This is a genomic window from Nonomuraea sp. LPB2021202275-12-8, assembly GCF_037044575.1.
GTDB lineage: Bacteria > Actinomycetota > Actinomycetes > Streptosporangiales > Streptosporangiaceae > Nonomuraea.
On sequence record NZ_JBAHWD010000004.1, the window covers coordinates 335,764 to 391,653 of the forward strand.

At 70.6% G+C, this 55,890-nt stretch carries 54 protein-coding genes and 1 tRNA gene (2 of these 55 cut by a window edge); 20 read left to right on the top strand and 35 right to left on the bottom strand.

Translation table 11 applies throughout. The features are described 5' to 3' along the window. Together V5E28_RS10175 and lat are read left to right on the top strand one after the other, a co-directional pair. Positions 1-397 carry the 3' portion of an HdeD family acid-resistance protein gene (locus V5E28_RS10175; protein ID WP_336206185.1) on the top strand. 140 nt of this gene lie to the left of the window's left edge, so 397 of the gene's 537 nt are visible here — the last part of the coding sequence; its start codon lies beyond the left edge, outside the window; the stop codon is at positions 395-397. A 72-nt stretch (positions 398-469) separates the two neighbouring features. Then, the gene (gene lat, locus V5E28_RS10180) at positions 470-1,750 is read left to right on the top strand and encodes an L-lysine 6-transaminase (RefSeq protein ID WP_336206186.1); all 1,281 of its coding nucleotides are present in this window, start codon (positions 470-472) and stop codon (positions 1,748-1,750) included. A gap of 126 nt (positions 1,751-1,876) precedes the next feature. Here the strand turns inward: lat and V5E28_RS10185 are convergent, their stop codons facing one another. The 8 genes from V5E28_RS10185 to V5E28_RS10220 all read right to left on the bottom strand — a co-directional run bounded on the left by V5E28_RS10185 (position 1,877) and on the right by V5E28_RS10220 (position 10,643). Further along, positions 1,877-2,104, bottom strand: a complete 228-nt coding sequence (locus tag V5E28_RS10185; protein ID WP_189136749.1) for a helix-turn-helix domain-containing protein — start codon at positions 2,102-2,104, stop codon at positions 1,877-1,879. Between the two features lie 156 nt (positions 2,105-2,260). Then, positions 2,261-2,336, bottom strand: a tRNA-His gene (locus V5E28_RS10190). 66 nt (positions 2,337-2,402) lie between these two features. Continuing rightward, a complete protein-coding gene (orn, locus tag V5E28_RS10195) occupies positions 2,403-2,996 on the bottom strand; it encodes an oligoribonuclease (RefSeq protein ID WP_336206187.1) in 594 nt (197 codons plus the stop codon). A gap of 70 nt (positions 2,997-3,066) precedes the next feature. Further along, entirely contained in the window at positions 3,067-4,152 is a 1,086-nt protein-coding gene (locus tag V5E28_RS10200) for a DUF2510 domain-containing protein (protein ID WP_336206189.1), read from the bottom strand. 47 nt (positions 4,153-4,199) lie between these two features. Beyond that, on the bottom strand, positions 4,200-5,651 hold the full coding sequence (locus V5E28_RS10205) for a hypothetical protein (RefSeq protein ID WP_336206191.1): 1,452 nt from the start codon (positions 5,649-5,651) through the stop codon (positions 4,200-4,202). 21 nt (positions 5,652-5,672) lie between these two features. Further along, positions 5,673-7,370, bottom strand: a complete 1,698-nt coding sequence (locus tag V5E28_RS10210) for a serine/threonine-protein kinase (RefSeq protein WP_336206193.1) — start codon at positions 7,368-7,370, stop codon at positions 5,673-5,675. Between the two features lie 113 nt (positions 7,371-7,483). Continuing rightward, on the bottom strand, positions 7,484-9,919 hold the full coding sequence (locus tag V5E28_RS10215; RefSeq protein ID WP_336206194.1) for a serine/threonine-protein kinase: 2,436 nt from the start codon (positions 9,917-9,919) through the stop codon (positions 7,484-7,486). Positions 9,920-10,004: 85 nt separating this feature from the next. Further along, the gene (locus tag V5E28_RS10220) at positions 10,005-10,643 is read right to left on the bottom strand and encodes a pyridoxamine 5'-phosphate oxidase family protein (RefSeq protein ID WP_336206195.1); all 639 of its coding nucleotides are present in this window, start codon (positions 10,641-10,643) and stop codon (positions 10,005-10,007) included. A 71-nt stretch (positions 10,644-10,714) separates the two neighbouring features. Between V5E28_RS10220 and pdxR the strand changes: the two genes are divergently transcribed. After that, positions 10,715-12,115, top strand: coding sequence for a MocR-like pyridoxine biosynthesis transcription factor PdxR (gene pdxR, locus V5E28_RS10225; RefSeq protein ID WP_336206197.1), 1,401 nt, complete (start codon positions 10,715-10,717; stop codon positions 12,113-12,115). On the opposite strand, the gene V5E28_RS10230 is transcribed toward pdxR, so the two are convergent. Both V5E28_RS10230 and V5E28_RS10235 read right to left on the bottom strand, forming a co-directional pair. Then, positions 12,100-13,260, bottom strand: coding sequence for a DegT/DnrJ/EryC1/StrS family aminotransferase (locus V5E28_RS10230; protein ID WP_336206199.1), 1,161 nt, complete (start codon positions 13,258-13,260; stop codon positions 12,100-12,102). The genes pdxR and V5E28_RS10230 overlap by 16 nt on opposite strands. Further along, on the bottom strand, positions 13,257-14,339 hold the full coding sequence (locus V5E28_RS10235; protein WP_336206202.1) for a GNAT family N-acetyltransferase: 1,083 nt from the start codon (positions 14,337-14,339) through the stop codon (positions 13,257-13,259). Before V5E28_RS10235 ends, V5E28_RS10230 begins: the two co-directional genes overlap by 4 nt. A gap of 158 nt (positions 14,340-14,497) precedes the next feature. Here V5E28_RS10235 and V5E28_RS10240 point away from each other — a divergent pair, with 158 nt between their 5' ends. From V5E28_RS10240 to V5E28_RS10250, 3 genes are all read left to right on the top strand, one after another. Beyond that, the gene (locus tag V5E28_RS10240) at positions 14,498-15,529 is read left to right on the top strand and encodes a phosphotransferase family protein (RefSeq protein WP_336206204.1); all 1,032 of its coding nucleotides are present in this window, start codon (positions 14,498-14,500) and stop codon (positions 15,527-15,529) included. 49 nt (positions 15,530-15,578) lie between these two features. Continuing rightward, entirely contained in the window at positions 15,579-16,328 is a 750-nt protein-coding gene (locus tag V5E28_RS10245) for an SDR family oxidoreductase (protein ID WP_336206205.1), read from the top strand. Positions 16,329-16,535: 207 nt separating this feature from the next. Then, positions 16,536-17,813, top strand: coding sequence for a GH39 family glycosyl hydrolase (locus tag V5E28_RS10250; RefSeq protein WP_336206206.1), 1,278 nt, complete (start codon positions 16,536-16,538; stop codon positions 17,811-17,813). Here the strand turns inward: V5E28_RS10250 and V5E28_RS10255 are convergent. The 11 genes from V5E28_RS10255 to V5E28_RS10305 form a co-directional block, all read right to left on the bottom strand. After that, positions 17,785-17,964 (bottom strand): DUF418 domain-containing protein, encoded by a 180-nt coding sequence (locus tag V5E28_RS10255; RefSeq protein WP_336206208.1) that lies wholly within the window; start codon positions 17,962-17,964, stop codon positions 17,785-17,787. The genes V5E28_RS10250 and V5E28_RS10255 overlap by 29 nt on opposite strands. 42 nt (positions 17,965-18,006) lie before the next feature. Next, the gene (locus tag V5E28_RS10260) at positions 18,007-21,222 is read right to left on the bottom strand and encodes a hypothetical protein (RefSeq protein WP_336206210.1); all 3,216 of its coding nucleotides are present in this window, start codon (positions 21,220-21,222) and stop codon (positions 18,007-18,009) included. A 92-nt stretch (positions 21,223-21,314) separates the two neighbouring features. Continuing rightward, positions 21,315-22,634 (bottom strand): lipopolysaccharide biosynthesis protein, encoded by a 1,320-nt coding sequence (locus V5E28_RS10265; protein WP_336206212.1) that lies wholly within the window; start codon positions 22,632-22,634, stop codon positions 21,315-21,317. Beyond that, entirely contained in the window at positions 22,627-23,430 is an 804-nt protein-coding gene (locus V5E28_RS10270; protein ID WP_336206214.1) for a polysaccharide deacetylase family protein, read from the bottom strand. Before V5E28_RS10270 ends, V5E28_RS10265 begins: the two co-directional genes overlap by 8 nt. Beyond that, the gene (locus tag V5E28_RS10275) at positions 23,427-24,368 is read right to left on the bottom strand and encodes a glycosyltransferase (RefSeq protein WP_336206215.1); all 942 of its coding nucleotides are present in this window, start codon (positions 24,366-24,368) and stop codon (positions 23,427-23,429) included. Before V5E28_RS10275 ends, V5E28_RS10270 begins: the two co-directional genes overlap by 4 nt. A gap of 28 nt (positions 24,369-24,396) precedes the next feature. Then, on the bottom strand, positions 24,397-25,230 hold the full coding sequence (locus V5E28_RS10280) for a glycosyltransferase family 2 protein (RefSeq protein WP_336206217.1): 834 nt from the start codon (positions 25,228-25,230) through the stop codon (positions 24,397-24,399). A 163-nt stretch (positions 25,231-25,393) separates the two neighbouring features. After that, the gene (locus tag V5E28_RS10285) at positions 25,394-26,515 is read right to left on the bottom strand and encodes a GNAT family N-acetyltransferase (protein ID WP_336206219.1); all 1,122 of its coding nucleotides are present in this window, start codon (positions 26,513-26,515) and stop codon (positions 25,394-25,396) included. Continuing rightward, positions 26,512-26,880: a hypothetical protein gene (locus V5E28_RS10290; RefSeq protein ID WP_336206222.1), complete on the bottom strand. Its 369-nt coding sequence runs from the start codon at positions 26,878-26,880 to the stop codon at positions 26,512-26,514. The genes V5E28_RS10285 and V5E28_RS10290 overlap by 4 nt, the downstream gene beginning before the upstream one ends. Positions 26,881-27,181: 301 nt before the next feature. Continuing rightward, positions 27,182-28,750, bottom strand: a complete 1,569-nt coding sequence (locus V5E28_RS10295; protein WP_336206223.1) for a sigma factor — start codon at positions 28,748-28,750, stop codon at positions 27,182-27,184. A 137-nt stretch (positions 28,751-28,887) separates the two neighbouring features. Next, positions 28,888-30,459: a substrate-binding domain-containing protein gene (locus V5E28_RS10300; RefSeq protein ID WP_336206225.1), complete on the bottom strand. Its 1,572-nt coding sequence runs from the start codon at positions 30,457-30,459 to the stop codon at positions 28,888-28,890. A 349-nt stretch (positions 30,460-30,808) separates the two neighbouring features. Then, positions 30,809-31,444 carry a hypothetical protein gene (locus V5E28_RS10305; RefSeq protein ID WP_336206227.1) on the bottom strand — a complete coding sequence of 212 codons (636 nt, stop codon included), beginning with the start codon at positions 31,442-31,444 and terminating at the stop codon, positions 30,809-30,811. A 114-nt stretch (positions 31,445-31,558) separates the two neighbouring features. On the opposite strand from V5E28_RS10305, the gene V5E28_RS10310 reads away from it, so the two are divergent. From V5E28_RS10310 to V5E28_RS10335, 6 genes are all read left to right on the top strand, one after another. After that, on the top strand, positions 31,559-32,374 hold the full coding sequence (locus V5E28_RS10310; protein WP_336206228.1) for a DUF4184 family protein: 816 nt from the start codon (positions 31,559-31,561) through the stop codon (positions 32,372-32,374). After that, entirely contained in the window at positions 32,367-33,182 is an 816-nt protein-coding gene (locus V5E28_RS10315) for a TrmH family RNA methyltransferase (protein WP_336206231.1), read from the top strand. Before V5E28_RS10310 ends, V5E28_RS10315 begins: the two co-directional genes overlap by 8 nt. 170 nt (positions 33,183-33,352) lie before the next feature. Next, positions 33,353-33,871: a DUF6232 family protein gene (locus V5E28_RS10320; RefSeq protein ID WP_336206233.1), complete on the top strand. Its 519-nt coding sequence runs from the start codon at positions 33,353-33,355 to the stop codon at positions 33,869-33,871. Next, positions 33,868-34,218, top strand: a complete 351-nt coding sequence (locus V5E28_RS10325; RefSeq protein ID WP_336206235.1) for a hypothetical protein — start codon at positions 33,868-33,870, stop codon at positions 34,216-34,218. Before V5E28_RS10320 ends, V5E28_RS10325 begins: the two co-directional genes overlap by 4 nt. A gap of 125 nt (positions 34,219-34,343) precedes the next feature. Further along, a complete protein-coding gene (locus V5E28_RS10330) occupies positions 34,344-34,607 on the top strand; it encodes a DUF4235 domain-containing protein (protein ID WP_336206236.1) in 264 nt (87 codons plus the stop codon). A gap of 97 nt (positions 34,608-34,704) precedes the next feature. Further along, a complete protein-coding gene (locus tag V5E28_RS10335; protein WP_336206238.1) occupies positions 34,705-35,628 on the top strand; it encodes a serine hydrolase in 924 nt (307 codons plus the stop codon). Between the two features lie 3 nt (positions 35,629-35,631). Here the strand turns inward: V5E28_RS10335 and V5E28_RS10340 are convergent, their stop codons facing one another. The 5 genes from V5E28_RS10340 to V5E28_RS10360 form a co-directional block, all read right to left on the bottom strand. After that, positions 35,632-36,669: a Gfo/Idh/MocA family protein gene (locus tag V5E28_RS10340; protein WP_336206240.1), complete on the bottom strand. Its 1,038-nt coding sequence runs from the start codon at positions 36,667-36,669 to the stop codon at positions 35,632-35,634. 8 nt (positions 36,670-36,677) lie between these two features. Beyond that, entirely contained in the window at positions 36,678-37,403 is a 726-nt protein-coding gene (locus V5E28_RS10345) for a ThuA domain-containing protein (protein WP_336206242.1), read from the bottom strand. 57 nt (positions 37,404-37,460) lie between these two features. Beyond that, on the bottom strand, positions 37,461-38,537 hold the full coding sequence (locus V5E28_RS10350) for a Gfo/Idh/MocA family protein (protein ID WP_336206243.1): 1,077 nt from the start codon (positions 38,535-38,537) through the stop codon (positions 37,461-37,463). Between the two features lie 23 nt (positions 38,538-38,560). Beyond that, positions 38,561-39,349: a sugar phosphate isomerase/epimerase family protein gene (locus tag V5E28_RS10355; RefSeq protein ID WP_336206244.1), complete on the bottom strand. Its 789-nt coding sequence runs from the start codon at positions 39,347-39,349 to the stop codon at positions 38,561-38,563. A 183-nt stretch (positions 39,350-39,532) separates the two neighbouring features. Then, complete coding sequence (locus V5E28_RS10360; protein ID WP_336206246.1) at positions 39,533-40,114, bottom strand: TetR/AcrR family transcriptional regulator; 582 nt, start codon at positions 40,112-40,114, stop codon at positions 39,533-39,535. A gap of 70 nt (positions 40,115-40,184) precedes the next feature. Here V5E28_RS10360 and V5E28_RS10365 point away from each other — a divergent pair, with 70 nt between their 5' ends. Together V5E28_RS10365 and V5E28_RS10370 are read left to right on the top strand one after the other, a co-directional pair. Next, positions 40,185-41,075 (top strand): alpha/beta fold hydrolase, encoded by an 891-nt coding sequence (locus V5E28_RS10365; protein ID WP_336206247.1) that lies wholly within the window; start codon positions 40,185-40,187, stop codon positions 41,073-41,075. After that, complete coding sequence (locus V5E28_RS10370; protein WP_336206248.1) at positions 41,072-41,647, top strand: patatin-like phospholipase family protein; 576 nt, start codon at positions 41,072-41,074, stop codon at positions 41,645-41,647. Before V5E28_RS10365 ends, V5E28_RS10370 begins: the two co-directional genes overlap by 4 nt. On the opposite strand, the gene V5E28_RS10375 is transcribed toward V5E28_RS10370, so the two are convergent. Together V5E28_RS10375 and V5E28_RS10380 are read right to left on the bottom strand one after the other, a co-directional pair. Beyond that, positions 41,617-42,465 (bottom strand): D-alanyl-D-alanine carboxypeptidase family protein, encoded by an 849-nt coding sequence (locus V5E28_RS10375; protein WP_336206249.1) that lies wholly within the window; start codon positions 42,463-42,465, stop codon positions 41,617-41,619. The genes V5E28_RS10370 and V5E28_RS10375 overlap by 31 nt on opposite strands. Before the next feature lie 132 nt (positions 42,466-42,597). Further along, on the bottom strand, positions 42,598-43,104 hold the full coding sequence (locus tag V5E28_RS10380) for a DedA family protein (protein WP_336206251.1): 507 nt from the start codon (positions 43,102-43,104) through the stop codon (positions 42,598-42,600). A 173-nt stretch (positions 43,105-43,277) separates the two neighbouring features. On the opposite strand from V5E28_RS10380, the gene V5E28_RS10385 reads away from it, so the two are divergent. Then, entirely contained in the window at positions 43,278-43,796 is a 519-nt protein-coding gene (locus tag V5E28_RS10385) for a hypothetical protein (RefSeq protein WP_336206253.1), read from the top strand. Here the strand turns inward: V5E28_RS10385 and V5E28_RS10390 are convergent. The 3 genes from V5E28_RS10390 to V5E28_RS10400 form a co-directional block, all read right to left on the bottom strand. Next, on the bottom strand, positions 43,765-47,130 hold the full coding sequence (locus V5E28_RS10390) for a BTAD domain-containing putative transcriptional regulator (RefSeq protein ID WP_336206255.1): 3,366 nt from the start codon (positions 47,128-47,130) through the stop codon (positions 43,765-43,767). The two genes, V5E28_RS10385 and V5E28_RS10390, sit on opposite strands and share 32 nt — an antisense overlap. Positions 47,131-47,208: 78 nt before the next feature. Next, entirely contained in the window at positions 47,209-48,267 is a 1,059-nt protein-coding gene (locus V5E28_RS10395; protein ID WP_336206257.1) for a lysylphosphatidylglycerol synthase domain-containing protein, read from the bottom strand. Between the two features lie 49 nt (positions 48,268-48,316). Next, a complete protein-coding gene (locus V5E28_RS10400) occupies positions 48,317-49,135 on the bottom strand; it encodes a PIG-L deacetylase family protein (protein ID WP_336206259.1) in 819 nt (272 codons plus the stop codon). Between the two features lie 38 nt (positions 49,136-49,173). Between V5E28_RS10400 and V5E28_RS10405 the strand changes: the two genes are divergently transcribed. Beyond that, entirely contained in the window at positions 49,174-50,310 is a 1,137-nt protein-coding gene (locus V5E28_RS10405; RefSeq protein WP_336206261.1) for a glycosyltransferase family 4 protein, read from the top strand. Here the strand turns inward: V5E28_RS10405 and V5E28_RS10410 are convergent. Then, positions 50,268-51,065 (bottom strand): NAD-dependent epimerase/dehydratase family protein, encoded by a 798-nt coding sequence (locus V5E28_RS10410; RefSeq protein WP_336206263.1) that lies wholly within the window; start codon positions 51,063-51,065, stop codon positions 50,268-50,270. The genes V5E28_RS10405 and V5E28_RS10410 overlap by 43 nt on opposite strands. A gap of 15 nt (positions 51,066-51,080) precedes the next feature. On the opposite strand from V5E28_RS10410, the gene V5E28_RS10415 reads away from it, so the two are divergent. Both V5E28_RS10415 and V5E28_RS10420 read left to right on the top strand, forming a co-directional pair. Further along, on the top strand, positions 51,081-51,323 hold the full coding sequence (locus V5E28_RS10415; protein ID WP_336206264.1) for a hypothetical protein: 243 nt from the start codon (positions 51,081-51,083) through the stop codon (positions 51,321-51,323). Then, positions 51,320-51,787, top strand: a complete 468-nt coding sequence (locus tag V5E28_RS10420) for a hypothetical protein (RefSeq protein ID WP_336206265.1) — start codon at positions 51,320-51,322, stop codon at positions 51,785-51,787. Before V5E28_RS10415 ends, V5E28_RS10420 begins: the two co-directional genes overlap by 4 nt. Before the next feature lie 6 nt (positions 51,788-51,793). Here V5E28_RS10420 and V5E28_RS10425 read toward each other — a convergent pair whose 3' ends face one another. Together V5E28_RS10425 and V5E28_RS10430 are read right to left on the bottom strand one after the other, a co-directional pair. Further along, positions 51,794-53,272, bottom strand: coding sequence for a DUF2079 domain-containing protein (locus tag V5E28_RS10425; RefSeq protein WP_336206267.1), 1,479 nt, complete (start codon positions 53,270-53,272; stop codon positions 51,794-51,796). 176 nt (positions 53,273-53,448) lie between these two features. Further along, on the bottom strand, positions 53,449-54,300 hold the full coding sequence (locus V5E28_RS10430) for a phosphotransferase enzyme family protein (protein ID WP_336206269.1): 852 nt from the start codon (positions 54,298-54,300) through the stop codon (positions 53,449-53,451). Positions 54,301-54,512: 212 nt separating this feature from the next. Between V5E28_RS10430 and V5E28_RS10435 the strand changes: the two genes are divergently transcribed. Continuing rightward, positions 54,513-54,731, top strand: coding sequence for a hypothetical protein (locus tag V5E28_RS10435; RefSeq protein ID WP_336206270.1), 219 nt, complete (start codon positions 54,513-54,515; stop codon positions 54,729-54,731). Between the two features lie 205 nt (positions 54,732-54,936). Here the strand turns inward: V5E28_RS10435 and V5E28_RS10440 are convergent, their stop codons facing one another. Further along, positions 54,937-55,317, bottom strand: a complete 381-nt coding sequence (locus V5E28_RS10440) for a hypothetical protein (protein WP_336206271.1) — start codon at positions 55,315-55,317, stop codon at positions 54,937-54,939. 213 nt (positions 55,318-55,530) lie between these two features. Here V5E28_RS10440 and V5E28_RS10445 point away from each other — a divergent pair, with 213 nt between their 5' ends. Then, positions 55,531-55,890: the beginning of an aromatic ring-hydroxylating oxygenase subunit alpha gene (locus V5E28_RS10445; protein WP_336206273.1), read on the top strand. The gene runs 753 nt beyond the window's last position; the window shows 360 of its 1,113 coding nt (coding positions 1-360); its start codon is at positions 55,531-55,533; its stop codon lies beyond the right edge, outside the window.

The window sequence follows — 55,890 nt, forward strand, 5'->3', positions numbered from 1 at the left end:
CGGGATCTTCTCGATCATGTCGGCGTTCCGGCATGGGGCGCGGTCGCGGGCCTGGTCCATCATTTCGGGAATTATCGGGATATTGGCGGGCATCGTGGCGTTCATCTGGCCGGGGATCACTTCGCTGGCGCTGCTCTACGTCATCGCCTTCTGGGCCATCCTGACCGGGGTCGCCCAGATCGTGGACGGCATCCAGCTCCGCAAGGAGATCGACAACGAGTGGATGCTCATCCTGGGCGGCGCCCTGTCGGTGATCTTCGGCATCCTGCTGCTGCTCTGGCCGGCGGCGGGAATGCTCAGCCTGGTCTGGCTGATCGGGATCTTCGCGATCCTGTTCGGCATCGCGCTGGTCGCTCTGTCGTTCCGGGTGAAGAAGCTGGCGCCAAAGACCCAATAGCCGTAAATTTTGCGGATATATCATGGTTGTGGTGGGGAATGTATCGCCTGTCTGGCTCAACGTGGAGGAGACATGGACGTACACGCCCGCCTTGCCCGCCACCTACTCGTCGACGGCTACCGGCTCGTGCTGGATCTGGAACTCAGTCAGGGATCCTGGCTCGTCGACGCCCGCGACGGCCGCCGATATCTGGACTTCTACACGTTCTTCGCCTCCGCGCCCCTCGGCGTGAACCCGCCCTTCGACCCGGACTTCAGCCGGCTCCTCGGCCAGGTGGCGCGTAACAAGCCCGCCAACTCCGACATTTACACCGAGCACCTGGCGGATTTCGCGGACACCTTCAGCCGCGTGCTCGGCGACCCCGCCCTGCCGCACCTGTTCTTCGTGGAGGGTGGCGCGCTGGCCGTCGAGAACGCCCTGAAGACCGCCTTCGACTACAAGAGCCGCCGCAACGAGGCCGCGGGCAGGTCGCCCGCCCTCGGCACCCGGGTCCTCCATCTCACCAAGGCCTTCCACGGCCGCAGCGGCTACACGATGAGCCTGACCAACACCGACCCGGTCAAGACCGAACGGTTCCCCGTCTTCGACTGGCCGCGCATCGACGTGCCCGCCATCCATTTCGGTGACGTCGAGGCGGCCGAGGAGCGGGCGCTCGCCCAGGCGCGCGCCGCGTTCGAGCGGCACCCGCACGACATCGCCTGTTTCATCGCCGAGCCCATCCAGGGCGAGGGCGGCGACAACCACATGCGCCCGCAGTTCCTGCAGGCCATGCAGCGGCTCTGTGCGGAGCAGGACGCGCTGTTCGTCCTGGACGAGGTCCAGACGGGAGGCGGTACGACCGGCACGCCCTGGGCCTACCAGCAGCTCGGCCTCTCGCCCGACATCGTGGCCTTCGCCAAGAAGGTCCAGGTGGGCGGCATAATGGCGGGCCGGCGCGTGGACGAGGTACCCGACAACGTCTTCAGCAAGAGCGGCAGGATCAACTCCACCTGGGGTGGCGGCCTGGTGGACATGGTGCGCAGCAGGGGCCTGCTGGAGATCGTCGAACGGGACAACCTGATCCCGCGCGCCGGCTCCCTGGGCTCCCTCATCCTCGAACGCCTCACCAAGCTCGAAGCCGAGCACCCCGTCACCGTCGCCAACGTGCGGGGCCGCGGCCTGATGTGCGCTCTGGACCTGCCTGACGCCGCCGAACGCGACGCCCTGGTCACCCACCTGCGCGAGGAGGCGGGCGTCCTGGTGCTTCCGTGCGGCCCGCGCAGCATCCGCCTGCGCCCCGCGCTCAACATTTCCGAGCACGACCTGGACCACGGCCTCTCGGCCCTGTCCGCGGCCCTGGAGCAGCGCCCGTAAGCGTCGGCCCACGGACAACTGGCGGCGTCCTTCACCCGAGCGGCGCCGCCGACCCGTCCTGCCGGGCCGGCATGCCCAGCACCTGGCCGGCGGGCGGCGCCCACCTGACCGTGCCGTAGAAAGGACCTACTCGGAGGACCGGGACCGCCACAACCCGATGGCGGTGACGCGCGAGTCCACGCCGAGCTTGGCGTAGATGCGATTGACGTGATTCTTGACCGTCTTCTCGCTGAGAAACAGTCGCTGCGCGATCTGCCCGTTGGACTGGCCCGTGGCGATCAGGTCCATGACCTCGGCTTCGCGCTTGCTCAATGACGTGAACACGCTGTCGAACGCTGCGTCGTCGACTCTCATCCGGCCTCCGGGGCACGAAGACGGTCAGATCGCCGAGGCCCCCCGCGCTTCCGGCGTTAGCGGTAGACAGCGAGCATAACTCGCATTGTCATGTTTTGGGGACAATGCCGGAAGAAAACGGCAACGGCCGGTCCAGAAGGACCGGCCGTTGGCGTTTGGGGTGAGTGAAGGGACTTGAACCCTCGACATCCAGGACCACAACCTGGCGCTCTACCAGCTGAGCTACACCCACCAAGAGCCGCTCGCTAGAACGGCACAGGAAAAGTGTAGCGGTGTTCGGGACTCTTTACGCCACTCATTAACCCGTGACACGCTCGGCGAGCGTCCTGGCCGTGGCCGAGTCGGGCCCGGGCTGCCCGACGAACACGGCGGCGCGATAGTAGCGCAACTCTCTGATGCTCTCCGTGATGTCCGCCAGCGCCCGGTGGCCGCCCTGTTTCTCGGGCGCGGCGAAGTAGACGCGCGGATACCAGCGGCGCACCAGCTCCTTGATCGACGAGACGTCGATCATCCGGTAGTGCAGATAGGCGTCCAGCGCCGGCATGTCCCTCGACAGGAACGTGCGGTCGGTGCCGATGGAGTTGCCGCAGAGCGGGGCCTTCTTCGGCTCCGGGATGTGGCGGCGGATGTAGTCGAGCACGAGTGACTCCGCCTCCGCCAGCGTCACGCCGCCTGCCAGCTCGGGCAGCAGTGCGGAGGCGGTGTGCATCTCGCGGACCACCTGCGACATCTGCTCAAGCGACTCCGGCGGTGGCTTGATGACCACGTCGACGCCCTTGTCCAGCTGGTTGAGCTCGCTGTCGGTGACGATGCACGCCACCTCGACGAGCGCGTCCCGCCCCAGATCGAGCCCGGTCATCTCGCAGTCGATCCAGACCAGCAAGTCACTCATTCGTTCTCCTCGCCGCAGCGGCTCGGAGTGACCCGCCCGCTTGCTTACCCCACCAGCCTAGTGCCACCGGTCAGGCGGGCTTGAGCGAGCTCAGAACCTCGCTGAGGAGGTCGGCGCCGAGATTGTCCGGGACGGACGCGTACGCGAGCGCCGGGCGCTCACCCTCGCCGCGGTCCATGAGCACGATCGCGCCGTTCTCCTTCTTCCACTTGTAGCCCTTCTTCTTCGACTCCTCGGTGAAGTCCAGCTCGAACTGGAGCACCCAGGCGTCCTTGTCGCCGATCTTCATGGCCTTGTCCGAGACGATCTTGGTCTCGTGGGGGATCTGGTAGTACTTGGCGAAGTCGACGAAGACGGCCTTGGCCGTGTCGCCCATGCCGGACGCTCCGGAGTAGGGATAGAGCTCGTTCAGCACCCCGAGGTAGACGTTGCCGACCCAGTCGCTCTCGGCCTCGTAGTTCTGGTGCGACATCGCCTGCACGCCGCTCGACCATTGCTGCTGCGCCGGGTTGTTGCTGTTGATCGTGTTGGACTCCGGCACCTGCCAGCCCCGCGGCACCGCGTACGAGAGCCCCGCCTGGGAGTCGGTGATGCGGCCGGACTCCGGCGCGGGCAGCTCGCCCGAGGCCGTCGGCGGCTCCGTGGTCGGCGCCGGTTCCTCGGTCTCCTCCTGTGTCTCGGAGGGAGTGTCGGAGGGCAGCGCGGTGGGTCGGGAGTCGTTGTTCACCAGGAAGACGCCGGCCACCACGATCAGGGCGACCACGACCAGCGCCGCGAGGCCGCCGAACACCCACGGCAGCGGGTTGCTCCGTTTGGGCGGGGGGCCGTAGCCGGGGCCGGGGAGCGGCGTGCCGCTCCACTGGGTCGGCTGCTGCTGGCCGTAGGAGCCCTGCGGCGGCTGGCCGTAAGGGCCCTGCGGCGGCTGGCCGTAGGCGAGTGTCGGATTCGCGGGGGTGGCCGACCAGTCGGGCTGCTGCTGGTGACCGTAGGGCTGCTGCGGGCCGGAGGTCGGCTGGGCGCCGGAGGAGGGCTGCCGCTGCTCGGATCCCTGCTCCAGAGGGTGGGTGGCGTCCGTCCACTGAGCGCCGTCCCACCACCGGAGTTGCGGCGATCCGTACGGGTCGGGGTACCAGCCCGCGGGGGTCTGCGTGGTCATGCCCGTCAGAGTAGTAAGAACCGGTTTGAGATGCATTGTTGCGAGGTTTAACACTTGTAGGTGAAGCTCGCCTTTCCGGTCCTCAGCGGGCCCGGCGACAACACGCGTAACGTGGCCGTGGCCTTGACGGTGCTCTTGCCCTTCAGCGACCACCTCAGCGGCACGCTGTAGGAGGTCTTGTCGGACGTGGTCCGCAGGGTGGCCTTGACCACGTCCTTGTCCAGGTTCTTGCGCCATTCGTAGCTGATCTCGCCGGTCGCGCCGTTGGTGACGATCGTGCCGGTGATCAGCACGGAGCTGTTGCAGCGCTGGGTCTTCTTCGGCGCGGTGACGGCGACGGAGGCGACCGCCAGCTCCGGCGCGTCGCCCAGCCTGAGCCAGGCCACGGTCGCCCCGGCCAGGATGACGGCCAGGACGGCGGCCGCCAGGATCGTCCGGCGGCGCCGCGCCCGCGACGCCCTGGCACGGCGGCCGTCGCCTCGCCGGGCGGCGGAGGAGCCCTCGCGCCAGATCCGTTCGGCCGGCGTCTCGGTGCCCACGCCCGGGCCGAAGCGCACTCCGTCCTGGTCGGCGGGCCGGCTGCCGGGGCTCAGGTGCGTCGGCGCCTGGCTGCTCACCATCGCCCGGCCGTCCTGCCCCGGCCCCGCGGTGAACCGCCCACCGGTTCCCGCGCCCGATTCCGCGCCCGGTACGTGCAGCAGTGTGACGATGTCCCCCTCGTCGCGGTCCGTCTCCCGGCCGTCGTCCGGCCTCGAGTACGCCGCCGGTTGCGCGAACACCGACTGGCCGCGTGCCGCCTGGGCCAGCCCATGGCGGCCGATCACGCCCCCCGGCAGCAGGTCACGCTCGGCCAGCAGCATGCTCCTGGCTGCCGCCAGCCCCCGGATGGTCGCCGTCGCCGCGGCCCGTTCGAACAGGTCGGCGGCCCTGGGCGCGCCGCGTGCGCACGTGGCGGCCAGCCCGCGCGCCAGTGACGCCCACCCCGACGCGTCACGCTCGGGCGTGGAGAGCCGGCCTCGGATGGCATCCGACAGCCCGCGCTCCGACAGCAGTGCGGCGCCCTCGGCGGTGAGCACCACGGTGCCCGGATGCACCGAACCGTGCGTGACCCCGGCGGCGTGCAGCGCGACGAGGGTATGGGCCGTCTCGGCCAGCACGGACGCCGCGCCGGTCGCGTCCATCGTCCCGGCGGCCAGCAGCCCGGACAGGGTCGGGGTGACGGCCTGCGCGGTGAGCAGCCACACCTGCTCGCCGGCGGCCACCACGTCGGCCACCGGGATCAGCCCGGGCAGCCCGCCCAGGACCAGCCTGCGGTCGGTCAGCACCGTCGCCACGACGCGGTCACGAACCCCCGGCATGTCGATGATCCGGGCGTCGAACAGCAGCGCCCCGGCCCTGCGGCCGTCAGGTGAGATCGCGTCGATCCAGTTGCCCACCTCGGTGATCCAGGTGTGCTCGGTCAGCCGGAACCCGGCAATGCCATTCCTCGGATTGCTCATCGGCGTTGCCCCCCGGCGCGTCTAACGCTTCCTGCGATGCCGTCCCGCCATGCGACGTTTCACCGCCAGTGTGACCGGAACCGCGCCGGACGTCACCAGGCCGAGCGCGAGCAGCGCGCCCGGTGCCACGGTGGCCGCCTGTGGCCGGATGCTGGGATCGCGGGTCTGCTCCGGGCTGGAGTCACCGGCCGGGCCGCTCTCCGACTCCTGGGGCTCGCCGTCGGAGCTGGGTCTCGGGGTCTCGGACCGGGTTTCCGAGGGGGTGCTGGTGGGCCGCGTCGGCCGGGTCGTGGGCCGGGTCGTGGGCTGTGTGGACTGCGTCGGGGTCGGCGTGGCCGACGGCGTCCTGTCGTCGTCGGCGCGGGCCTCGCCGGACAGCACCGGATCGGGCGAGTCGGTCGGGGTCGGCGTGGGCGTCCTCACCCGAGTGCGGGTGGCCCTGGGCTTCGGGGTCTTGACCGTAGGGCTCTTGACCGTAGGGCTCTTGACGGGGGCCGTCGTGGCCGGGTCGGCGATCGGCGGGGCGGCACTCGTCGTGTCCGCCGGCTCCGTGGCCTCCTCGGCGGTGGGCGTCGGCTCCTCCTCCGGCGGGTCGGTCTCGAGTAAGTCGGTGGCCGGCGGCTCGGTCGTCGGCGCGAGCGCGCTCGGCGTCACCGCCGAGGTCTGCGCCCGCAGCGCCGGTTCTTCGTCGAGGGTGTTCACCAGCACGATCGCGACCGCGATCACCACTCCGGCGCACGCGGTGCTGATCGCGGCCTTGGCCGAGAGCTTGCTCATCAGCTTGGACGGCTCGCGGAAGCGGGTCTCGGCCAGCGCGGTCTGCGCCTCGGCCGGCGCGTCGGTGGGGCTCGGGAACAGCAGGAGCAGCAGGCCGGCCAGGGCGGCCAGACGGCGCCTGCCGCGCTCCTCCCACTCGGGCCCGTACGCGTCGGCCGCGATGGCCTCCAGCTCGGTCAGGAACGCCTCGGCCGACGGCGGCCGCTCGCTCGCGTGCTTGGCCAGGCCGCGCTCGACCAGGCCACGCAGCGGGGCCGGCACCTCCTCGACCGGCGGTGGTGTGGCCTGGTGCTGCCGCGCCAGCGCCGCGACGTTGGACGCGCGGAAGGGGCGGGCGCCGGTCAGGCACTCGAAGAACACCACGGTGGCGGCGTAGACGTCGGTGGTCGGCGCGGCCGGGGCGCCCGACCACTGCTCAGGCGCCATGTACGGCGGCGTGCCGGCGGCACTCGTCCCCTCGCCGGCCATGACCGCGATGCCGAAGTCGACGAGCTTGCTGGCGCCGTCGCCCTGGACGATCACGTTCTCCGGCTTGAAGTCGCGGTGCACGACGCCGATCGCGTGCGCGGCCGCCAGTCCCTGGAGGGAGCCCTTGAGCACCGTCAGCGCGGCCTCGGGGCCGGTGGGACCCTGCGACCTCAGCAGTTCGCGCAGCGAGACGCCGTTGACCAGCTCCATGATGATGGCCGCGCCGTACCCGGTCTCGATGTAGTCGATCAGGCGGGCGTTGTGCGGGCTGCGCATGGTGCCGAGCAGCCTGGCCTCGTGGCGGAAACGGGCGACGAACCCCACATCGGACTTGAGCTCGTCAGAGAGGTACTTGACGGCGACTTCGGCCCCGTCGTGGTCGCGTGTGGCCAGGACCACCCGGCCGGCGGCGCCGCTGCCGAGCTCGCGAACCTCGGTGTACCCGGGGACCCCCCATTGCCCATCACCGTACATAACGGTCTCCTCCGGAGTCTTCTGGGCCCCCACCCTTAACAGACGGAGCGTAGCTTAACCGGCCGCCACCTAGCCCTGTCATCAGATATCCCTCTTGCGGACTAAGTCAGATATCAGTCGACGGTGCCGGGATCGTCGGGGCGCGGCGACGCGGGACTCTCCGTGGGGTTCTCGGAGGGATCCTTGGTGGGCTGCTCCGAAGGCTCCTCGGTGTCCTCCGTGGGCAGCTCCTCCGGCTCGCAGGCCGGGGTCTTCCCGCTGTAGGAGGCGCCCCCGTTGCCCGCCCGGGGCACGGTGGTGGCCCGCACCAGCCAGGTCGTCCCGCACGGCACCCGGGCGTAGGTGTGGCTCACCGTGGTGCCGTAGGAGGTCTCGCCCGACAGGGGCACCGCCTTGCTGCCTGCGAGCCTGCCGCCCACGTAGAAGGCGACGTTCAGCCGTACGGGCCGCTCGTTGCCGGTGACCACCGAGATCGACGCCGTGGCGGTCCCTCCGTCGCCGAGCACGGCGCGCGGGATCGACACCCGCTTCACCTCCGGCGGGCAGCTGACCCTGGCGCTTCGCGTGGCCGTACGCCCGCCCGCGAGCACCCGCACCGAGACGGTGGCCCCGCACGGGCGGGACCTGAAGGCGTGGGAGAAGACCCGCGTGTACGAGGTCCGCCCGGACAAGGTCGCCTCCCGGGTCGCGACCCGGTCCCCGTTGACCGAGAACGCCGCCGTCACCGGCACCGCCGCGGTGCCGCTGGCCGTCATGGTGACCCGGGCGCGGGCGGTGCCGCCGGGGGCGGCGGCCATCTGGAGCGCCACGCGCAGTCCCGTCACCCGCGTCGGGCACTCGGGCACGCTCACCGTGGCCGACCTCGCCCCGCCGGGGGCCGCCGGGGTGGTGCTGACGGTCAACGTGACGTCCTTGCCGCACGGCGCGTCGGGCAGGACGTACCGCAGGGAGCGGGTGTAGCCGGTGGCGTCGCTCAGCGGTAAGCGCTCCTCGTGGACCACCTGGCCGGAGACCCGCCAGGTCGCGTTCATGACGATGGGCCCGATTCCGCTGGTGGTCACGGTGAACCTCCCGCCCGCCACAGCGCCGGCCGCGGTGCCGTCCACGGTGAAGCCGTCCAGGCGGAGACCAGACACCGTGGTCACCGGCGGGGTGGTCACGGACGGCGTGCTCACGGACGGCGTGGGCGACACGGACGGCGTGGGCGACACGGACGGCGTGGGGGAGGTGCTCACGGGCGGCGACGTGCTCGTGGACGGCGTGGGCGACGTGCTGGCCGTCGCGGTCGGCGAGCTCGACACCGCCGGCGTGCTGTCGGCGGAGGTGGAAGGGGACGCCGAGACGGTGGCGGGCGTGATCGCCGTGTCGCTGGCGGGGTCGGAGACGCTGGGCAGCCCGCCGAGCGAGGGATCCTCGGTGAGCGTCTCCTCCGGGGTCTCGCTCGGGATGGCGGGAGGGGGCGACGGCAGCCCCGCCGGGATGCCCGATTCGGTCGGCGCGGCCGCCACCGGGTCGAACGGCGTCTCACGATCCCTGTTGGCCATCACGATCACCACCGTCACGGCCACCAGCGTGGCCAGGGCGGTGCCCATCGCCATCTTCACCGCGCCGGCGCGAACGCCGCGCGCGCTGCGGAACACGGTCTGCGCCAGCGAAGTAGTGACCTGCGGGGCCGCCGGAGCCTGCGGCACGGGCAGCAGCAGGGCGAGCAGCAACACCAGCCCGGCCAGCCGCCGCCTGCCGCGCTCTTCCCAGTCCTCGCCGTAGGCGGCCCTGGCGGCCTCCTCGAGCTCGGCCACGAACGTCTCGGCACTGACGGGCCGGGCCGCCGGGTCCTTGGCCAGCCCGCGCAGGATCAGCCCGCGCACCGGCTCGGGCGCGTCATGCGCGGGAACCGGCGCGTGCACGTGCTGGTAGCCGAGCACGCTCGGCTCGGTCGAGCGGTAGGGCCGGTGCCCGGTCAGGCACTCGAAGAACACGACCGTCGCGGCGTAGACGTCGGTGGCGGCCGAGGAGGGCTGCCCGGACCACAGCTCGGGCGCCATGTACGGGGGCGTGCCCTCGGGCTGGGAGATCGTCCCCTGCCGCACGGCGATGCCGAAGTCGACCAGCTTGCTGGCGCCGTCCTCACGGACGATCACGTTCTCCGGTTTGTAGTCCCTGTGCACCAGCCCGATCGAGTGCGCTCTGGCCAGGCCGAGCAGCGACCCCTTCAGCACGACGAGGGCCGCCTCCGGCCCGGTGGTGCCGTTCTCGCGCAGCAGGGCCCGCAGGGAGACGCCGTTGACCAGCTCCATCACGATGGCCGCGCCATGCGTGTCCTGGATGTACTCCCAGAAGGTGGCGACGTTCGGGTCGCGCAGCGTGGTCAGCAGCCGCGCCTCCGCCCGGAACCGGGCGAGCGCCACCGGGTCGTGCCGCCACCTCTCCGAGAGGTATTTGATCGCGACCTTGATACCGGTCTCGTCGTGCACCGCCAGGACGACCCGGCCGCTGGCACCGGCCCCGATCTGCTTGACTTCCGTGTAACCGGGAGCTTCCCACTCCATTTGGCTCTCCCATCAGAAGTCGGGCCCACCTGATGAGACGTGTGATCTAGGAGCCGGGTTTGCCAGGTGGCACGTGTTTATAGAACTACTCTCGGCGGCTTATGTGAACAGGTATGTCGATTCCTTCTGATAGCGCCGGATCTGGCTGTGGTTCGCCCCACTTCGTCACGATCGGCAGCACGCCGGCCCACACGGGCAGCGCGTAGTCGGCCTCGTCGTCGTTCGGCGCGCCCCGGCGCATCTTGACGGACGCCTCCTCCAGCGACAGGGCCAGCACGGCGGTCGCGGCGAGCTCCTTGCGCGTGGGCCGCCGGACGTAGTCCCACTGGCCGGGCGCGAGCTGCTCGCTCAGCGCCCGCAGCGCCGCCAGCTGCTCCTCCTCGTCCGTCACGAGCCTGGCCCGGCCGTAGATGATCGCGGAGCGGTAGTTGACGGAGTGGTTGAAGATCGAGCGGGCCAGCACGATGCCGTCGACGTGGGTGACCGTGACGCACACCTCGCCATCGGAGCCGGCGCGCAGCGACCGGGCGCCGGTCGAGCCGTGCAGGTAGAGGGTCTCTCCGATGCGGCCGTAGCCGGTGGGGACCACCATGGGGTGGCCGTCGACCACCACGCCCAGATGGCAGAACAGACCGGTGTCGAGTACCTCGTACAGATCGTTCCTGTCGCTGCTGCCGCGGTGCTTCTCGCGGCCGAGCCGGGTGCGGGCGGTGGTGGAGAGCATGCGTCGACCGTAGCCAGAAAGTGGACCTATCCTATAGAGCCACTATCAGCCGCTTCCCGGAGACCACTTTCGTGCGTGCCCTCGTTGACCTGCCCGTGTCCCTGTCCAGGGAGGCGACCGTCCCGCTGACGGCACAGCTCGCCGACTGGTTGCGCGAGGCCATGCTGTCAGGGGCGCTCGCGCCCGGGGAGCGGCTGCCTTCCTCCCGCGGGCTCGCGGGGCAGCTCAAGGTGAGCCGGACGGTCGTCACGGAGGCCTACCAGCAGCTCTACGCCGAGGGCTGGCTGGAGGGGCGGCACGGCTCCGGCACCTTCGTCACCCCGCTCGAGTCGCCCCGCCGGTTCGTCCCGGAGACGCCGGGTCCCAGGATGCGGCGCAGAGCGGTGCCGGGCGAGAAGGAGATCAACCTGACGCCGGGCCATCCCTGGGTGCGCGACTACGACCGGGCCGCCTGGAAGCGGGCCTGGCGCAAGGCCGCGGAGCTGCCGCCCGGCGACTACCCCGATCCCTACGGCCTGCCGCGTCTCAGGGAGCTGCTCGCCGACCACCTGCGACGGGCCAGGGCGGTGGCGGTGGGGCCGGAGAACATCCTGGTCACCAGGGGCACCGGCAACGGGCTCGACCTGTGCGCGCTGGCGTTGCTCGGCGCCGGCACAAGAGCGGGCGTCGAGGATCCGGGCTATCACACGGCGCGCACCGTGTTCGCCGGGCGGGGGGCGGAGGTGGTGCCGTGCCTGGTGGACGAGGACGGGGTGATCGTCGACGGGCTGCCGGACGACCTGCGCCTGCTCTACACCACCCCCGCGCACCAGTATCCGCTGGGCGGGCGGCTGCCGATCTCCCGCAGGGAGCGGTTGCTGACCTGGGCCAGGCGTACCGGCGCGATCATCGTGGAGGACGACTACGACGCGGAGTTCCGCTACGACGTCGCCCCGCTGCCGGCCCTCTACGGCCTGGACCCGTCGCGGGTGGTGCTGCTCGGCACGCTGTCGAAGTCCCTGGCGCCGGACGTCGGGGTGGGCTGGCTGGTCGGCACGCCGGAGCTGCTGGACAGGATCGCGACGATCAGGCGCGGTGTGTCGGATCGCACGAGCGGACCGGTGCAGCAGGCGGTGGCGACCCTGCTGGAGGGCGGCGACCTCGACCGGCACCTGCGCAGGATGCGTCTGGAGTACGCGCGCCGCCGCGCCGTGGTCGTCGAGGTCCTCGGCGCCGTCTGCCGCCTGCGCGGCGACACTGCGGGCCTGCACGTGCTGGCCGAGCTGCCGCGGGGGGCGGCGACGGCGATCGTCGAGCGGGCCGCGGAGCGGGGTGTCCTGCTCGACACGGTCGAACGCCACCACTTCGGGCCCGAGCACGTGCACGGCCTGGTGATCGGTTACGGCTCCGCCTCGCTCTCGGACGTCAGGCGAGGGTGCCTGATCCTCGCCGAGCTGATCGGCGGCGGCCGAGCGGGTCAGGAGAGGGGCTGAACGGGCGGCGGCTGAGTCCGTGCCCCGGCACGGGTCGCGGGGGCCGGTTCGAGGTCGCGCAGCACCGGCAGGGAGCGGGAGGCGTACATCGGGTCCACGGGAAGGACGTTGCGGGCCCACCATCTGGCCGGCTCCGGGTCTCCGGAGGGCTCGGTGAATGGCAGGGCGTAGTCGTCGTACGGCGGGTCGTACAGGTAGCCCGTCGCGACCCCGTGCCGTTCCAGCTGGGCGATCGCGGCGTCGCGGTCGCGCACCAGCAGGGGGACGCGGAACAGGGGCTGGTCGAGATGGTCGTGGACGGCCGGGGCCGCCGAGGGCAGGGCGGCCAGCCGCTCGATGCCCGCCAGCCTGCGCGAGCGCTCCCTGGGCACCGCGGCCACCCGCCGGGCCTGGTACCAGCTGGCCAGGCGGCCTCGCTCGGTGCGGTAGGAGTGCAGGTCGGCCCGGACCCACGGGTCGAAGGGCGGCAGCAGGGGAGCGTGCGGGAGCGCCTTCGACAGCGATTCGGCGAGCAGCGGGATGCGGTAGCCCTCGCGTGGTTCCTCCATGCCCAGCGCCCGTGCCAGCCGCAGTGCCGGGCGGACGAGGTCGAGCCTCAGCGCCACCTGGCGGGCCATGGAGGTGGCCACGCTGAGTAATTCGTCCCGGAACGCGCCGGGTTCGAGGAGCTTGTCGCGGGCTTGCTCCAGCGCCTTCAGGTCCGCCACGTGCTCGACGGCCAGGACGCCGCCCGAGCCGGCGCCGGGGTGCTTGGAGAGACTGAAGACACCGGCCTGGCCGAAGGTGCCGAGCGGCCGGTCACCGACGCTCGTCTCCATGGCGTGCGCGACGTCCTCGATGAGGATCTTCCCGGCGAACGCCCCCACCTGGTCCGGCAGGCCGTACAGGTTGGTCGTCAGGACGGCGTCCACGGTCGAGAGGTCCACCCGGGCGGCGTCGATGTTGCCGTCGCGCGGTGAGAGCGGCGCGATCACCGGGCGCAGGCCGGCCGCCAGCACCAGGAAGAGGATCTCATCCGCCGAGACGGGCGACATGAGCAGCCGCTGGCCAGGCGTGCACCAGTGGCGCAGCGCCAGGTAGAGGCCGAGGCGGTTGGAGGGCAGCGGCAGGCAGTGCCTGCCGGTGCGCTCCGCGATCTGTCTCACCCGGGCAGGGCGGCGCGCAGCCGGCCGTAGGTTTTCAGCGCCCTGTCGGCTGTCTTGTGCAGCAGCGGGTTGGCCAGGACGGTGGCGCGGGCCTTGCGGGCGGGTACGCGCATCATCCAGTGCAGGCCCGCCGACGGGCTGCGCCGGGCGATGCGCCCCTCGGTCACGGCGAGCTCGCCGTTCTTGAGCTTCTCCTTGTACTCCTTGTGGCCGCGGCCCATGTCGATCACCTGGATGCCGGACGCGGCGGCCTTCTCGGCCATGGCCAGGTGGTGGATGAGGCCGGGGGAGTATTTGGCGAAGGCCGTGTCGTAGGCGGGGAACCAGCCGGCGAGGGTCGTGCGGGTGCGGATGCCGAAGTGCCCGGCCATCGGCGTGCCGTCCACGTACACCATGTCGAGGACGCCGGCGAAGCTGTCGGTCCGGGTGGCGTGCAGGCGCTCGACCAGCTCGACGATCCACTGGTGGGCGAACCTGTCGGTGCGTCCGGTGCGCCGGTACTGGTCGGTCTTCCAGCCGAGCAGCGTGCGCAGCGGCTCCAGGTCGGGGGTGGCGTAGTCGTGCCGGACCTCGCCGATGTCGCGCTGGAGCTTGCGCGACTTGGCGAGCGTGGTCTTGTAGGTCTTGCCGGAGTGCTCGCGCAGGAAGCCGCTGTAGTGGTCGTAGCCCTCGCGCAGGTCGATGATCGGCGAGGGGTAGGACTCGGACCGCGCGGCCTCCATCGGCTGGCCGGAGACGAGGTGGTCGTACTCGTAGACGGCGAGGCCGCACTGCTTGAGCAGCCAGTGCGGATCGATGCCGGCGTCCTTGACGTGGATCATGCCCTGCGCGTCGGTCAGCCCGGCGGCCACCGGTCTGCCGATGCCGAGAGGATGGCGCTCAAAGGGAAAAAATCCCACGATGTCGGGCCCGTCGTGGACGGCGGCCACCCAGACCATGTCCCGTAGCTCGCCGACGGTGATCGTGAACTCAGGGGAAAGGAAGGGATTGTCGAACGCGGCGTCGGCTTCCTGCAGTGCGCGCCAGCGGCTTACTTCGGGCTCTCCCAGCTCGCTGGGGCGAGCAAGTGTGACGTGCATGGGCTCCTACTGTCGACATGCCTTACTCGGATCAGCATGCAGGCAGACATGTAGGTCCAACCCTAGAGGATCTGGAGTGGTGGTTGTTATCGCAGGTCCCGAACGTTATCTAACTCTCAGGTGGCGCTCAGGACCGAGTGACGTTCTAATAGTTGTCCATGACCGTACCTGGGATTGACCGGCCCCGGCTCTTCGCGTGGCTGGGCCGGCACCTGCCCGACGCCGGCGAGCCCCTGTCCGTCTCGCTGATCGCCGGTGGGCGGTCGAACCTGACCTACCTGATCGAGACGCGGGAGCGGCGCGTCGTGCTGCGACGCCCGCCGCTCGGGCACGTGCTGCCCACCGCGCACGACATGCGGCGCGAGTGGCGGGTCATCTCGGCGCTCGCACCGACCCCGGTGCCCGTCCCCGAGCCGGTCGCCTTCTGCGCCGACGAGGAGGTCATCGGGGCGCCGTTCTACCTGATGGGCTACGTCGAGGGCGAGGCCGTGCGCAGCGCGGAGCAGCTCGGCGAGCCCGCGCCCGAACGGACCCGGCGGCTGTCGCAGCGGCTGGCCGAGGTGCTGGCCGCCATCCACGCCGTCGACTACCGCGAGGTGGGCCTGGCGGACTTCGGCCGCCCCGAGGGTTACCTGGCGCGCCAGCTCGAACGGTGGGGCCAGCAGTGGGAGCGGTCGAAGACCGAGGACCTGCCCGCCTACGACAGGCTCGCCGCCCGGCTGCGCGAGCGCCTGCCGGACGGCCCGGCCGGCACGCTGGTGCACGGCGACTACCGGCTCGACAACACCCTGGTCCGGATCGGGCCGGCGGAGCTGGAGATCCTGGCCGTGGTGGACTGGGAGATGTCCACGCTGGGCGACCCGCTGGCGGACCTCGGGCTCACGCTGACCTACTGGCAGGACCGGGGTGACGAGGAGCGGGCCCAGATCCCGGTGGCCGGGGACGTGACGGCCGCGCCCGGCTTCATGAACGCCGCCGAGTTCGCCGCCCACTACGCGAAGATCTCCGGTCGCGATATTTCGGACCTCGGGTTCTATGTGGCCTTCGGCAATTTCAAGCTCGCGGTCATCGTGCAGGGTATCCACGCCCGCTTCCAGCAGGGTAAGACCGTGGGTGAGGGCTTCGAGCGGATCGGAGCCGCCGTGCCTACCCTCATCGCCCGCGCCCACCGGATGCTCGACGAGTCGTGACCGTCCCCACCACCTCTGACCAGCCGTGACCCACCTCCCGAGGAGCGCTATGAGCACTGTTGCACTGATCACCGGAGCGGCGAGCGGCATCGGGGCCTCCGTGGCCCGGCGCCTGTCTGTGGGCGGCGCCACGTGCGTCCTGGTCGACCTCGACGCCGACGGCGTCGAGCGGCTGGCCAAGGAACTCGGGGGCGCGTGGCTGGCCGCCGACGTCAGCACCGAGGAGGCCTCGCAGCGCGCCGTCGAGCTGGCCCAGGAGAGGTACGGCCGGCTCGACCTGGTCCATCTCAACGCGGGCATCTCCAGCGGCGTGGACCTGGCGGCCTTCGACCTCGCCCGCTACCGCAAGGCGGTCGGGGTGAACGTGGACGGCGTGGTCTTCGGCGTGGCCGCGAGCCTGCCGCTGCTCAAGCGCTCGGGCGGAGGTGCGATCGTCGTCACGGCGTCGCTGGCCGGGCTCGTCGGCTACGACGGCGACCCGATCTACACGATGACCAAGCACGCCGTCGTCGGCCTGGTCAGAGGGCTGGCCGCGCCGCTGGCCAAGGAGAACATCAGGATCGGCGCCGTCTGCCCCGGCTTCACCGACACCCCGCTGGTGGCCGAGGCCAAGGAACTGTTCGTCAGCGCCGGCTTCCCGCTGCTGGACGCCGACGACGTGGCGGCCGCCGTCGAGTCCGCCTTCTACTCCGAGGAATCGGGCACTCTGCTCATCGTGCAGCCTGGCAGGCAACCGGTGCCGTACCGTTATGCGGGAGTCCCCGGACCTGTGACCGGCCAGCGCCCACCATCTTCCTGATCAGTCGCAAGTGTCCCGCAAGTAGTGCGGATACGGTTGAAGGGCCGGGCGACCTCGCCCGGCCTTTTTTGGAACGTTGCGTGAGGGGTGGGTTCCGTGATTCCTACGGACGGTCGACATGCCCGCAGGCGGTCACCATGGCCGATCGCTCTAGGAGCCGGAATCCTCGCCATTCTGCTCGTGGCGGGCATCATGGCCTATACGAGTATGAAGTCGGGGTCCAAGGCCGAGTTCACCGGCGGCGAGGTGGCCAAGCCCGGCCCCGCCGAGCCGGCCCCCCTGCTGGAGCCGCCGCCCGCGGTCGCCGACTGGCCGCGCTGGGGCATCACCCACACCCAGTACAGCGCGGACAACAGCTCCGCCGAGGTGCAGGACCAGGCCAGGGGGATTCTCGGCCGGGTGCCCATGCTGCAGAACCAGCACATCATGGGCTGGGGCGTCAACAACCCCGAGCCGAGCCCCGGCCAGTACAACCTCCGTGACCTCAACCGCCGGCTGAAGTTCATGGCGTCGTCGCGGGCGATCCCGATCATCACGCTGTGCTGCGCCCCCGACTGGATGAAGGGCGGCAAGGCGGGACGTACCGACTGGACCAAGAACCACACGGTCGCGCCCAACCCCGAGCACTTCGACGACTACGCCAAGCTCGCGGTCAAGATCGCCAAGCAGTACCCGACGGTCAAGCACTTCATGGTGTGGAACGAGTTCAAGGGCTTCTGGAACCCGTCGACCAACCGATGGGACGCCGAGGGCTACACCGAGCTCTACAACAAGATCTACGACGCGCTGAAGAAGGTGAACCCGGAGATCCAGATCGGCGGCCCCTACGTGCCGATCGAGAGCACCTCACGCCAGAGTCCCTCCGAGCTGAGCGGCACCTACGGCACGATCGACCAGCGAGCCCTCGACGCGATCGAATACTGGATCGAGCACAAGAAGGGCGCCGACTTCATCGTCGTCGACGGCGCGACCATGACGACGGACAAGGGCAACATCCCCGACGACTTCGCCGCCACGGCCAAGTTCAGCGCCATCACCAACTGGCTCAGGGAGAAGGCCGGCGACCTGCCGGTCTGGTGGGCCGAGTGGTACGTCGAGCCGGACGACTCCGGCTGGACCGAGGCCAAGCGCACCGCCGTGCAGGCCGCCACGCTCATGGAGTTCGCCAAGAGCGGCGTGACCACGGCCCTCTACTGGAACCCCCAGTCCAAGGACGCGGGCGCCTGCAACGGCTGCCTGTGGGATTCCGGCAACGGCGTCGAGATGCCCATGGCGGGGCTGCTGAGCGGCTTCACCAAGTGGTTCCCCGCCGGGGTGCCGATCGAGCAGGTCCAGTCGTCGGATCCGAAGGTCAGGGTGCTGGCGCAAGCACGCCAGGTCGTCATGGTCAACACCGGCGACGCCGCCGTGACGGCCACCGTCGACGGCAAGCAGGTGACGCTCAAGCCGTACGAAATCAAGTGGAGCTCTCGGGGGGCTTCCTAGCGCGGCCCTCCTGCACCCTCCGGTACGTCAGGGAGCGCAGCAGCCACTCCACCGGACCGTAGCGGTGCCCGCGCAGCCACCACCGGCTGTAGAGGACCTGCGTGGCGAAGACGGCCGCCGCCGGCCCCAGCTGGAGCGGCGGTGTCGTCATCAGGGGACATCATCCCGCACAACCTGAGTGGTTCCTGTGAATTCAGTTGATTCCGGCGATGTAGACGAACCGTTCGGCGATCACTCCGACGGCCACGACGAAGGTCGGGATGGCGATGATCAGCAGCCACCGCCGTGCCCGTGGCGCCCGTCTCGGCCCGTTGAGCCGGATGACCTCGTACCCGAACAGGGCCGCCCACGTCACGGCCAGCGCCGCGATGCCGACCGGCGTCCACGGCGAGCTCGGGTCGCCACGCCCCTTGTACGGCTGCGGATCGGGGGTCTCCGTCCCCCTGACGAACTTCTTCCAGGTGTAGAGCGCCGCGTCCTCGTTGGAGTAGACCCTCTTCAGGTCGGGCGAGGCGTCCAGCGCGGCCCGGAACCTCTCTCCCCAGCCCTCCGGGAAGCCCTCGTTGAGCTGCAGGTAGCTGACCTGCCCCCGGCTGACCACCAGATAGGTGTTGCGCGGGCTCTCCGGCCCCGGCTTCAGCCGCTGGACCGCGTCGGCGATGTTCGTCGGGTCCTTGTGCACCTGTGCCTGGCCGCCGAAGTTGACCAGCTCGATGTCCTTCTCGCCCCACGGCAGCGTCGGAGTCACCTCCGGGCCCACCTTCGGCACCAGGTAGACCACCCGGGCGCTCGGCTTGTCGTGCTCGTACACGTAGTGCATGGCGGCGACCTCGCCCGAGGTAACCCGCTCGAACTTCTCGTTGCCGTAGCGGGCGACCAGGAAGGCCATCGCGAACACGACCGCGAAGCAGGCCGCCAGCACCAGCGACACCTTCTTGGTCAGCTCCGGGTTGAAGCGGATGTTGCGCCTGCGCAGAGGTACGGTCTCCTCCCGCACGTCGGCGCTGTCCGCCGGCAGGTTCGGGAAGAACGCGTACGCCGCCAGCAGGCAGGCGCCAGGCAGCGCGAACATGTAGATCCGCAGGCCGATCTCGCCGCCGTAACTCTGCAGCCCCAGCGCCAGCACCGGCACGCACAGCAGGATCAGCGCGGCCCTGTCGAACACCCCGCGCCGCAGCCGCCTGAACAGGCCCACGGCCGCCAGGGAGAGGATCACCACGAGGATGCCCAGCCGCGCCTGCAGCACCATCGCGTGCAGCGCGTCACTGCCCTCGATGCGGTCACCGGTGTTGCGCTGCAGGTTGGTCAGCACCCTGCCCAGACCGCCGAAGATCGCGTCGATCTGGCCGGCCCAGAAGCCGACGGCCTGGTAGCTGATCCACGTCAGCACCACCAGGCCGAGGAAGAACGGCAGCGCCCACGTCAGCGAGGTGCGCTTGAAGATCAGGAACGCCGTCAGCACCCCGAGCATCATGAACGGTGTGATCTGGTGCGAGGCCGTCGACGCGATGAACAGGGTGACCAGCAGCATCAGCATGAGCAGCTTGTCGGCCCGGTACATGCCGGTGTTGGCGAGCTCACCCGGCGTCATCGCGTCCAGGCGGCCCAGCAGCTTGCGCAACCCCTTCTTCGCGATCGGCCTGACACGCGGCTCGACCCGGCCGAACCAGCGCAACAGGATCGCCACGAACGCCAGATACAACGCGAACGTGAACCCCTGCGGCGAGAAGTAGTCCTGGCCGATCCACTGCACCAGTACGAACAGCAGCGCCGCGTACCAGCGGGCCCGCGTGGTGGCCACCACCTGGCGCAGGATCAGCACGAACGGCAGCAGGTAGAGCAGGTTGGACAGCAGCGGGGTCCAGTTGAGAATCGGCGTCAGGTCCGTGATTCCCGCGGCCTTCGTCACGAACGCGAACAGCGCGAAGAAGCCCGGCCAGCCCATGCGGGCGTCGATGCTGATCGCCGTCTCGCCGGTCCTGGCGATGAACTCCACGAATCCGGCGTGGATGTACGCCGTCGGGAACCTGGGCTCCGCGGCCACCAGCGCGCCGGCGCCGTGCAGCGCGAACGTGATGGCGGCGATCTGGAACAGCAGCAGGAACTTGCGGTCGGTGCTCTGCGCCACCGTGACGAAGAACGACACGAGCATGATCAGGATCGCGGCGAACGCGCTCACCGGCAGCGCCGAGATCAGGCCCAGGCCGTTGATGGCGGCCGGATCCACCCCGCGCAGCGGCCCCGGGCTCACCTTGAGCGCCAGGACGTACATGGCCAGGCCTTCGAGCACCAGCAGCAGAGGCAGCCACCTGGGCGCGCTCGCGATCAGCGCCGCGACCCGCCCCACCTGCGTCCGCCCCCCGGCCTCCGGCGACGACGCGCCTGATCCGGACGGCGACGCGCTTGGGGCGGACGGCGAGGTGGATGGGCTGGAAGGCGTGGCGGTTGGCGCGGTGGTTGGGGCGGACGGCGGCGTGGTTGGGGCGGAGGGGGTCGCGCCAGGGGCCTTCGACGGGGCGGTGGCGGCCTTGGAAGCCGTGTTCTGTCCCGCATCCGCCGTGTTCGCCTGAAGCGGCCCGCCGGACTGCGCGGCCTTGGCGGACCCCTGGGGGGCCGCGGTTCCCTGCGGCGATGCGGTTCCCTGCGGGGATGCGGCCCGTTGCGGCGATGCCGTTCCCTGCGGAGGCGTGGTTCCCGTCGGGGACGCGGTGGGCGCCGGCCGTGGTGGCGTGCCTGTCTTCGGGGTTCCTGTGGCACTCTGCGGCGCGGTGCTCGTCTCGGACTGCTCCGGGGCGGTGAGTCGCCTTCCGTCTGTCTGGGGCGCCTCTGGCGTGGCATCAGGGCGCTTGCCCGGCTGCGTGGATCCGGCACCCGGCCGCGTGGGGTCGCCGGCGGCCTTCGGGGTCGGCTGGGTGCCCTTGGTGTCTGGGCCGCCCTTGGTGTCTGGGCCGCCCTTGGTGTCTGGGCCGCCCTTGGGTTCCGGGGCGGCCGACGGGGGCTTGGACGCCGGATCGCCGGAGGGCTTCCGCGGTGCTTGAGTCCCGTCCTCTGCCGGGGCGGCCTTGGAGGCGTTGGCCGGCGACGGCGAGGAGGGCACGGCGCCGGACGTCTCCTCGGCCTTCGGCGGGCCGCCGATGTGCACCGTCGAAGGCGCGGGGATGCGGAAGGTCATCGTGGCGTTCGCGTCCTCGGACGCCTCGGACGCCTCGGATGTCTCTGCCGCCTCGGATGCCACTGCGGGCTCGGATGCCACTGCGGGCTCGGCGGGATCCGTGGTCTCGGCGGGGTCCGTGGTCTCGGGGTCGTCCTCCGGCGAGTCGGGGTCCGAGGAGCCCGCAGCCGGGGCGTCCTTGGCGGACCCGAGGTCCAGCCGGGGGATGATCCCCGTCGCCTCCGGATCGAAAGGCACCTCTGACTCCTCTCCCGCGTCCCCCCGTACGCCGGAAGAGCCGGTGATCCCCGCTGTCATACCATCGCCGTCCCGTTGCCTCACGTTGACCATCATGCGGCCCCGTGCGACCCCTGAGCGACGCTGGGCTGCCGTGTTTCGCCGTATTTGAGAATTTTACGTAGCTTTCCGAAGATCAAAAGTGCGACCAGAGTCTCGCTGAGAAGCATTCCGTATCCGACCGCGTTCACGTTCGCGAACGGGAAGAGGACCGCGATCGACGCCAGCACGAGCGCCGCCAGCCCGATCTGGACGAACGCGAGCGCGCGGGCCTCGCTCCGGGCCCGCAGCGCGCTCAGATAGATCTCGATCAGCACCCTGGGCAGCACGGCCAGCGCCATCAGCCGCAGCAGCATGGTTCCCTCTTCAGCGAACTTGGCGCCGAAGATGTGCAGGATGAACGGCGCCACGACGACCGTCACCACGATGATCGGCACGATGATCAGCAGCGCCCGTCTCAGCGCGTTGCGGCAGTTGGCGGCGAGCTTCGACGGGTCGAAGGAGCCCTCGACGGTCAGCGACACGGCCATGTTCATCGCCAGCAGCTCGATCATGCAGCCGAGCGTGTGCGCCATCGAGAAGCGCCCGAACGTGGCCTCTCCCACCTGCATGGCGACGACCACGGGCACCAGGTAGACGATCGCCAGGACCGACAGGGTGCCGGGGAAGTCGCCGGCCAGGAACCTGCCGACCTCGCGCAGCCCCGGCGGGTTCTGGCCGGTGCCGGCGGTCTGCCTGACGTGCCGGGGCACCACGAAGCCGAAGATCAGCCAGTTGATCGGGATCAGCGCGATCGCGGTCGGCACCATCCAGGAGACGAAGATCCCGCCGTCGGGCAGCGAGCCCGCCAGGGCTACCAGCAGGCCCATCTTGACCAGGCCGAAGACCACGCTGTTGAGCGGCACCCAGGTCGCCTGGCGCAGCCCGGTCAGCGCCACGTCCTGCAACGTGAAGACCGCCCAGACCATCACCGCGGCGAGGAAGAACAGGCTGGGCCCGAACCCGGCCAGCACCGAGTACGTCTCGCCCCACAGCGGCAGGGTCAGCAGGAAGCCGACCGCCGCGGCCCCGCCGGTGGCGGCGGCTATGCCGTACCCGCGCAGGATCAGCCCCGGCGTCCGGCGGCCGGCCACCGGCAGGAAGCGGGCCAGCGCGCCCACGAGCCCGAGCGCGGTCAGCGACGCGAACAGGCGCATCAAAGTGATCAGCGCCTGCCCGCGGCCGAACTCCTCCTCGGAGAAGTAGTGGGCCGCGAGCAGCCAGTAGCCCATGCCGAGCACGGCGGTGATGCCCGTGTTGGCCATCAGCGCGTAGCCGTTCCTGAACAACGGATTGCGGAGGTCGCGTAGCAACCTCCGCCGAAGATCAGACATTTCCGCGAACCCGTTGCAACCCGTAACGTGTTCGCCTGACGACGGCGTAGCCCTTGGTCAGGATGCGTTCGCGCAGGTAGATGAGGGGCACGCCGCTGCCTTCGACCGCGCGCCTGAACATGTTGATGGTGGTGTGCCTGGCGACAGTCAGCCGCGGGATGGCGAGCATGTCGTGCCGGTCGGCGGCGATCGTGTTGTTGACGGCGCAGGCGGCGAAGTAGCCCGCCTTGCGCACCTCTCGCCGTACGCGGGCGCTGGAGTAGCCGTACGGGTAGGCCATGGTGGCGACCGGCGTGCCGAGCGTGTCCTCCAGCAGGCCCTTGTTGCGGCGCAGCTCCTGGCGCAGCTCCTCGGTGCGGAGCTGGTCGAGCTGCGGGTGGCTGTGGCTGTGCCCGCCGATCTCGATCCCGGTCTCGGCGGCCTCGCGGGCCTGGCTCCAGGACAGCATGTCGTCCAGTGCCCTGCCCGCGGCGTCCTTGCCCGCGTCGGACACCCAGCCGCTGGTCAGGAAGACCGTGGCGGGGAAGGCGCGCCGCTCCAGCAGCGGCAGCGCCTGGCTGTGGAAGTCGGCGTAGCCGTCGTCGAAGGTCAGCACGACCGGCTTGTCGGGCATGGACCTGCCGTTGTTCTTGTTCAGCGAGGCGACCAGGTCGCCCAGCGTCAGCGGCGTGAAGCCGCTCTCGGCCAGGTAGGCGAGCTGCTCGGCCAGGTCGGACGGCCGCACGGAGTGCGGCTTGGTCTCCTCGTTCGGCTTGTCGGTGACCGAGTGGTACATCAGGATCGGAATCCGGATCATGACCGCACCACCTTCAGACGGATCGAGCCCACCAGGTAACCCCAGGCCGTCCAGGCCAGTCCGACGACGATCGCGCCGGCCCGGCCGAGGCCGCCGAGGTCGCCCCTGAGCGCCTCGCCGAGCCCGCGCAGCGCGCCGAGGGGCAGCGTCTTGAGCGCGTGCGCGCGCTCGCTGGACAGCCCGTCCTGGGTGCCGACCTCCTGCGTGACCAGAGCCTTCGACAGCCCTTCGGCGTAGCAGCGGGAGCGGAAGTAGCCGAACGTCTCGCGCTGCCTGGACACCTTGTGCCCGATGAGCGCCCGCGGCTCGAACAGCATGACCGAGCCTGGCTTGCGCTGGCTCAGCCTGATGCAGAACTCGGTCTCCTCGCAGCCCAGCGGCCTGCTCTTGCGGCCCTGCACGCTGCGGCCGATGCCGCTGTGGAACCCGCCCACCTCGGACACCACCTCGCGCACGAAGGCCGCGTTGCCGCCCATGACATTGCGGATCGGCGCCTTCACCGCGGGCATGCCCCGGTAGGTGCAGCCGACCGTCCAGTCGAACTCGTACGGGAACCAGCCCGGCCTGCGGTCCGACGCCCAGATCGGCTCGGTGCGACCGCCCACGCCGACGACCCCGGGGTCCTGGAAGCCCTCCTCCAAAGCCTCCAGCCAGCCGGGGTCGGCGACCGCGTCGTCGTCGAGGAACGCGACGATGTCACCGGTGGCCGTGGCCACGCCGGTGTTCTTGCCGCCGGACAGTCCCTGCTCGTGCGTGTTCTCCACGACGATCGCGCGCGGGTACGCGTTCTTGAGCTTCAGGTGCAGGTCCGGGTTGTAGTCGACGACCAGGATCAGCTCGTACGGCCGGCGCCTCTGGTGCTCGACCGACTCCACGGCTTGCCTGATGTCCTCCCACCGGTCCTCGGTGTAGACGCAGATGACAACAGACGTGTTCACGACGATTCCTTTGAGCGGCTTGGGCGGCCTATGCGACACCCCGGTCGGCGGCCGGCGCGGTGGCCGGCTCCGGGCGCGGGGGAGCGGGCTGGCGGCGCCGCTCGCGCAGGATGGTCTTGAGCACTCTCAGGCCGTCGCGCACCACGTGCAGGTTGCTCTCGCCGTGGATGCGGTTGCGCTCGTGGCTCGGCACCTCGTGCACCTTCAGGCCGGCCTTGGCGGCGCGGATGTTCAGCAGGGTCTCCACCTCGAAGCCGTCGCAGTCGAGGTTGAGCACATCGAGGTGGCGGGCCCAGAAGGCGTTGTAGCCATAGCAAAGGTCGGTGTACTGGGTGCCGTACATCACGTTGACGATGCCGGTGAGCACGCGGTTGCCGAAGCGGCGGTTGAACGTCAGGTCGTCGCTGCCGCCACCGGCGGCGTAGCGCGAGCCCTTGACGAAGTCGGCGCCAGTGACCAGCGCGCCCACGAACGAGATGATCTCGTGGCCGTCGGTCGAGCCGTCGGCGTCGATCATCACGATGATGTCGCCTGTGGACGCGGCGAAACCGGCGGCCAGGGCGTCGCCCTTGCCCTTCCCGGTCTGCGTGACAATCTTCACGTTCGGCCGCAGCCGGCGGGCCACGGCGACCGTGTCGTCGACGGAGTTGCCGTCCACGAGCACGATCTCGTCGATCCACTGCGGCAAGGTGGCGAACACGTGGGGGAGGTTCTCGGCCTCGTTCATGGCGGGCACCACGACGGTCACCGTCGGCGAAATGGCCAGGTGCGGAGTGAGTGGCGTGAAACGCTCGATAGGCGGCATAGAACGCAAGGGCTTGATCAGCGCCTTGCCGTTCGGCTTGGTGATCTCGGGACTCATGGCGACGTAAATCCTTCCGAGACCCTCAGACGCGCCGCGATGTCAACGACTCCCGGGTGCTGCGGGAATGGCTGATGAGGCGAGCGGTGCATCTGCGGGTCCTGAGGTGAGGGTTGTGCTGGTGCTGTGGTGCTGAAGCTGTGGTGCCGGGGGCGGAAGCGCTCTAGCGCGCTCCCGTGGGTTCCTTTGCGACTGCGTTGTCCTGCTGGATGGAGCTGCGCACCCGACCGAAGCCCTTCAGGACTCGATCGGCCGCCCTATAAAGAGACGGTCGGTCCATGACAATTGTTCGGGCCTTGTTGAAGGGAGTTCTGCCCATCCAGTGCACCGCCGCGGCGGCGGACGGCCTGGAGACGCGCCCCTCGGCGACGTACAGGACCCCGCTCTTGAGCCAGTCCTTGTACTCCTTGCCGCCCTTGCCCATGTCGACCATGTGCAGACCGCTCGCGGCGGCCGCCTCGGCCATCTGCATGTGGTGGACGATGCCGGGGGAGTACTTGCCGAACTCGGTGTCGTAGGCGGGGAACCAGCCCACGAGGGTCGTCGCGGTGCTCAGGCCGAAATGGCCGGCGACCGGGACCTCACCCGAGTAGAGCATGGTTAACACGCCGGAGAAGTCGGGCGACCGCTCGGCGTGCATCATGTCGATCAGCTCGACGATCCACGGCTGCGCGAACCTGTCGACCCGGCCGGTCCGCCGATACTGGTCCGACTTCCAGGTCAGCAGCGTGCGCAGCACCTCGGGATCCGCCGAGGCCCACTCGAAGCGGAGCTCGCCCTGCTCCCTGCCGAGCTTGCGCTCCTTGTAGCGCACGGTCTTCAGGTTCTTGGGGGAGTTGGTCCTGACCTGCTCGAGCCAGGCGTCGTAGCCGGCGGTGAAGTCCATGACCGGTGCCGGGCGGACGTCGCTCTCGAAGGGGGCGAACGTCGGCTGGCCGGCGACGAGGTGGTCGAAGTCGAACACGGTGAGCTTGCAGGCCCGCAGCAGCGCACGCACGTCGACCGTCAGGTCGGGGACCGCGATCAGACCGTGACACGTGGTGAGGAAGCCGCCGAGCGGCTTGCCGATGCCGAAGCTGTGGCGTTCGTACGGGAAGAAGCCGACGATGCCGCTTTCGTCTTGGATGACGGCGACTCTTACGTAGTCGCGCAGCCGATCCATCGCGACGGCGAACTCGACTGACAGGAACGGGTTGTCCAGGCTCGGATCCGCCTTCTGGAGCTCCCGCCATCGGGCTCGCTCGGAATCACCGAGCTCTCCCGGGCGGACGACGCTGATCTTCACCTGGCCCTGGCCCCCTGTTCGGTCTGCATGCTCTTCCCCCGGTACAACACGCGAAGCACGTACATGAAACCTCCGAGCACGGCGACCGTCGCCACGCCGGCCCGGGGCGACCACGCGTTGAACAGGAGCATGGCCTGGGCGAGCAGCACGTTGATGACGAGGCTTGCTGCGGCTCCTACTGATAGTGCTGCAAGCGGATCACGATCACGCAACAGTCCTACGACCGCCGCCCCGGGTACCACGAGCAGGAACAGGGAGATCAGCAGGGGTCGCAGCGGCGTGTCGATGTCGAACAGCGCGACCACCGCTCCCGCGATGCAGGCGAGCGCGAGCAGCCACGTGAGCGCTCTGCGGTGCTTGAGCATCTACTGTCTCTCTCCCGGTTTCCCACTGGTAAAGCGCGATCGATCTATTCATGGGATCAATCCGTGCGCGTGCACGTCAACGCCGACGCTTGGCGACCCAGTCAGGTTTACCGGCAGATGAGATTTTCCATGTGGCGTACAACACATGGAAAAGACGGTCCGGTCCCCGACGTGCTCCCCAAGCACACCAGGATGCCCTATTTGTAACAGGGGCAGCGACCCAGGGCCCGATATATCACTCTTTGTCACGTAAATGAGGTCTTGGCGGAGGATCTATGAACGCACGGCGATCCGTTGGCCGTCAGTGGCCGCCGTCCGATCCCTGTACGGGCTCGGCCTCGGTGTTGTCGACCGACGCGGTCTCCGACGGACCGGTGGGCGTCTCGGTCGGCTCGGCGCTCGGCACCGCATCGTCGGACGGCGCAGTCGACGGGCGCGGGTCCTGACCGCGCCAGGAGAGCGAGCAGCTCGTGCTCCCGCCGTTGGAGCTGAACGAGACCGTGCCGCTGCCGGCGGTGCCGGGATCGTCCACCGTCACCCAGACCACCACCGAGCCGCCGGCCTTGATCGAGCCGGTCGCCGGGGACACACCCAGGCCGCTCGACGTGCCGGCGCTCCAGGTGACGGTGGCATTGCGAGCCTGCAGCCCGACCTTGGCCGCGTTCTCCACCCCGGACGGGCAGGCCGCCGAGAGCCGGGCGGCGGGCACCGCCCGCCTGCGGGTCGGCGTGGGCACGGCCGGCGGCCGGGTGGTGGCGACGGCGACGGCCGGCCTCCTGCTCGGCGCCGCCGTGGCCGGCTCGCTGTCCGAGGGCGTGGGCGTGTCGGCGGGCTCGGTGCCGGTCTCCGGCTCCGGGCTCTGCGGGGCGTAGTCCTCATCCTCGGTCGGGGTGGAGCTGGGCGCCACGCGCAGCGAGGTCCTGGCGCCCTCCTGCGAGTTCAGCACGACCATCACGCCCGTCGCGGCGAGCAGGCACGCGCCGGCCAGCACCACCGGAGCGAGCCTGCGCCGCCCGCGCCGCCGCGAGCGGCGCGGATGGGCGACAGGGAAGCCCATGCGGTCGAAGCCGTCACCTCGGTCGGTGATCAGCGTCCGAGTCTGGTCGAGCCCCGGGGCGACGCAGGTCTCGACCACCCTGCCGCGCAGCCCGAGCGGCGGGACCGGCACGGGGATCATGTCGAGCAGCCGCCCGGCCGACACCTGCCCGCGCCGCCGCTCGGTGCACACCTCGCAGCCGCCGATGTGGCCCGACAGCCGGCGGCGCAGCAGCGGGGTCAGCGGCCCCTCCCAGGAGTCCACCATCGCCGACAGGTCCGGGCAGTGCGCCCGGCCCGTCCTCGCCAGCACCACGGCCGCGGCGGCGATCTCCAGCTGGTCGCGTGCCCGGCCCAGCCGGCCGGCGGCCTGCCGCGAGGTCAGCCCCAGCACCGAGCCCACCTCCGCCGGCGTCAGCCCGTGGCGCAGCGACAGCTCGAGCACCTCGCGCTCGCTCCTGCTCAGCTCCCCCAGCGTCTCGCGCACCAGAGCGGCGAGCTCCGGATCCGCATCGTCCTCGATCACGGGCGGCGGCGTCCTGTCCTCGGCGCGGTGTCCCAGCCGCGCCACCGCCTGGAACCTGGTCAGCGCATACAGCCAGGCCCGCAGCCTGCCGCCGTCCTTCAACCGGTCGGCGCAGCCATGGGCGGTGACCAGGGCGTCGTGCACGGCGTCGGCCGAGCTGTCCCGATCTCCGAGCAGCGAGTCGGCGTAGTCGTACAGCCGCTCGCCGTACGCGCGGTACAGCCTGTCGGGAGTCCCCGTTTCGGCGCGGCGCAGGGCAGCCACGAACTCCTGGTCGTCGGCGCGCTCGACAGTCGGCCATCCAGGCACGAAATCCCTCCCCGCAGGTCGCAGGACGTCCCCACCGCGGTTAGGACGCCGCCTGCGTGAGGCGGGTTGGCCTGCGAGCACGGGTCATGCCGAACAGGCATCGACCAGGTAAAACTGGGTCAGATGTGACGCCTGAATCAGCCGTCGCAGTTGGGGGTGCAGAGGCGCCGCTCCATGCCCTGCAGGAAGAAGTCACGTACCTCGAGCGGGTCCTTGGCGATGTAGGCCTCGCCGCCGGTGGCCTGGGCCACCGCGTCCATCTGCCGCTTGCCCTTCTGGGCCTCGGGGCCGAACGCGATGAGCAGGATGCTGACCGGCCGTTCGGGCTTGTAGGTCTTCTTGAGGAACGTCAGGATCTGCGCGTTGGTGACGCCACCGTCGGGGTCGTCGTTGCCGGCGCCGTCGGTCAGGATCAGCAGCGTGTTGATCTTGTCGCGCTGGTAGCTCTTGGTCATCTCCGTGTAGGCGGCCTTGAGCGTGTCGTTCAGGCCGGTGTCGCCCGTGGTCTTGGCCTGGACCGTGGACAGCTGCCTGGCCAGCGCGTCCTTGCGCAGCACGCCGTCGATGCTCTCGGTGAGCGGGCCGACGGAGACGACCTCCTTCCAGTCCTTGCCCTGGCCGTCGAGATGCGTGGAGAACATCCACACGCCCATCTCGGAGTCCGCGGGGAACAGCCCGAGGCCCTCGGTGGCGATCTTGCTGATGGCCTGCATGCGGGTCAGGTTCGTGCCGGGGACGGGCAGCGCCATCGTGCCCGAGACGTCCAGCAGGGTGAGCAGCCGGGTGCCGAGGTTCAGCCTGGTCCAGGTCTGGGTCATGGTGGCCACGGTCTTGACGTCGGGGACGGGCAGCGCCTTCGGGGCGCCGGGAGTGAAGCCCTTGGCCTCCGTCAAGGCCTCGCCCGCCTTGCCGTCGGGGCCGCGGAACCCCTGGCCGCGCAGCACCTTCTGCGCGGACTCCTTGCCGAGCTCCTGCTGGAAGTCGGCGGCGGCCTTCTGCACCGCCGGGTCTTTGCTGACGACCGTGACGGGGTAGTCCAGGCTCAGCGTGCCCTCGTTCGGGTAGAGCGCCACGACCGGCGTGTCCGGCTTTTTCGCATTGTGGGCGTGGATCGCCTGCTCGGACGTGACGCCGAGCGGGACCTTGCTGCCGCCCTTCACGGTGAGGCTGGCCAGCAGCGCGGCCGGGTCGGAGACGAGCTGCCCTGACAGCTCCTTGAGCGCGCCGACCAGAGCCTTGTCCTGCCCCGACGCCTTGGCGGTGCCGGCCGCGGCCAGGAGCGCGGTGAGCCCCGCCGAGTTCTTCTGCGGGTCGAGGGCGAGCACGCGGACCTTCTTGCCGGGACCGTCCACGTTCGCCACGTTGGCCGCCGCCACCATGCTCGACCAGCTCGGCTTGAGGCTGCCCTCCAGCTTGGCCGCTGCGGACTTGGCGGTCGCCAGTACGACGGGCGAGGAGGCGATCGAGCCGGACGGCTCGGGCAGGGAGACCGCGCCGGAGGGGTGGTTGCGGACCCGGTTCACGACCAGGCTGGAGTCGGCCACCCAGACGTCCGCCGCGAACTTGCCGGCGGCCAGCGCGTTCTCGGTCCGCGTCGCGGACTCCTTGGCCACCGCCACCTCGACGCACTTGGTGTCGATCGAGTGCAGGGCCTTGTTGTACGTCCCCGCGATCTTGTTGAGCGCCGGCTGGATGTCGGGGGTCGCCACGACCTGGAGCGGAAGCTTGCCACCGGAGCAGTCATGCTCCCGATTGAAGATCACGAATGCGGCCACACCGAGCAGTACGGCGAGGGCCACGGCTCCCGCGAGGGGGACGAGCACCCGGCCGCGTCCGCCGCGTGACCGCCTGCGGGGGGATGGCTCCTGGGCTTGGTAGCCGCCATCGAGCTCGTCTGTGCGGTGTCGCCCCACGATGTCCTCTTGGTGTGATCTTGGTGACGTTGAGACCTTCCGGAGACCCTAGTGGGAGATACTCCGCGATACTCGGGGAACGATACTCGGTGCGCTTGCTGTGGCAAAACAGCCCTTTTGGTGCGGTGATGACCCTCTGTTACGGTCAATGGCAGCATCCGTGACCACGCCAGGCGCGCACGCCTTCCCGCACCGAGACCACGGCGAGCGCCAGCGCCATCGCGGGATCCACCCACCACCACCCGATCGTGTTGAGCCACAGCCCGGCGAGCACCCCGGCCGCCATCGCGCCGCACATCAGATTCTGGGTGCCCTCCCCGGCCGTCGCCCCGGACGCCAGCCGCACCGCGAGCCGCCGCTTCACCACCCCGAGGACGGGCATGGTGAACAGGCTGAACGCGGTCACCACGATGCCGAGCAAGGTCGGCTCCGCCCGGTGACCCGCATCCAGATCGTGCCCCACATGGATGATCAGGTAGGGGGCGAGCAGCCAGAAGCTCACCGCGATCGCCCGCCGCGCCCGGTGCTCCGCGCCCGCCGACAGCGTGCGCGCCCCGGTGAAGCGCCACAGCACGATCAGGCTCGCCGCCGCCTCGACCAGGGCCGCGAGCCCCCAGCCGATCAATGCCACGGAGTGCGCGGAGAAGCCCGCCAGCAGCCCGAGCGAGCTCTCCACGGCCAGCCACACCAGGGTGACCACGGACAGGGACCGCGCCAGGCGGGCAGCCCTGATCCAGTCGGCCGACGCGGCCGGATGCGCATGAACTCGCTGGTCAGGCACCTTGAACCTCCGCATTCCCGGCCCCCGGCCGTCGACAGCGATACGTACCGTACCCATTACTTATCGTGACCTTAGAGGCTGGCAGCAAAGAATTTCCCCGCATCGTGGGTAGTGTTGAACGATCATCACGGGGAGAAGCGGGGGCCGATGCCGTTCACGCCCAGTCACATCGCTGCGGTGCTGCCACTGATGTCCTCGCCGCGGGTGCGCAGGTTCGCCGACCCGTGGGCGCTGGCCATCGGCGCCATGGTGCCCGACCTGCCGATCTTCCTGCCGTTCCTGCCCGACTACAGCGACTGGCACTCCTGGCAGGGCGTGGTGACCGTGGACCTGGCGGCGGTGCTGATCCTGCTCGCCCTGTTCCACGGCGTCTTCCGCGACCCGCTGCTCTCCCTGCTCCCGCCCGCGCTCGCCGGCCGTGCTGCCACCCTGATGCCCGCCTGGGGCCACCTCGCGCGCACGTTCCCGGCCGTCGTCGCGGGCGCCCTGATCGGTGCGGCCAGTCACGTGCTGTGGGACTCCTTCACCCACTCCACCGCCGCCGCGGAGTGGGGCCACTGGCTGGGGGCGACGGTCTTCGGCGTGCTGCCCGTCTTCCGGCTGCTGCAGTACCTCTCCTCGGCGGTGGGCCTGGCGATCGTCGTCCGGTGGGCCTGGGGCGGCCTGACCGCCATGGCCCCCGCCCCGGTGCCCGAGCGTCTCCGGACCTCCGCCCGCCTGCGCCGCACCGTGCTCGCGTGCGGCTCGGCCGGCATCGTCGCGGGCGCGTTCCTCTGGCCCCTGGTCGACGAGCCGAACCCGGCCTTCGGGGTGGCCAGCGTGATCACCAAGGTGGGCGCGGGCACGGTCGTCGGCCTGTGCCTGGTGCTCACCTGCTACGCGGCGGTCTGGCAGGTCAGGCGGCTCATGGCAGTATCGGAAGGTGCTTGAACACGTAACGGACGCCGCCGATCCCCGGCTCGCCGACTACACCAGGCTGCGGGACGTCGAGCTGCGCAAGAGCCTCGAAGCCGAGCGGGGCCTGTTCGTGGCCGAAGGCGAGAAGGTGATCAGGCGCGCGATCGCGGGGGGATACCCGATCCGCTCGGTCCTGACCACCCGCCGCTGGCTCGACTCCCTCGCCGACGTCCTCGGATCGGCCACCGTCTACGTGGTCGACGACGAGACCATGACCGGAGTCGCCGGCTTCCAGGTCCACCGCGGAGCGCTGGCCTCGATGGAACGCCTGCCGCTCCCCTCCACCGAGACCGTGCTCGACCCCGCCGCGCGCGTGGTGGTCCTGGAGGACATCGTGGACCACGCCAACGTCGGCGCGATCTTCAGATGCGCCGCCGCGCTGGGCGTGGACGGGATCATCCTGTCGCCCCGCTGCGCCGACCCGCTCTACCGCCGGGCGGTGAAGGTCTCCATGGGAGCCGTCTTCTCGATCCCGTACGCGCGGATGGACAACTGGTACACCGGCCTGGGCGAGTTGCGCGGGGCGGGCTTCCAGGCGCTGGCTCTCACGCCCGACCAGTCCGCCACCCCGCTGGACAGGGTCAAGCTGGCCGACCGGGTGGCGCTGCTGCTCGGCTCGGAGGGGGACGGGCTGTCGTCGCGGTGGCTGCACGAGGCCGACGAGCCGGTGTGCATCCCGATGAGCGCGGCGGCCATGGCGGCGGGCGTGGACTCGCTCAACGTGGTGGCCGCGGCCGCGATCGCCTGCCACGGGCTGATGCGATCAACGGACGCGCCATAGCGAGGATCCGCGCATCACGCTTAACACCTAAAAGCAGGCGAAATACGAATAAATTAAAACTACTGGCCTATCCCGTAAAATGCCAAGGTTATCGGATCGTTACTACTTGTCATGAGCTGGTGCCTCGACTCTGCCTACATTCCTTTTACTCCCAAGGAAAGGGTGGGCCAATGGCGCTCAACCACTCAGTGGTGCAGGTCCGGGTCGGCGACGGAATACTGTGGGTCGGCGGCGAGGCCTATCCACTACGAAATATCTCTCATGTCGGGCAGCGAATACTGGAGGTGAATAAAGGAGCCGCCTGGAAGAGGTTCGTCATCCGTTCGCTGATCTGGCTGGTCGTCGGCGGAATCCTGGCGCAGCTCCTCGACATCGTCGGGGTTCTCCTCCTGATCGCCGTGCAGGCGCTGCTGGTCTGGCAACTCGTCTCGGTGCTCAGCAGGCCGGCGGTGTACGGCCTGGTCGTCAACACGTCCGGCACGCAGCGCGACGCCGTCTGGAGCACGGCGAGGAGCGAGATCGGCTACCTGGTCAGCGAGGTCGCCAAGGCGATAGGCCGGCCCGACTCCGCCCAGCTGGTGTTCAACGTCGCGCACGCCGTCCAGGGCGATCTCATCCAGCAGTACGGGGCGGGGAGCATCGGCAAGCAGCACCACTCCGGCTTCGGGGACAACGTGGTGGGCGGATGACCGGCGGCGACCACATTGTCCAGTACGGGCGCGGAAGCATCGGTAAGGCGCAGCACACCGGGTCCGGCGATATCGTGACCGGCGGTAAGTCGGTCGCCGGTCCGGAGTCGCGGTCGGCCGCGTTTGACAATGTGCTCCAGGCGATCGACGCCCTGAGGCGGCATCTGGATGAGACGGAGCGGGCCGAAGTCGATTCGGCGGTTCGGCGCCTGGACTCCGAGGGCACCGTCTCGGAGCTCAAGGAGCCGCTCGGTAAGATCGCGGGAATCGCGGCTCTCCTGGGAGAGGTCGGAGTGCCGGTAATCAATGCGATAAAGGAGCTTCTCAGCTGCTTTTCAAGCTCATAGGTCGCTTTGGCTGACCCCGGGTGGCCGCCGTGCGGGGTGTGAGGGTTGGCCTCGGCTGCTGGGATTCCCCTTCGTCGGATCGGGTAGAGCATGTCGTCTGCCGGACACCATCGTGGGGAGATGCAATGAAACCTGTAGAGAAATCCGTATCGCTGGGAATGAGCCTGCTCAGCGCCGCGCTGGCCGCCGCGCTGTTCAAGCGGGCGTGGAAGATGGCGTCCGGCCAGGACGACGCGCCGGACGCCGAGGACCTCGACCGCGGCTGGACGGAGATCCTCCTCGCCGCCGCACTGCAGGGAGCCCTCTTCGGCCTGGTCAAGGCGGCCGTGCATCGCGCCGGCGCGCAGACCTTCCGGCGCAGGACGATCGAGAGCCGGGCGAAGGGCTGACCGGCTTCCTCCTGTGATCGGCGCGGTTCGGGGCTCGTGAGAACCCGGCGAAGCACGGAAACGCCGCCGAAACCGGCCCGTCGGAAAGCTTGCGATCGTGAGCTTTCCGGCCGGGCGCGGGGCGTCCAGGATCGTGGCGGCGGGATGCGCCCTGCTGCTGACGGCGTCCGTCCTGGCCCAGGACGCGGTGCCCCCGCAGGCCAAGGCCGAGGTGAGTGCGATGATTCCCGCCACCCCCCAGCGACCCGGGACGACGGCGAAGAGCACCTCGCCCTCGTTCTCCAAGGCGGAGCGCCGGAAGCTGAGCCGGGCGCTGGACCGCTACCTGTCCGGCGAGCCGGGGCGCCTGTCAGTGGCCGTCCGGGACCTGGCCACCGGCCTGGGCTTCTCCTACAACACCCGGCTGCGTCCCGCGACCGCCAGCGTCGTCAAGGTGAACATCGTCGTCGCGCTCCTGCTCCAGGTCCAGCGCCGGCGTCGCGCCCTCACCTCCGGGGAGAGACGCCTGGCGGCGCGAGCCGTCAAGGTCAGCGACAACGACGCCGCGAGCACGCTGTGGAACACCATCGGGGGCGCCTCCGGCCTGGCCGCCGCCAACAGGAGACTCGGCCTGCGCAGCACCCGGCCCGGCCCGGCGGGAGCCTGGGGCGCGACCACCACCAGCGCCGCCGACCAGGTCCGGCTGCTCAGGGCGCTCACCTCCACCGAGGGGCCGCTCACCGGCGAACACCGCCGCTACGTGCTGCGCCTGATGAGAGCCGTGGCACCGGAGCAGGCCTGGGGGGTCAGCGCCGCCGCCCGCGAGGGCTCGCAGGTCGCGCTCAAGAACGGCTGGCTGCCCCGGCCCGTCGACGGCGGCCTGTGGACGGTCAACAGCATCGGCCGGGTGCGCTCCGGCGACCACGACCACCTGATCGCCGTGGTGTCGGACCGGCACACCTCGATGCGCCAGGGGATCGAGGCCGTGGAGCGAGTCGCGAAAACCGTGACCGCGGCCCTCTCCGCCGCGTCGGACGTCTGACGGTCAGGCCGCCGGCACCGGCACCCTGCTCCCGGTGCGGGCCGACTCCAGGGCCGCCGTGACCATGGCCAGGCTGCGGAGGTTGTCGTGGCACTCGCCCTGCGGCGGGCTGCCCGTGCGCAGTCCGGCGACGAACTCCGCCAGCCCCTCGGCGAGACCGGTGAAGCGGCGCCGCCCGGGGTGCGGGTCCGGCTCGGGCTCGCCGGGCTTGAGCGACTCCCCGCGCGCGGCGCCCACCGTGATGGCGGCCTCGCCGTCCCACAGGGCGGTGCCGCGGCTGCCTGAGGCCCGCCAGCTCCCCGTCCAGGAGGACGGCAGGCCGGGGGCGGACCAGCTCCCGGTGAACGTGTAGCGAAGGCCGCCGGTCATCTCGAAGATCGCCACGGCCGAGCAGGCACCCGGATACCAGGTCCACGGCGGGCGGAACGACTCGCAGTAGACGGCGACCGGATCGGCGCCCGAAACGGCCCTGGCCGCGTCGAACAGGTGGATCGCCATGTCCTGCAGCAGCGGATGCTCCAGGGTGGACAGGAAGTCGGCCCCCCGGTACGGCATGAGGAACTCCGACGCCAGCATGCCCAGCGCGCCGAGGTCGGCCACGGTCCTGCGGTAGGCCACCAGTGCCGGCATGTAGCGGCGGTTCTGGTTGACCATGAACAGCCGCCGGGCCCGGTCCGCGGCGGCGACCATGCCGCGGGCCTCGTCGAGCGAGACGGCCATCGGCTTCTCGCTGAGCACCGACACCCCCCGCTCCAGGGCGGCGACGGTCACCTCGTAGTGGGCGTCGGGGACGGTGCAGTTGACGACGAAGTCCGGCTCCTCGCCGTCCAGCAGGGAGGTCAGCGAAGGACCGGTGGGTAAGCCCGCCAGCCCCAGCTTGGCGGCGGAGGCGCGGGCACGCTCCGGCTCCACGTCCACCCAGCCCACGAGCCGGGTGGCGGGGTTGGCGAGCAGCTCGGGGGCCCACTGCCCGCCGATGAATCCGGCTCCGACCACCACGCCGCGGAGCGGGCGGTCCTCGTCGACGGTGTCGAAGGTCAAGAGATCTCCTACCACTGGACGGGGGTGTGCGCGTTGCGAAGCGGCTCGCCGACAGGCCCGGCCGGAGCGGCCCACAGCACGGCGTTGGCCAGGACGCGGCGTACATCGGGGTTGTGGTAGACGGGGTAATTCTGGTCGCCGGGGCTGAAGTAGAAGACGCTGCCCATTCCCCGGCGGTAGCAGCAGCCACTGCGGAACACCTCGCCGCCGCTGAAGGAGCTGACGAAGACGAGCTCGTCGGGCTGGGGGATGCCGAACGGCTCGCCGTACGTCTCCTGCTCGCCGATGATCAGGGGGTGCGGCACGCCATGGGAGATGGGATGCCCGGGCGCCACCGTCCAGACGAGCTCCCGCTCGCCCGCGTCGCGCCAGTTGAGGCTGCACGTGGTGCCCATCAGGCTGCGGAAGATCTTCGAGTAGTGGCCGGAGTGCAGCACCAGCAGGCCCATGCCGCCGAGCACGCGCTGCCTCACCCTCTCCACGACCTCGTCGGCCACATCCTCGTGGGCCATGTGCCCCCACCAGGTCAGCACGTCGGTCTCGGCGAGCTCCTTGTCCGACAGGCCGTGCTCGGGGTCCTCCAGCACCGCGGTGCGCACCCGGACGCGCTCGCCCAGGTGCTCGGCCAGGCCGGCCGCGATCGCGCCGTGAATGCCGTCGGGGTAGCGCCGGCGCACCTCCGGCTCGCGCGGCTCGTGGTAGTTCTCGCTCCAGACAGTGACCTTGATCGGCATGTGCTCCCCTTCTGGAGGGCCCCGCGGCCCCTCCCGATCCCCCCTGGGCTTACCCAGTCAGAGCGCCCACTCCATCGCGGCGGCGGGGACGAACGACGAGACCAGGTCGACCGGCCTGCCCGTCTCGTAGGACTGGCGGACGGCGCAGAGGATCTCCACCACGTGCGCGGCCTGTTCCCCGGTGGCCCGGTGCGGCCGCTCCTCGCGGATCGCCGCCGCGAGGTCCCGCACGGGCCTGCCCCACTCCACGCCCCGGTACGCCTCCCGCACCGGCGGCACCGGCCGGAGCGGCTCGCGGAATGCGCCGATCTCCAGGTCGGAGTCGAAGTCGTGCCAGCTGTGCAGGAGCAGCGATCCGCCGTCGCCGTGGAACTCCAGCCCGTGCTGATGGGTGTTGTGCCCGTCGACGTAGAAGTCGCAGGTCAGCCGGAGCAGCACGCCGCCGTCGAACTCGACGCTGGCGACGACGTAGTCGGGGGTGGTGATGGTGAACGGCCGGCCGTCGAGCCGTTCGCGGTGAGGCTGCACGACCGAGGCGAACGCGGTCGCGCGCCGGGCCGGGCCGAGCGCGGCGGTGGCCATCGTCAGGGGGTAGACGCCCACGTCGAACAGCGGCCCCACCTCGTAGAAGCCGACCGGGTCCGGGTGCCAGACCTCGATCCGGCCCCAGTTCACTTCCCCGTAGACGAGTCTGACCTTGCCGATGGCGTCGTCGCGGAGCAGCTTCAGCGCGGTCTGCTGGGCCTCGCCGAGGAAGGTCGCGGGGGCGCCGCCGAGCCGCAGCCCCCGCTTGTCGGCCAGCTCGACCAGTTCGGCCGCCTCCGCGTGCGTCAGGGCGAGCGGCTTCTCGCTGTGGACGTGCTTGCCCGCCTCCAGGCAGCGGCGGATGACCTCGTAATGGGCGCGGTGCGCCGTCAGGTTCACCGCGATGTCGACGCCCGGGTCGGCCAGGAGCTCCTCAAGGGAGCCGTAGGCGCGCACGCCGTGCGTGGCGGCCAGCGCCTCGGCCCGCGCGCCGTCCACATCCTGTACGCCGAGCAGGTCGATCTCCGGATAGCCGGCGAGCTGGCGGGCGTAGGCCTGGGCGATGTTGCCGCAGCCGACGACGGCCACGCCGGTGGTCTCGGAAGTCACGATGGCGTCCCTTTCTGCGGAGGTCAGGCGGCCAGCCACTGGCGCAGCAGCTCGCGGGACTTCAGGACCTCGGGGACCGGATCGCGGTCCTCCGGCTCGTGCTCGATGCTGATCGTGCCCTCGTAGCCGATGCGCCGCAGCGCCTCCACGCACCGCCGAACCGGGACGCAGCCCTCGCCGAGCGCCACCGTGTCGTGCCCGCCGGGCGCCGCCACGTCCTTGAGATGCACGTGCTTGAGCCGGTCGGCCACGGCCTCGATCGCGTCGGCGGCGTCGTAGCCGTGCGTGCCGAACCAGCCGGTGTCCAGGGCGGCGCCGATCCGGCCGCCGGCCGCGCCGCCCATCGCCTCCAGATACTCCTCCGGGGTGCGTTCGGGATGGTTCTCGACGCCGAGCACCAGGTCGTACTCTTCCAGCGCGGCCACCACCCCGTCCCGGTCGGTGGCCAGCACGGGCGCCATGCCGCCGATGACCGGCGCGCCGACCGCGCGCGCGATCCGGCACAGGCCGCGGAAGTAGTCCAGATCCGCCCCGGCGGACCCGGCCACGCTCGGCACGGTGAGCTCGTGCTCGGCGAGCAGCCCGGCGGCGATCCGGAGATGCTCGTCGCTCGCCCACCGCGGGTTCAGGTGGGCGGTCCAGACGTCCATCGAGCTGAACCCCAGGTCCTCGACCTCCGAGACGATCTGTCCGAACCGCTCGGCGAACCCGTCCAGCGGCGCGAACCGCTCGTTCGTGACCCGGTCGGCCTCACCCCAGCCGGCCGCGGGCATGCGGTAACCGGTCTCTCTGGTGACGTAGTTGGCTCCCATGAACGCAATCGTGTTCACACGTCTCCCCGCATAACTGCACATTTCGGAGTATTTCAGTGAAACTACGGCGCACGCACCATGAGGTCAATGGATGGCTATGGGTGATTTTCCTGCCCCTCGCGCCACTTGACGGGCCACGATCGGACACCTAAGGGGGCCGGCTGACGGATTTTCACTGAAATTTCAGTGCGTTACCTCGAAGAGCCGGTCCAGTTGGTGCCGAAGGACGGCCATGGCGTCCTCGGCGCTGCGCTGCCCGGCCAGCACCCCCGCGCCCAGCCCGGCGCACATCGCCAGCAGCGCGGCCGACTCCAGGCGCGGGTCGGTGCCCGGCCGCCCGTGGGCGAGCTGCTCGGCGACGAACGACTCCATCGCGTCAGGCGCCGCCAGGAACGGATGGGCGGCGAGCGCGGGATCGGTCACCGCGAGCATCGCGTACGACGTGTAGACCAGGTGGTGGAGACGGCTTGCGGGATCCGTGGGAAGCGCCTCGGCCAGGATGGTCTCGACCAGCTCGCGGGGCCCTGCGACGCCCGACACCCGCTGCACGACCCGGTCCCGCATCAGCTCCGCCAGGCGCTGCAGCGCGAAGGACATGAGCTGCTCTTTGGTGTCGAAGTAGTGCTGCACCAGATGGAGTGACACGCCCGCCTCGGCGGCCACCGCCCGCATCGTCGCTGCATGCAGCCCGCGCTCGCCCGCCACCCGCAGCAGGGCGTCGGCGATGTCGCGCCGGCGCCACTCACGGTCTGTGCCGCGGGCCATGCGGAGCTCCTTGTCGGCCGGTGAAAGAATTGGTACAACTGTACCCTATACAGGTGTACCAGGAGGATGTGTGAGCGCACGCCACACCGGCATCGGCCGGTTCACCAGTGAAAAGGCCAGACAGGCGTTCCAGGACGCCTACGAGCGGGCCATGGCCCTCTGGCCGGATGACCGCGAGGCGCTGGACATCGGCACCTCCTACGGCACCACCCGGGTCTATCGCCACGGCGCGGGACCGGGCCGCCCGATCGTCCTGCTGCACGGCCACGGCGGAAACGCCTCCAACTGGTACGGCCTGGTCTCCGGGCTCGGACTGCACAGCCCCGTCTACGCGATCGACACCGTCCATGACCCCGGCGGCAGCGTGCAGACGTCCCCGCTCCCCGACCCCGCCGTCTGGCTGGAGGAGGTGCTCGCCGGTCTCGACCTCGACGACGTCCACCTGGTCGGCCACTCCTATGGCGGCTGGCTCGCTCTCGGCCTGGCCGTCCGCGGCAGCGGCAGGCTGTCGGCTCTGACCCTGCTCGACCCGGGAGGGCTGGAGAAGGTGCCGGCGAGGTTCCTGCTGGGCCTGGTCGCGGCCCTCTTCGCGATGCGGGCGCCGCCGTCGTGGAAGCCCCGGCTGGCGCGCCTGCTCGCCGACGCGGCGTTGGTCGAACGACCGGAGATCATGGCCCCGGTCATGGTCGGCGTGTGGGCGTTCCGGTCGGACCGTACGCCTACCAGGCCGTACACCGACGAGGAGCTGCGGCGGGTCACCGTGCCCACGCAGGTGATCCTCGGCGGTCGCAGCAGGATGCTGCGTCCCGCCCGCGCGCTCGCCCGAGCCCGGTTGATGGGCTCGCTCCGCCGGGCGGTGATCGTGCCGGGGGTCGGGCACGGCGTTCCGCAGGAGGTCCCCGAGCTGGTTTGCGAGCGCATCACGGGCTTCGGCGGCCTCCGGCTGGAGGAGACGCCATGACCACGAGAGCGCTGGTGCTGGGCGGCGGCGGGGCGCTGGGCATCGCCTGGGAGACGGGAGTGCTGGCCGGACTGGCCGAGCACGGTGTCGACCTGCGCGACGCGGACCTGGTCGTCGGCACCTCCGCGGGCGCCGTCGTCGCCGCGCAGCTCACCGCGGGACTCGACCTGGAAGAGCTGTACGCGGCCCAGCTGTCTCCGGTGGACGGTGAAGCGGCACCCAAGACGTCACCGTTCGCCCTGTTCGGCCTGGTGTGGAGGCTGACCAGGGCCAGGGACGCCAGGGATTTCGGCGTCCGGATGGGCCGCTACGCGCTCGCCGCCGATACGGGGCCGGAGAGCGAGCGGCGGGAGTGGCTCGCCGGCGTCCTTTCCGGCGTCTCGCATGCTCGACCCCGCTCGCCGGGCCCCGGCCGCGGCGAACGGCAGGGCCAGGGCCGTCGAGGTGGCCGCCGCCGTAGCCGAGGTGTGGCGCGGCTGAGGTCGTACCGTGACGGCGGGGCGAGGCCGATCGGCCCGTGGGGGAGCGGCGGCCCGAGCCGTCAGCCGAGGGTGATCTGGTCGCCGACGTAGTTCAGGAGCCGCTCGGCCGTGCTGAAGCGGCGCTCGTTCTGGTCGTTCAGCAGCACCCCGACCACCTGCCTGCCGCCTCGCTCGCCGGCGAACAGCAGGCAGAAGCCCGCCGCCCGGGTGTAGCCGGTCTTGACGCCCAGCACGCCGTCGGCGCTCGTCAAGAGCTTGTTGGAATTGCGCCAGGTGTGGGAACGGTGCACGGCGGTCTTGGGCACCGTGTGCACCTGGCGGCCGACGACCGTTCTGAACGTGGGGTCGGCCAGTGCCCGCTGGGCCAGCTTGGCCTGGTCGACGGCGGTGGAGTAGCCGCCGTTGGACGGCGCGGGCAGGCCGTCGGCGTTGGTGTAGCGGGTGTCGGCCAGGCCGAGCGACCTGGCGGTGGCGTTCATCTTGCGGACGAAGCCCGCCTTGCCCGGGCCGTACGTGCGGGCCAGGGCGTTGGCCGCGTCGGCGCCGGAAGGCAGCATCAGGCCGTAGAGCAGGTCCCTCACGGTGAGCCGCTCGCCCGCCTTGAGCGACGCCGTGGTGGCGCCGTTGCGCACGGCGTGGCGGACGTCCGCGGCGGTGACCTTGACCGTGTCGCCGAGTTCCGCCTCGCGCAGCACGACGTAGGCGGTCATCACTTTGACCAGGCTGGCGACCGGAACGCGGGCGGTCTCACGCTTGTCGAAGTGGACCGTTCCCGCCGAGTCGATCACGTAGGCCGTCCTGGCGCCCACCGCGGGCGCGTCCGCGTCCGCCGCCGTCGCGGGCGCGGCCGAGGAAACCCCCACGACCAGGGCTAGGAGGGCAGAGCTGATGAAACCGGCAATACGCATGCCGAACATGGTGGCATCCAAACAACCAGGCGTTCGGCGAACATGACGTTCAGAGAGGAAAACAACACCTTAGGAGCCGTAAAACATCGAGAAAGCCGACAAAACGGACGTCGTGTGAAGGTGGTGGCCGCGTCAAGCGGCGACGGCCTCCCGCTGCCGCTTCCTCCTGCGCCGGATGGCGAGCGTGACGGCGCCCGCGACGACCACGACCGCCACCGCCCCGGCCGTGACCGGCGACCGTACGGCGAGCTGCAGCCAGCCCCACAGGCCGAACCACCACAGGGGCGCCCAGGTCAGGCAGCCGAGCGCGCTGGCCACGACGTACCACGGGTAGGACACGCGCAGCGCCCCCGCCACCCATGGCAGCGTGTGCCTCAGCATCGGCACCCAGAAGCAGCCGTAGACGGCGAACGCGCCCCACTTCTCGACGACCCGCTCGACCTTCTGGATTCGCTCCCTGCCGAGCTTGACGCCCATCCGCGACTCGTACATCTTCTCGCCGAGCTTGCGGCCGACCCAGTAGTAGACCTGGAACGCTCCGAAGAGGGCCAGGATCAGGATCGCGCCCACCAGCCAGTAGGGCAGGCCCAGCAGGAAGGGGTCGGCCGGCGCGGGGACGGCGAGCGCGAGATGCCACATGTGCCGACTCCCCCCACCGAATCCGTTAGGTCAGGCTTACCTTAATTCAACCCGCAAGCCATTGCCACACCAGCTTGCAAGTCGTCCTGCAAGAGGTGCAACCGCCCGACAACCAGTGCTCAACCGCCCTGCCTTATCCCTATAGGTGAGCGAAGAGGGTAAAGATCATGGCGATGACAACCGGTACGGTTCTGGCAAGTGGCTCGGCGAGCGCGGCCAAGTTCTTCGTGGCGGCACTCGCCTTCACCGGAGCCTACGTGGGCCTGTCCGCCTACGGCACCGCGAACTCCGCTCCCGCTCCCGCGCCGGCCGTGAGCCAGCCGGTCCGCGAGCTGCCCCTCAGCACCACCACTACCGCGGCCGCCGCCACACAGGAGACCGCCACCGCCGGCCAGATCGGCATCAGCGCGCTGGCCACCGGCCCGAACTGCCTCAAGACGTTCGTGGCCCGCAGCCTCATCGTCAACCCGGCGCCCGACGAGGCGGTCTCCTACAACTGGCGGCTGTCGCGCTGGAACCCCGGCACCAACACCTGGCACACCTACCTGGTGGACTATTCGGGCTTCGCCGGCGCCGAGGAGAGCGCCGAGTGGGACCCGGCGATCGCCGCCAACCCCGGCTGGTACCGCGTCGAGCTCAGGGCCGAGGGCCTCAAGACCGTCAAGAGCGACCGTTTCCAGGTGAGTTGCTGACCGAGCGGCGCGCCGCCTCCACCCAGCGCGGCACGCCGACCCGCTGCGCCACCTCGAGCGCCTTGGTGTAGTGGTCGCGGGCGGCGTCGGGCTGGTCCAGCCGCACCGCGAGGTCGCCCAGCGTGAGCGCCACCGGCCAGAGCGCCACGACCCCGGTCCCGGCGCCCGCGATGCGGTCGGAGAACGGCTTGAGCTTGTCGTAGCAGTCGACCATCCGCTCCCGGTCGTCGAGCAGCATCCCGGCCAGCGCCCGCCACGTCATGGCGAGCTCGTACAGGAAGTCGGGCCGCACGGGCGGGCGCACGGCGGCGACCGCCTTGGCGTCGGCCACGTGCCCGGCCGAGGCCAGGGCCAGCGCGTAGGCGTCGAGCGTCCACTTGGCGCCGCGCTGGTGCGCCTCGGCCAGCAGCTCGACCGTCTCGGCCGCCCGGCCGGAGACCAGGTGGAGGCAGAACGTGGTGATCAGCGGCAGGTCCTGGCGGCCCTCCAGCATGCCCGCCCGCGCGGTCATCCTGGCGGCGTCGCGGTAGGCGCGCTCGGCGCCGGTGTAGTCGCCGGCGATCATCTGCCGCTGCCCGGCGTACCAGGCGTGCACCGCCGCCGGCGCCGGCAGGTCGTACTGCCTGGCGAGCTGGTCGGCCGCGGCCGCGTGCTCGTCGGCGACGGCGAACTCGCCGCGCGCGGCCGCGCACTCCAGCAGCACCAGATGGGCCAGCGCCTGCGTGGCGATCTGCCCGGAGCGCTCCGCCACGTCCAGCAGCTCACGGCCGATGCTCTCGCGGGTGTCGACGGCGGGGATGTCGTAGGACTGGCGCAGCCGCCCGCTCAGCGCCACCGCGATGAGCACCGGGTCGCCGCTCTGCCTGGCGACCTCGAGCGCCTCCAGCGACGCCTGGCGCCCCCTCTCGGGCGATGAGGAGCCCTCCAGCTCCAGCGCCAGGGTGGTCAGCAGGCTGGCGCGCAGCGACTGCTCCCCCTCGGGGAGCTCCATCAGCGCCTTCTCGGTGACGTCGACGATCTCCCACGCGGTGCGGGTGAAGTCGCGCGCGATGCCCTTGTGCGGCACGGCAAGCGAGGCCGCCACCCGCGCGGTCAGCTCCATGTCGCCCAGCGGCAGCGCGACGTCCATCGCGTCGCGCCGCAGCAGCCTGGCCGCGGACATGTCACCGCACAGAGCCAGCGCCTTGATCCGCCGCAGCATGAGCTGCAGGCGCTGCTTGGTGTCGCCGCTGGTGCGGTCGAAGGCGGCGATGGCCTGCTCCCAGAGCGTGGCCGCCTCGCGGTGCGCGAAGCGCCGCTCGGCCTGCTCGGCGGCCAGCCCCGCGTAGTGCACGGCCTTCTCGGCGGCGTCGGCGAGGAAGTAGTGGTGGGCGAGCGCGGCCACGTCGGACGGCGCGCGCCGCTCGATCACCGCCGCCACGGCGGCGTGCAGCCTGGTGCGGCGCAGCCGGGAGGCGTCGGAGTAAACGGTGTCGCGCACCAGGTCGTGGTCGAACCTGAGCATCCCCGGCCCCGGCTCGGTCACCAGCCCGGCCAGCAGGGCGGCCTCGACCGCCTCCACCACCGCGTCCTCGTCACCGGCGACGTCGACCAGCACGTCCACGTCCACGTCACGCCCGATCACGGCGGCCTGCAGCAGGATCTGCTGCGCGCCCGCGGGCAGCCGGGAGATGCGCCGCCGCAGCACGTCACGCACCCCGGACGGCACCCTCGACAGCACCTCGGCCGCGCTCGCCCGGTCGGCCGCGCCCTCGGCGTCGAGCAGGCGTACGGTCTCGCGGACGAAGAACGGGTTGCCGCCGGTGCGCTCGACGATCGACTCGACCGCGTCCTCCTCGATCTCGCGCACGCAGGTGGCCCTGACCAGCTCGGCCACGGCCTTCGGCTCCAGTCCGGACAGGCCCACCCGGACGGGACCGAGCCTCGCCAGCGCGGCCAGCACGTCGGCCTGGCGGTCGTCGAGCTCGCTCTCCCGGCACGTCACCACGAGCAGCACCCGGCTGGTCGCCAGCAGGCTCGGCAGGGCGCGCAGCAGCGCCAGCGTCTGGTCGTCGGCCCAGTGCAGGTCCTCCAGCGTCAGCAGGACCGGCGCCCGGCGCGCGACTCCTGCCAGGTAGCCGCCGACGGCCCGGTGCAGCCGGAAGCCACCCGACACCTCGTCGTCGTCGGGATCCGGCGCGGCGTCGTCGAGCAGCGGCGCGAGGAGCTGGGCGTACTCGCCCGCGCCCGTCGTCCCCACCAGCGTGCGCAGGATCTCCACCCAGGCCCAGCCGGGCGGGGTGGCGCTGGAGTCGGGGCAGGCGCCGGAGGCGGCCATCCAGCCGTCGGTGGTGAGCTGCATCCCGAGCCGGTGCAGCAGTGTGGTCTTGCCCGCGCCCGCCACACCGGTGACGATCGCCACCTGGAACCTGCCGGTGCGGGCGGCGGTGGTGGTGAGCCTGGCCAGCTCGGCGTTGCGGCCGACGAACGGCTCGGGCTCCAGCGGCGGCGGCTCGACCGGGGTGGCCGGCCGGGGCGGCCAGGTGTCGGCGACCGGGACCTGCCGCGACGTCCGCGGCGGCGGGGCCAGCTCCAGCTCCGGCGCCTGGGCGAGGATCTCGGACTCGAGCTTCCGCAGCGCGGGACCGGGGTCGATGCCGAGCTCGTCGGCCAGGATGCCGCGGGCCCTGCGCAGCGCGGCCAGCGCGTCGCCCTGCCTGCCGCACCGGTAGAGGCCGAGGGCGAGCAGCCGCCAGCCCTCCTCGCGCAGCGGATGCTCGGTGGTGAGAGCCTCCAGGTCGGGCACGGTCTCGGCGTGCATGCCCAGGCGCAGCCCGGTGTCGGAATGCCGCTCGCGCGCCACCAGCCGCAGCTCGGTCAGCCTGTTGACCTCGGCCTCGGCCCACTGCTGGTCGGCGAAGTCGGAGTAGGGGGTGCCGCGCCACAGGCCCAGCGCCTTCTCCAGCCGGCCCCTGGCGGACTGCGGATCGCCCTCCTCCAGGTGCTCGCCGGCCGCCCTGACGAGCTGCTCGAAGCGGAGCGCGTCGACCTGCTCGGAGGCCACCCGCAGCGCGTAGCCGGAGGCGACCGTCACCAGCAGCCGGTTGGGGCCGCCGCGCGGGCGGCCGGGCTCCAGCACCCTGCGCAGCCGCGAGATGTAGACCTGCAACCCCGACTGAGCGCCCTTGGCCGTGTCGTCGTCCCACAGGTCGTAAAGGAGCGTGTCAACTGGCACGACCTGACCTCTGGCCACGAGAAGCCGGGCGAGGACGGCCCGCTGCCGCAACCCGCCGAGGTCGAGTTCGTCGTCGTGTTCGTACGCCTCGACTGGCCCCAGAACTCGGAACGCCACCATGTCAGCCGCCACGCTATGCGTGCTTCCGAATCACGCACAAGGCCCGTGGTTGATAATCGCTTGTTCGGTTCGGGATAGTCACTGGGGGGCCTTCGAGATCGTGGACGGGGGCTGCGCGGCGGCGCCGCGGCTGTTGCGCCTGCGCAGAAGCGCCCACGCGCCCAGCGCGAGGCCGCCGAACGGGATCTCGACAGTGTAAGTCCAGAAGCCGAACAGCAGTGCAGTCGCGGTCGCCGGAGCGGCTCCCACCCCGAAGGCGGTCAGCAGGAGCACCACGCCCGACTCCATGATCCCGGCGCCGCTGGGCGTGACGAGCGCCGCGGTGAGCACCCTCGACAGGGCGAAGACGGCGATCGATTCGGCCAGTCCGGGATAGGCCCCGGTGGCGAGCATGCAGATGACCATGATCGCCCACTGGAGGACCAGGAAGGACGCCATGCCCAGCGACAGTCCCAGCCACCGGGTCCGGACGATCTCGGCGGTGTCCTTGCGCAGCTTGTCGAACGTCTCCGACGGCCGGGACTTCAGGCGTACGAGCCGCGCCAGGAAGTCCAGGCCCCTGCCGAGGACGGCGGCGGCCCGGTCCCAGTAGAGGGCCGCCGCGACCACCGCGCACAGGGCCAGGATGGAGGCGGCTCCGACCCAGCCGGCGTTCGCCACGGTCGGGTTGGGCGCCTGGCCCGCGATCAGCAGGGCGATGATCCCCACCGCGGGGAGGATGAACCTGAACAGGGTGTTCCACACGCCGCTGACCAGCGTCATGACCACGATGGGCCGGTTCGCGAAGCCCCACCCCCTGGTCATCGCGAAGGTGAGCGCCACCCCGGCCGCGCCGCCGAACGGCAGCAGGTTGCTCACCGCGCTGCCCGCGGCGTTGAGGGTGAGCGCCTGCAGGTTGTTCAGGCCGGGCAGGGAGCCGGTCAGCACGAACGTGTAGGCCAGCAGGCTCAGCAGCCACACCACCGCCATGATGGCGATCGTGCCGGCCTCCAGCCCGCCGAACACCGCGCCGATCTCGCGCCAGGAGACGGGCTTGCCGGTCAGCGCCTGCACGATCTGCGGCAGGTAGACCACCAGAAGCACCGCCAGTGCCAGAGACAGGGCGGACAAGGTGATCTGTAGCCACTTGTTCTTCATCGCATCCAGTCTGTCGGCCACGGGCCCCCGAGTGTGTCCTTATGGTGGACTATTTCGGCCAGGGGTCGAAGGGATGGCTCAGGCGGGTGCCGGGGGGCAGGTCGGGGCGGACGAACCATTCGGTGCCGAAGACCAGCCGGTAGAGCAGGCCGGGGACCTTCAGCATGACGGCCAGCGTGCGGTCGCTGTCGCCGCCGCTCGCCTGGGAGACGTGCGCGGCCATGGAGGCCCGCTTCTGCTTGGTGTAGCGGCGGACATTGACCCGGTGGGTGATCGTCTCGCTCGGGGAGTAGGCGCTTTCGAAGGTCCGTACGTCGAACTCCGGCGGGAACTTGTAGACCCGGCCCGCCATCCTCAGCAGCTTGACCAGCGGATCGCGGTTGACCGTCGCCTCCAGGACGATCTCCGTGCCGGCGATCTGCGCCGCCCGCCTGCCGACCCGGTGCACCTGCACGTGATCCGGATGGCCGTAGCCGCCGGCCGGGTCGTAGATCGACAGCAGGTCGGCGTCCTCCTCCTGCAGGATCGCGGCGAGCGCCTTGGCGGCCTTCTCCGTGTCGGCGTCGATGAAGGCGTTGTCCGGGCGCTCCTCCGCCACGCCGCCCTGCGGGCTCAGCCCGGAGTCGCCGTAGCCGAGGCACTCCACGCGGGCGCAACCGAGCACGGCGGCGGACTCGTAGAGCTCCTTCAACCGGGTCTCGCCGAGCGCCTCGCCGGGCCGCGTCTCGGCCAGGCCACGCTCGCCCGCGGTGGCCACCACGAGCACCACGCGGTGCCCTTCGGCCGCGAGCATGGCCATCGTGCCCGCCGTCAGCAGGGCCTCGTCGTCGGGATGGGCATGGAAGAACACAGCGGTACGTGGAGGCACAGGGCCAGATTAGTCTGGGAGGGGTGCGGATCTTTCACGTGAGTGACTGTTACCTGCCGCGGCTCGGCGGGATCGAGGTGCAGGTCGCCGATCTCGTCCGGATGCAGCGTGAGTCCGGTCACGACGTCGAGGTGGCCACGGCGACGCGTGGGGAGTCGCTGCCCGGCGTGCACAGGATCGTCGCCCGGATGCCCTTCGACCTGCCGGTGCACCCCTTCGGAGTGAGACATCTCACGCGGCGGCTGGCGCTGTCGCGGCCCGAGGTGGTGCACGTGCACATGGGGGCGGTCTCGCCGTTCGCCTGGATGGGGGTGCGCGCCGCCGTGCGGGCCGGGCTGCCCTGCGTGGTCACGGTGCACAGCATGTGGGACCCGCTCACGCGCGCCCTCTACCGGCTGCTCGGGCTCGTGTACGGCTGGCGGCGGTGGCCGGTGGTGGCCACCACGGTCAGCAACGCCGCGGCCGTGCCCATCCGCTCGGTCGCCGGCCCGCGGGTGCCGGTGCACGTGGTGTCCAACGGCCTCGACCTGTCCGGCTGGCGGGCCGGGCCGGCGGCGAGCCGGGCATCCGCCGAGCCGCACGCCGAGCCGCGTGTCGAGCCGCACGCCGAGGTGCACATCGTCGCTGTCGGCCGCCTCGCGCCCCGTAAGCAGCCGGTGCGCCTGCTCAAGCTGCTCGCCTCGGCGCGCTCGCGGGTCCCGGCGGCCGTCCCGTTGCGGGCCACCGTGGTCGGCGACGGCCCGGCCCGCGCGTCGATGGAGCGCTATCTGGCCAGGCACGGCATGTCCGACTGGGTCTCGCTGCCCGGCCGCTACACCCGTGAGCAGATCGCCAAGGTCCTGGAGTCCGCCGACGTGTTCGTGGCGCCCGCGCCGCGCGAGTCGTTCGGCATCGCCGCCCTGGAGGCGCGCGCGGCGGGGCTCCCGGTGGTCGCGCGGGCGCAGAGCGGCGTCGCGGACTTCGTCTCGCACGGCACCGAGGGGCTGCTCGGCCGCGACCTCGGCGACCTGGCCGAGGCGGTGGCCAGGCTCAGCGTCGACGCCGGGCTGCGCGCTCGCATCACCGCCCGCAACCGGTCCACCCCGCCCGCCGCGGGTTCGTGGCAGGTGGTCCTGGCGGGCTTCGACCGGGCCTACGCCGAGGCGGTCGGCAGGCGGCCGCGCAGCAGCGTGTAGCCGGGGGTGGCGAAGTCGCCGCCCTGCGGTGTGCCCTCGGTGAAGAACGACTCCGCGCCCTCGATCCTGTAGCCCTCGGCGTCGTCCACCGGGCGATAGCCGAGCTCGTCCGGCAGCTCCCAGAAGGCGCGGGTGTTGGCCGAGACGGCGTAGGCGGCGGCGAACCGCACGCCGGGATGCCGCAGGGCGGCCAGCACGAACCCGGCGCAGTCCCTCGGGCTGAGCCAGGTGGCCAGGTGGCGGGCCTCGGTGGGCTCCGGCTCCAGGCTGCCGATGCGCAGGCAGACGACCTCAAGCCCGAACTTGTCGGCGTAGAGGCGTCCGAGGGCCTCGACTGCGGCCTTGCTGACCCCGTACAGCCCGTCGGGCCGGACGGGATCCTGTGGCGACACCGTGCGGGTCGCGGGATAGAGGCCCGTGAGGCGGTTGCTGCTGGCCAGCACCACGCGGCGGACGCCGGTGAGGCGGGCGGCCTCCAGGACGTGGTGCGCGCCGAGCACGTTGGCCTGGAGCAGGTCGGGCAGGGGCGCCTCGTCGGGGATCCCGGCCAGGTGGACGACCCCGTCGGCGCCCTCGATGACGGCGGCCACGTCCTCGGCGCTGGACAGGTCGGCCTGCCGTACCTCCTCGTTGGCCGCCTCGGCGGTCAGCGGCTCGCGGTCGACCAGGACCAGGCGGCGCGCCTCGGCGCGCAGCGGGCCGCGGAGGACGGACCCGACCAGCCCGGCGGCCCCTGTCAACACGATCGTTTCCATGTGTATATTGTTACCATGGTACCAGGGGAGCGGACGCAGACCGGGCTCCGCGTGGAGAAGAACCTGCTCAAGGTCCTCAAGGGCCTGGCCGAATATCTCGACATGTCCCTCGGCGATCTCGTCGAAGGCATCACCCTGCACGCCTTCGAGGGGCGCGTGCCCTTCTCCTCCGAGACGCTGGAGAAGATCGGCCAGCTCAAGTCGGTCTACGGCCTGACGATGACCGCCGACGACGCCCACCGGCTGGTGGACAGGTGAGCGGGGCGCAGTTCTCCCTCACCGGGCAGGTGGCGGTGGCCCTGCCGCCTCACGAGGCGCTCCAGCTGTTCACGCCGCGCGGCGAGGAGCGGTGGGTGCGGGGCTGGCGACCGCGGTTCCCGATGCAGGGAGCCGACGACGCCGCGCCGGGGACCGTGTTCGAGACCGACTCCCACGGCGAGCGCACCATCTGGGTCGTGGTCGAGCGCCAGGAGGGCTTCCGCATCTCCTACGCCCGGGTGACGCCGGGCTCGCGGGCCGGCACGGTCACCGTGACGGTGAGCGACGACACCCGGGGAGGCGCCACCGCCCAGGTCACCTACGAGCTCACCGCCCTGTCCCCGCAGGGCGCGCGGGAGCTGCGCGGATTCGCCGACGGCTACCCGGACCTCCTCCGGTCATGGGAGGAGGCCATCGCCGCCGAGCTCAGGTCCCGCCCGCCGAACGCGGCGACCCGCGCGTAGGCGCCGTCAGTCGCGGCGGAGGACCACGTAGCCGTCGCGCTCGAAGACCTTCGTGTAGCCCTCCGACACCAGCCGGTCGACCTGGGCGAGCTGATCCTCCGGCCGGCCGAAGGGAAACTCCCAGCGAGCGGTGTCGGCCACCACCCAGGGGGCGCCGTTCGGCCGGGCGGTCCACAGCAGGACGGTGGCGCGGCCTGTCAGGGCGGGCCCCAGTGAGTTGACGGCCTCGACCGTCACCCCGGAGGGGATCTTGCGGACGGCCTCGTCAGCGGCGGCGATCTTGACCGGGTCGCCCTTGTAGAAGCTCGGGTGGTAGAGCTGGTCCAGGGCGAAGCGGGGGACCAGGGTCAGGGCTGTCACGGCCACCGCCACCGCCCAGGCCAGCTTGAGCGAGCGGTCGTCGGCCCGGCCGAGCCGGCGCAGGAGCCTGGCCAGGCCGTCCACCCCCGCACAGAAGAGGATCACCACGACGAACGCGTTGTAGTGGAAGTCCGACTGCCACCACAGGGCGCGGTCCGACAGCATGCGCTCGAGCACCATCGGCAGGGCCACCAGCGACAGCGGCGACAGCAGGCAGAGCAGAAGCGTGGGCCAGGCCAGCAGGAACAGCGTGTCGACCTTGGCCTCGTCGCTGAACGGCAGCAGGAGCGCGGCCAGGGGGGCGCGCAGGATGCCCAGCACCGCGCCGGGCAGGTCGGCGCCGAGGTGGCCGTAGGCCCAGAAGTCCTTGGCGTCGCCGCCCAGCAGGGGGATGAGCGCGCCGCGCGAAACCATGATCCCGGCCAGGCCGATCACGGCGCAGCACACGCCGCGGAAGCGGTCGCCGACCCAGAAGAGGTAGGCGCCGAAGCCGATCACCATGAGTCCCATGTCCTCCTTGACCAGGAGGAGCCCGAACATGGCGAGGAAGGCGGGCAACTGCTTGCCCGCCTGGTAGCGCTCGATCATGATCGCGGAGAGCAGGGGGACGAACATGACCTCGTGCGCGTCGAACGAGACCGCCTGCGCGACCGGCCACGACAGCGCGTAGGCCACCGCCACGAGGTAGGCGGGGGCGGTCCCGAGCAGCCGCCGGGTGAACAGCCAGATGAACGGGATGGCCGCCGCGAACAGCAGCGCCTGCGCGACGATCAGCGTCCCCGGTCCGTCGTGCACCCAGTAGAGCGGCGCCAGCACGGCGTGGATGGGGGAGAAGTGGTCGGCCAGTTGCGGGTAGTCCAGCCCCCGATCGTGGAACGCCCCCAGGACAGGCACGAACGGAGGCCGGAACCCGGCGTAGTTGCGCACGGCCTGGTCGAGGATGACCAGGTCGAACGTGGTCGCCCGGTAGGTGGCCAGCTTCACCAGGCCGATCACGGCGTAGACCGTGGCCGCCACCAGGCTGATGAGGCCGACGCGCGCCCGATGCCCGTGCAGGCGGGCGGTCCATTTCGAGAGGGCGGCGGCGGTCGCCCCCGACCGCGCCGTCGACGTGTCGCCCGTCACGGGCAGCAAGACTAGCCGATCAGTTTACGGCGATTTGCCTGATAGGTCGGTCTGTACTGCGATCAGCTCCGTCACCGGGCGACGCCGCACGATCCGCAACAGCCGGTCGCCTGGTCGTTCGCCGGATCCCGGCCGCGTGACCCCTCACGCACCACTCCTCCTGACCTCGACCAGGATCAGCCATGGGGGTCCAGGCCGTTGCGATCGAGTGCTGCTCGGATCTGGCTGAGCCACTCTGTACCCAGCCGGCGCCCGTTCGGGAGTTGGTCGCCTCGATCCCAGCGCCACGTTGTGATCATCGCCAGCACGAGGATCCGGCACTCGCGGAGCAAGCCTTGATCGACACCCGGATAGTGCTCGCCGACTTCTTCGGGCGCATGGGCGAGGTCGAATTCGACAGGCCCACGGCAGCACGTCTCGAGGTCTATGAACAGCAGCCCGTTCTTCGTGGTGAGCACGTTGCCCGGATGCGGCTCGCCGTGCAGTAGCTGCTCGGCGCCGCCGCGCGCGCCGATCCTGCGCCTCAGGCTTCGTAACGTGCCGCCGAGCAGCTCCCGGTCCGCGTCGGCGAGCGCCGGAGTGCGGTCGCGGCTCGCCACGAGTTGTTGGGCCTGCTCGACTCGATCCGTGAAGTGCGGCGTGGGGACGTCGAGCTTGCGCATGCCGGCATGCAGCCGCCCGAGCGCATGGGCGTAGTCGGCTGGTGAGGCCTCTCGAGGCGTCGCAGGTTCGTAGTAGGTCCACAGCGTGACCACGAAGCCATCACGCTCGTAGACGCGTGGCTCGACTCGAGGCTCGAGAGCAGCCACCGGGCTCTCGGATTCGGCGAGCCGTTGAGCAAGGTCGATCTCGAACTGTGCGACCTGATGCGCTACGGGTGCCACCCGGGCCAGGACGTCACAGGGCAGCAGACGCAGGGTGAGCTTGTTCGAGTCATGAAGAACGATCGCGTCGTCGACTGTCAGATCAAGTGATGAGGCGGTCGACATGGCCGCAGCCACTGCGCGCGAGACCTCCGACGCCTGCATCGTGTGCCTGGCCCTCTCCCGTGCGAGCTGCCGTACTCTCCAAGCGGTGCGACCTGGGCCACCGTACCAAGGTGTCGATGGAGAGCCGCCGTCGCGCGACGGCCGGGTGCGGCATGGGCTCACCAGCACCCCGCGGGACGGCGTGATCTCGCCGCTGTTGTGCAACGTCTGCCTCCCCCGGCTCGACCGAGCCGGGGATCAGGGAGATGGGGGTGCTGGTGCGCTCTGCCGACGACCCTGTGGTGATGCGCTGGTCGCGCAGCCAGGCCGAACGGGCGCCGGCCCGTCTGGTGGGGCTGCTGGCCGGGCTCGGCCTGGAGCCGAAGGCGGCTGGTGGGCTCGCGGGGCGATCGGGGCAGGCCGAAGGTGGTGTTCCTGGCCGGCCGTCCCGCACCGCGTTCGGGGCGCCCCTGGCGATGGCTTCGGCGTAGGCGGCCGAGCCGCCGCGGCACATGATCTGGAGACCAGGGTGCTCGCGCTGTCCCGCCGTCGACTTGACCTTGCGGTCGGGCGGCACATCGCCCGCACCCGCAGGACTTCCTGCTCCGACTCACCTGCTCGATGACCACATCAAGCCCGGCGGCACACTACGTCACCGCCGGATTGGTGTCAGAGCCCACGATGCGGTGCGGTCGATCAGGTGCAGGCGGCCTGGATCTTCGTCACGAATCCCTGCAACTTCTGAACTGAGTCCATTGTCGCAGTCGGGTTCTGCGCGTCGATTTTCATGCCTTCGAGCCCGGAGGCCAGGTCGTTGAGGGCGGAACCGAGCTCACCGTCGTAGTCGGCAGCAAGGGTTTTGACCTTCGCGGAGGCCTCTGCTCCGGCCGTCTCAAGTGCCTTGGGGTCAGCGGCGGCCGTAGCCATCGACTTGTTGAAGTCAGTCATGATCGTCGTTACTTCCTGACTGACCGTGTTGCAGTCCACGGCGGTGCCGATGGCACCACAGGCAGTGGTGAGCAAGGCGAAACTAAGCGTCGCGGACGCGATGGCGAGGCGACGGCGGGTGGTGGTCATGGCTTCGGTGCCCTTCGTTGGGGGGAGACAAAAAGGGATCTTAAGCCCACAACCTTGACCGACGCTTGCACCCCAATAACACCGTGGGCATCAAGCTGGCGTAAAGCCAGGTAGCGGGACCGGGAAAGGCTGCCTCTTGACAGCCTTCATGGCCGAGCTGACCATGTCGCATATAGAGCAACTCGGTGCGTATTACGCAACAAGGAGTGTCGGTTGACCAGCACATCGAGCTTGATCTCCACGCTGCCCGGACGCTCCTACACCGAGCCGGCGGTGTTCGCCGAGGAGCAGGCCAAGATCTTCGAAGCCCTCTGGTTCTGCGCGGTCCGATCGGACGAGCTCGGCAAGCCGGGCGCCTTCAGGACCGTCCAGGTGGGCAGGGAGAACGTGATCGTGGTCCGGGGCCGCGACGGGCACTTACGCGCCTTCCTCAACGTCTGCAGGCACCGCGGCGCCCGCCTCTGCATGGAGGAGGGCGGCGAGGTCAAGCGGACCATCAGGTGCGCCTACCACGCCTGGTCCTACGACCTCGACGGCACGCTCGTGGCCGCCCCGAACCTGGTGAAGATGCCC

Excerpts from the sequence above, each read along its gene's own strand:
- V5E28_RS10290 (WP_336206222.1), bottom strand. The coding sequence starts at position 26,880 with ATGCTCAAGCACCGCAGAGCGCTCACGTGGCTGCTCGCGCTCGCCTGC.
- V5E28_RS10390 (WP_336206255.1), bottom strand. The coding sequence starts at position 47,130 with ATGGTGGCGTTCCGAGTTCTGGGGCCAGTCGAGGCGTACGAACACGAC.
- V5E28_RS10220 (WP_336206195.1), bottom strand. The coding sequence starts at position 10,643 with ATGCTCTCCACCACCGCCCGCACCCGGCTCGGCCGCGAGAAGCACCGC.
- V5E28_RS10265 (WP_336206212.1), bottom strand. The coding sequence starts at position 22,634 with ATGTCTGATCTTCGGCGGAGGTTGCTACGCGACCTCCGCAATCCGTTG.
- V5E28_RS10430 (WP_336206269.1), bottom strand. The coding sequence starts at position 54,300 with ATGCAGGCGTCGGAGGTCTCGCGCGCAGTGGCTGCGGCCATGTCGACC.
- V5E28_RS10245 (WP_336206205.1), top strand. The coding sequence starts at position 15,579 with ATGAGCACTGTTGCACTGATCACCGGAGCGGCGAGCGGCATCGGGGCC.
- V5E28_RS10235 (WP_336206202.1), bottom strand. The coding sequence starts at position 14,339 with ATGCACGTCACACTTGCTCGCCCCAGCGAGCTGGGAGAGCCCGAAGTA.
- V5E28_RS10205 (WP_336206191.1), bottom strand. The coding sequence starts at position 5,651 with ATGAGCAATCCGAGGAATGGCATTGCCGGGTTCCGGCTGACCGAGCAC.
- V5E28_RS10215 (WP_336206194.1), bottom strand. The coding sequence starts at position 9,919 with ATGGAGTGGGAAGCTCCCGGTTACACGGAAGTCAAGCAGATCGGGGCC.
- V5E28_RS10440 (WP_336206271.1), bottom strand. The coding sequence starts at position 55,317 with ATGACCACCACCCGCCGTCGCCTCGCCATCGCGTCCGCGACGCTTAGT.
- V5E28_RS10385 (WP_336206253.1), top strand. The coding sequence starts at position 43,278 with ATGACAACCGGTACGGTTCTGGCAAGTGGCTCGGCGAGCGCGGCCAAG.
- V5E28_RS10255 (WP_336206208.1), bottom strand. The coding sequence starts at position 17,964 with ATGACGACACCGCCGCTCCAGCTGGGGCCGGCGGCGGCCGTCTTCGCC.
- lat (WP_336206186.1), top strand. The coding sequence starts at position 470 with ATGGACGTACACGCCCGCCTTGCCCGCCACCTACTCGTCGACGGCTAC.
- V5E28_RS10325 (WP_336206235.1), top strand. The coding sequence starts at position 33,868 with ATGACCGGCGGCGACCACATTGTCCAGTACGGGCGCGGAAGCATCGGT.
- V5E28_RS10355 (WP_336206244.1), bottom strand. The coding sequence starts at position 39,349 with ATGGGAGCCAACTACGTCACCAGAGAGACCGGTTACCGCATGCCCGCG.
- V5E28_RS10370 (WP_336206248.1), top strand. The coding sequence starts at position 41,072 with ATGACCACGAGAGCGCTGGTGCTGGGCGGCGGCGGGGCGCTGGGCATC.
- orn (WP_336206187.1), bottom strand. The coding sequence starts at position 2,996 with ATGAGTGACTTGCTGGTCTGGATCGACTGCGAGATGACCGGGCTCGAT.
- V5E28_RS10375 (WP_336206249.1), bottom strand. The coding sequence starts at position 42,465 with ATGCGTATTGCCGGTTTCATCAGCTCTGCCCTCCTAGCCCTGGTCGTG.
- V5E28_RS10415 (WP_336206264.1), top strand. The coding sequence starts at position 51,081 with ATGGTACCAGGGGAGCGGACGCAGACCGGGCTCCGCGTGGAGAAGAAC.
- V5E28_RS10280 (WP_336206217.1), bottom strand. The coding sequence starts at position 25,230 with ATGAGTCCCGAGATCACCAAGCCGAACGGCAAGGCGCTGATCAAGCCC.
- V5E28_RS10380 (WP_336206251.1), bottom strand. The coding sequence starts at position 43,104 with ATGTGGCATCTCGCGCTCGCCGTCCCCGCGCCGGCCGACCCCTTCCTG.
- V5E28_RS10330 (WP_336206236.1), top strand. The coding sequence starts at position 34,344 with ATGAAACCTGTAGAGAAATCCGTATCGCTGGGAATGAGCCTGCTCAGC.
- V5E28_RS10270 (WP_336206214.1), bottom strand. The coding sequence starts at position 23,430 with ATGATCCGGATTCCGATCCTGATGTACCACTCGGTCACCGACAAGCCG.
- V5E28_RS10395 (WP_336206257.1), bottom strand. The coding sequence starts at position 48,267 with ATGAAGAACAAGTGGCTACAGATCACCTTGTCCGCCCTGTCTCTGGCA.
- V5E28_RS10185 (WP_189136749.1), bottom strand. The coding sequence starts at position 2,104 with ATGAGAGTCGACGACGCAGCGTTCGACAGCGTGTTCACGTCATTGAGC.
- V5E28_RS10240 (WP_336206204.1), top strand. The coding sequence starts at position 14,498 with ATGACCGTACCTGGGATTGACCGGCCCCGGCTCTTCGCGTGGCTGGGC.
- V5E28_RS10410 (WP_336206263.1), bottom strand. The coding sequence starts at position 51,065 with ATGGAAACGATCGTGTTGACAGGGGCCGCCGGGCTGGTCGGGTCCGTC.
- V5E28_RS10210 (WP_336206193.1), bottom strand. The coding sequence starts at position 7,370 with ATGTACGGTGATGGGCAATGGGGGGTCCCCGGGTACACCGAGGTTCGC.
- V5E28_RS10345 (WP_336206242.1), bottom strand. The coding sequence starts at position 37,403 with ATGCCGATCAAGGTCACTGTCTGGAGCGAGAACTACCACGAGCCGCGC.
- V5E28_RS10250 (WP_336206206.1), top strand. The coding sequence starts at position 16,536 with ATGAAGTCGGGGTCCAAGGCCGAGTTCACCGGCGGCGAGGTGGCCAAG.
- V5E28_RS10200 (WP_336206189.1), bottom strand. The coding sequence starts at position 4,152 with ATGACCACGCAGACCCCCGCGGGCTGGTACCCCGACCCGTACGGATCG.
- V5E28_RS10320 (WP_336206233.1), top strand. The coding sequence starts at position 33,353 with ATGGCGCTCAACCACTCAGTGGTGCAGGTCCGGGTCGGCGACGGAATA.
- V5E28_RS10360 (WP_336206246.1), bottom strand. The coding sequence starts at position 40,114 with ATGGCCCGCGGCACAGACCGTGAGTGGCGCCGGCGCGACATCGCCGAC.